We start from the raw sequence: 56130 nt of genomic DNA, 5'->3' as shown, positions 1-56130 counted from the left end.
GCGGCGTCCTCCAAGTGGATCTCCGTCGATGCCTGGATCACAGTACTCATCAGGTGTGTCCTCCATGATCAGGAGTTACACCGTTGTTGTTCTTACAGTCCCGGTCGACACCTACCTCCTCGACGACGCCGCCACCGGCGACGCCAACATGACCTGCCCCCCACCCCCGCCCCCGAACCCACCTGAGAGAGCCCGCGCCGAAGATCCCCCGGCAGGGCGAGGCCGGCTGCGGTGACACGCTGATCCACGCCATGCGCCTGACGGCCGCCGCGCTGTCCGGGATGACCACCGCCGCCCGCGCCGGCCGGTCAAGGCCGGTCAGCTCGCGCATCCGCGGGTCATGGTGCGGGTTGCGGAAGTGCCGGCGGGCGTCGATGGTCAGGTCGGCGCCCGGCGCTGGGCTGTGGCTGTAGCCGAACGAGACGATCATCGCTTCGACGTCGTCGTCCTCGGGAATGCCGTCGAGGACCTCCAGCGCCCAGGAAGAGTACGCCTTGTCGGCGTGGACGATCTCGGGCCGGGGCCGGGGCCGGCCGGGTCCGAGCCGGGGCACCCGGATGGCGGCCATGACGGCGGGGAATTGCGGCCCATCCCCGCGCTGTCCGGCTGTCACCACCAGCGCCAGCAGTCGTTGCCCCTGCTCGCACGCCAGATGCAGCCTGGCCGACAGGCCGTCCCTGGAGCGTCCCGGGGGCGAACCGCCGCGTCACCGCCAAGGTGGCCACGAGGTCTCCGGCTCGCAGACGAAGGACGCGGAGCATCACCGTACGGTGATGTCCCGCGTCCTTCGTCACGTAGAGCGTCCCGGCCCGCCCTGAACGAGGAGGTCCAGGTCATAACCCCGAAGTGATGCCCGAGACGGAGGCGTTGATGTCTCAGTTCGCGTTCGGACCGGTTCGGCTGGTGATCGGTTTTCCGTGGACGGTGACGTCACTGAGGTGCACGCCGCTTATGTTCACGGATGACGAGCGTCCATGCAGGTTGATGACCTTCTTCACGCTGATTAGTTTTTGGTCCATTTCTGTGAGGTGCCGCCGTCGCACGTGCGGAGGTTGACCGCGGTGCCGTTGGTGGTGGCGTCGTTGTTCAGGTCGAGGCAGAGTCCGCCGCTGCTAGTGACGGTGCCGTTGGCGGTGAGGTCCCATTGCTGGTTGCTGCCGCCGGAACAACTCCAGAGCTGCACCCTGGTTCCGGAGGTCGCGTCCGTGGGTTCGTCCAGGCATTTGCCGACGAGCTGCAACTGCCTGCCGGTGCTGGTGAACTGCTGGTTGACGAGGGTGTTGCAGTCGTAGATCTGCAGTTGGGTGCCGTTGGCGCTGGCGCCGTTCGGGCTGTCGATGCACCGGTTGGCGAGCTGGCTGCGCAGTCGGAAGGTCCCGGGCGTCGGTGTCGTGTCGAAAGTGATACCCGAGACGTAGGCGTTGATGTTCCAGCTCGCGTCCGGGTCGGTTCGGCTGGTGATCGGGTTTCCCTGGACGGTGAAGTTACTGAAGTGCACGCCGCTGATGTTCACCGATGAGGAACGTCCGTGCAGGTTGATGACCTTCTTCACGTCCGAGGCGACGTTCGTGAAGTAGGCGTCGCGGATCGTCGCGGTGTTCTTCACCGTTCGCCAGGACGGCGGGCGGTCTTCGTTCAGGTCGATCAGGCTGTCAGTCTGCTCCACTCTGACGTTTTCCCACCGGGTGTTCGAGATGACGGCCGTGTCGTACGCGTCGATCACCATCGCGCGTCCCGCCTTCACCACGTCGATGTCGCGGAAAGTGACGCCGTCCATCGACGTTCCTTTGTTCTTGGTCCCGATCTTCGCGCAGGCCGAGTTGCTGTAGCAGACGACATGCTCGTGGACGATGTTCCTGGTGTTGATCGTGCCTGCGTTGTCTTCCTCGTTCTTGGTCGCCATGTTGTCGTCGCCCGTGTAGAGGAAAGCATTGGACAGCAGACCGTTGGTCGACTCGTCGAAATTCACACCGTCGGTGTTGTTGAACGTCGTCGTCGTGGGCCGAACGTTGATCATCTTATAGTTCTTTATGGTGACCTTGTCGCTGCGGTAGATGAGCGTGTTCCAGAAGCTGGGGTCTCGGACGGTGAGGCCGTCGACCAGGATGTCAGAGCTCTCCTCGATTTTCAGGAGATTCAGCTTTGTGCCCTGCGCCCGCAGGGACTTCCCGTTTCCGTCGATGACACCGCGGCCCAGCAGCTTCGCGTTGCTCACCTGGTACACCCGGATCGTCGAGTGCTGGGCGCCTTCGATGTTCACGCCGCCGCCGCCGGTGTTGAAGTCTCCCGGCTTGTTCGAGCCGTAGAGGATCGCGCCGGCCGCCAAATACAGGGTCATGTTGCTCTTCATCCAGAGCTCACCGACCTGATATTTGCCGGGCGGGACGTACAGGATGTTCCGGGTCGCTCCGGACGCGGCGTTGATGGCGTTTTGGATCTTGGAGGTGACGAGCGTCGCCCCCGTGTTGTCGACCCCGTAATCGGCCAGGTTCTTGACGTTGGCGTCCCCCAGCAGGGGCGGACTCGACTCGGCCGCGTCGATGAGGATGAACAGCAGTTCCTTGGAGTCGAACTGGACGATCAAGTAGTTGGGGCCGCTTGCGAAGGTGATCGTGTTGCCGCTTCTGGTGACCGCCAGTTTCCGGCTCTTGGGGCTGACGGTGTACGAGCTGAAGCTCTGGGCGACGGTGACCGAGAATGTGGCCGTGCCCGCTCCCGCCATCGAGCAGTGCGCGTAATGGACCTGCATCTCGGGGGCGAACTTGGTCATCTTCTCGACGAACAGCGGCGCGCCGTCCGCCGTGACGGTGTAGAGGGAGCTTTTCGTGGCGCCGGGCAGGGCGGGATCCGCGAGGCAGCCGCCGGCTGCCTGACCGGCCGAGCTGTTCCCGGCCGCGCCGGTCGCCGCAGTCGCGCCGTACACCGGCACCACCAAGGCGTTTGTCCCGACGCCACCGCCAACGGCGAGGAGTGCGAGGGCTACTAACTTCGCAAGTAACCTCGCAAGAGGTGTGATTCTCATGGGGGTCCTTCCTGTCGGAATCCTGTGCGGGGGCCAGTACCGGCGGCAGCGATCGTGATCGTGGATGCGGGGTGCGATCCCGGATCGCGCCGCGGTGGTGGGCGGAACAGTGTGTAAAGGGCTGCGTCTACCTGCCGGTTACGTGGGGGGTAAAGGAGATGTGGTCGTCCGTGCTGGGAGCGGCTGTGTGGGAGAGTGCGGCCGTGGCCGGCACCGTGATCGCTGATAACGCCGGCAGGACCAGGAGACCGAGCCGGCTTCAGGTCGTGAATCGTCGTCGCCATCGTCCGCTGGTGCCTCTGATGTGGGCGGATGCGTGTTCCATAGCGGCTTTGCCTCCTGAGGGATGGCTAGGAGATGCCCGAGAGTGGAACGCAACTGAAATCGGTTCCAAACATCGGTCGAGGTCCTCACCGTGTCAAGGCCCAAAGTTTGAGGACTGTCCCCTGGGCGTTCAGCTGTTGCTTGACAGCGAAAGGAAATCGGTTCCAGAATCCGGTGTGGCGTGCTGGCGATCCCGGAGGAACCGTCGTGACGGATGAACCTGTCGTGACGGTGACGATCAAGGACGTGGCGCGGCTGGCGGGTGTGTCACCCGCCTCGGTGTCCCGCGCGCTGGCTGACCCCCGCCAGGTGCGCCCCGGCACGCGAGAGCGCGTCCATCGGGCCGCGGCGGCCTTGGGCTACCACCCCAACCAGGCCGCGCGCGCCCTGACGACGGGCCGGACCCGGACGATCGGACTCGTGGTGCCCGACATCACCAACCCGATCTTCTCCACCATCTTCCAGGCCGTGCAAGGACGTGCCCGGCAAAGCGGCTACTCCGTCCTGCTGGTCGATACCGGGGAAGACCCCGCGACCGAGGTCGACCTCGTGCGCACCCTGGCCAGGCAGGTCGACGGCTTCCTGCTGTGCTCGCCCCGCGCCGCCCAGGAGGACCTGGATCCCTTCCTGCGGGCAACCGCGGTGGTCACGATCAACCACAGGGGCAGGCGGGTTCCCTGCGTCACCTCCGACAACACCGACGGCGCCCGGCAGGCGGCCGAGCATCTCCTGGCCCTCGGCCACCGACGGCTCGCCTACGTCGCCGGTCCCGCCGCCTCCTCCGACAACCGCGAACGGCTCCGCGGCCTGCGCACCGCCGTCGCCGCCGCGGGCGCCGAGCTGACCGACTTCACCGCCGTGTCACCCACCTACGACGGCGGCACCGCCGCGGCCGATCTGGTGCTCGCCACCTCGGCGACCGCTGTGATCGCCTTCAACGACGTCATCGCGCTTGGACTGCTCAACCGCTTCACCGCCCGCGGCATCGGCGTTCCCCAGCAGATCAGCCTCGTCGGATTCGACGACATCCCCTTCGCCGCCATGACCAACCCGCCGCTGACCAGCGTCGCCGTCGCCAAGCAGCAGATCGGGCGGACCGCGGTCGACTTCCTGCTGGATCTACTCGACGGACGTCAACGCTCCGGCGGGTCCCGGCTGATGCTGCCCACCCACCTCATCGTGCGCGGCTCGACCGGCGCCGCACCAGCGACATTCGCAGACTGACCCCTGGCGGACGGCGAAGGAGGCCCGGTGCTCGGGTTCGTGTCATGGCCCGCAAGGTAGAGCGTTGGTGCGGGTCACGATGGGTGACCGCGCCCCGTGCGGCCCTCGGGTTTCGGTCGGGACGGTAGGGGATGAGCCCGGCGCTCATCGTCTCGACAACGGCGGCAGGCACGTTTCCGCAGGTCGGGGTCCCAGTAGCAATGAAGAAATTTTCAACGAAATAGCGCCTGACCTGCGATAACGTGGGAGCCGCCGACTGGCGTCTCGGGTTTGATCACGGTGTTGGATCACGGCCAAGGACAGTTCGGGCTCGGGTACCGGCCAGGGACTACGGCCGTTGCTTCGCATCGTCGGCTCCGGCGCCCACCTCGGTGATGCTGGTGTCGTGGTCGCGGAGCATGCGCATGACGGTGGCCGGGGAGGGATGCCGGCCCCTCTTGGCGCCCTGGGTGATGACCAGGCGGGAGGCGATCTCGCGCAGGCTGAGGTTCTGGCCGCGCAGGTGCAGGGCCATGGACAGCATGTTCTCGTCGGTGACGGCGGCGCCGCCGATGGCCTTGCCGCGGGCGCGGGCGGATTCGTGTCCTTCCAGGGTGCGGTCGCGGATGTACTCGCGTTCCATGCCCGACAGGGCGGCCAGCACGGTGAACACCACGCCCGAGGGGTCGTGGGAGCCCTGCAGTTCGCCGGTGAGGAACTCCAGGCCGATGCCGGCCGCCTTCAGTTGCTCGGCCAGGGCGGCCAGGTCCAGGCCGCGGCCGAGCCGCTTGTGCTCGTGCACCACGAGGGTGACCGCGACCCCGGCCGCGCGCAGTTCCCGGGCCAGGGTGACGGCCTTGTCGAGCTCGGGCCGCACTGTGGCGCGGGTGGAGATCTTCTCGGCGAAGACGCGGGTGACGCCGGCGGCCTTGAGCGCGTCGAGCTGGGTGTCGAGGGACTGGCGGAGGGTGGAGGCGCGGGCGTAGCCGATCCGCGCGTGCCCTGCCGGTTCGGCGTCGGCCGCGACCGGGCGGGGCAGTTCGATCCACAGGGTGCCCGGCTTGCGGAGGGCGGGGGTGGGGACGTTGAGCGCCTTGGCGAACGCGGGCACGAGCCGGAAGCGGGCGGTGTGGTACTGGACGGCGACCTTGCCCTTGCCGGTCCGGCAGGGGGAGCCGGCCGGGGCGGCGCAGGAGGTCATCGGGCAGGCGTGGGCCTCCACGCGGAGGAAGTCGTCGTCGTGCACCCGGAGATCGTTTCATAGGAGTGTTTCAGAGGGCTACCCGTTTGCACCGACTCATGAAACAGTGTTCACCCTGGACGCCCCCGATCGGAGGCGGTGTTTCATAGGTGTCCGCTTATGAAACACCGTTCGGGCGTGTCAACTGTACTCGGCGCGCGGGTGGTCGGTGTCTTGGAGCTGATCAGTGTGCTCGTGAGTGGCGGCCCAGGAGGCGAGCAGGCGGAGCGCGTCTTCGGACGGGGATCCGGGTTCGGCGGTGTAGATGGTCATGGACAGGTCGGGTTCGGCGCGCAGGTCCATGCTCTCGTAGGCGAGGGTGAGGTCGCCGACGATGTGGTGGCGGAAGTGTTTGACGCCGGTGCCGTGGGTGCGGACGTTGTGGGCTCCCCAGCGGCGGCGGAAATCGTCGCTGCGGGTGGACAGCTCTCCGACCAGGTCGTGCAGGCCCTTGTCGTGCGGGTCCTTACCGGCTGCGGTGCGCAGGTTGGCCACGGTCATGTCGGCGGCCAGGTCCCAGTTGGGGAAGAAGCGACTGGCGGCGCTGTCGAGGAAGGTGAAGCGGGCGAAGTTCGGTGGCCGGGTGGGATCGGCGTAGAGGTCGCTGTACATGGCCCGGCCCAGGCGGTTGGCGGCCAGCAGGTCCGAACGGTTGTTGCCGATGATGGCCGGGGCGGTAGTGATGGTGTCGAGCATCCAGTGCAGGCTGGCCCGGGCGGTCGGCTGCTTGGGACGGCGGCGGCGCAGGACGGCGTTGCTGCCGTCGGCCTCGTGCGCGAGCCGTAGCAGGTGGGCGCGTTCGGCGTCGTCCAGGTGCAGGGCGCGGGCGATCGCGTCGAGGACGCTGGCCGAGACGCCGGCCAGATGGCCGCGTTCGAGCTTGGCGTAGTACTCCACGCTCATCCCGGCCAGGGCGGCGACCTCGCTGCGCCGCAACCCGGGAACGCGCCGCTGCCCGGCGACAGGCAGACCCGCCTGCACGGGAGTGATCTTGGCGCGTCGCGAGGTGAGGAAGGCGCGCACTTCGGACCGGTTGTCCATGCCACGACGGTACGCCACGCTCCCCGGCACGTGGGATGCACTGGTAGTACACCCATCAGCAGAGACTTCCTCGCCCGGGCCGTCCCAGGTGTGCTGGATGCCATGACCGAGGTAGTGATCGCGGCCACCGCCGCTTGGGCCCGCCGCCTGGCCGCCTGCCTGCTGACCGCCGCGCTGGCCGGGTGCTCGCGATCAGCAGACCCGCAGGACACCGGGCCCGTGACGCTGCCGGTGTCATCTCCGGTGTCATCGCCGGGCACGGCGAGCGCCGCATCGGGGATGGCGGTGGTGCTGCGGTTCGGCGACCATGCCGTCGCCGCGACGCTGACCGACACGATGATGGCGCGGCAGTTCACCACGATGCTGCCGTTGACCGTGCAACTGACGGACGCGTGGGGCCAGGCGAAGGCGGGGCCGTTGCCGCGCCCGCTCACCGCCGGGGGTGGCACGCCGGTCCATGATCCCACCCCGGGCGGCATCTATGTCTGGCCCGTGAGCGGGGTGATCGCCGTCTACTACGACGACCTCGGCCAGACGGTGCCCGACCCCGGCCTGATCCGCCTCGGCGTCGTCGAGACCGGCCTGGACAACCTCTCCGAGGCAGGCAGCCGTCTCACGGTCCGGATCGAGCCGGCCACCGCGACTAATTCCTGACCTACCGCCTGAACCGCCCGAACCATCACCGCCTTCACCGCCTACAGGAAGTGCTTCGCTCATGCGTGTTGCCGTCATGACCGCCCCCGGACAGGTCCACGTCGAAGACCGTCCCGACCCGCAGATCATCGAACCGACCGACGCGATCATCCGCCTGTCGGCGACCTGCATCTGCGGGTCGGACCTGTGGCCGTACCGGGGCGTGGAGAAGCTGGAGGGACCGCAGCCGATGGGGCACGAGTACGCCGACATCGTCGAGGAGGTCGGAGCCGCGGTCACCACGGTGCGGCCGGGCCAGTTCGTGGTCGGCTCGTTCTTCGCCTCCGACAACACCTGCGAGATCTGCCGGGCGGGCTACCACAGCTCCTGCATCCATCGTGAGGGCGTGAGCGGTGCTCAGGGACAGTACATGCGCGTCCCTCTCGCGGACGGCACCCTGCTCGCCACGCCCGAGGTCCCATCTGGCGACCTGATTCCCGGTTTCCTGGCCGCCTCCGATGTGCTGGGCACCGGCTGGTTCGCCGCGGTCGCCGCGCAGGCGGGGCCGGGCAAGACCGTCGCGGTCGTCGGCGACGGCGCCGTCGGCCTGTGCGGGGTGCTGGCGGCTCGGCAGCTCGGCGCCGAACGCATCATCGCGATGAGCCGCCACGAGGCCCGCCAGAGGCTCGCACGCGAGTTCGGCGCCACCGATATCGTCACCGAGCGAGGCGAGGAAGGCGTCACCCGGATCAAAGACCTCACCGGCGGGCTCGGCGCGCACAGCGTCATCGAGGCGGTCGGCACCCAGGAGTCGATGATGCAGGCCATCGGCTCCACCCGGCCGGGCGGGCACGTCGGCTACGTCGGCGTCACCCACGATGTGCAGCTGCCCGGCATGGGTCTGTTCTTCTCCCACGTGCATCTGCACGGCGGTCCCGCCCCGGTGCGCCGTTTCCTGCCCGAGCTGATGCGGCTCATCGGGGAGCGGCACATCGACCCCGGCAAAGTGTTCGACCTGGCCCTGCCGCTCGACCAGGCCGCCGACGGCTACCGGGCGATGGACGAGCGCCGGGCCATCAAGGTGCTCCTGCACCCGTAGTCCGGCGACCTTCACTTCGCCTCGCCGATCGAGACCTGTCGCCCCGATGCAACCCCGCTGCTGGAGGAACCGCGTGACCATTCCGCCCGCGAACACCGACCCGGCGGCATCCCCGAGCGGCCACCACCGGGCAGGCCCGCGGGAACAGGCCGTCGGCCGTGCACTGGCGGTCGTCCTCACCCTGTTGACGATCTTCGGTCCGCTCTCCATGGACGTCTATCTGCCGGTGCTCCCCGCGCTCACCACCGAGCTGCGGGCGGCGACCTCGGCAGCGCAGCTGACCGTCACCGCGTGCCTGCTCGGTCTTGGCCTCGGTCAGGCCGCCGCCGGACCGCTGTCCGACCGGTTGGGCCGCCGCCGTCCCCTGCTGGCCGGCGTCCTCGCCTACATCCTCACCTCAACGGCGTGTGCCCTCAGCCCGGCCATCGAGCCCCTCATCGCCGCGCGATTCGTCCAGGGCCTGGCCGGCGGGGTGGGCATCGTGATCGCCCAAGCCGCGGGCCGCGACCTCTACTCTGGCGGCAAGCTCGTCCGCTTCTACGGCCACCTGACCGTGATCGCCGGGCTCGCCGCCGTCATCGGACCGGTGATCGGCGGGCAACTCGCCTCGGTCACCGACTGGCGGGGCATCTTCCTGGTCTTGTCCGCGATCGGCGCGCTGATCCTGCTGGCCTGTCTCGTCATCTTCCGCGAGACGCTGCCCGCGCACGATCGCGTCACCGGCGGGCTGACGCGGACCGGCCGCGACTTTCGCCGGCTGATCGGCGACCGCACCTTCCTCGGCGTCGTGCTCATCTCCGCCTTCGTCAGCGCCGCCCTGTTCGCCTACCTCGCCGGTGCCACCTACGTCCTGCAAGGCATCTACGGCCTCTCCCCGCAGGGCTACGCTGTGGCGTTCGGCCTGAACTCCCTGGGGTTCATGGTGTTCGGCTTCGCCGCCGGCCGCCTGTCCGAGCGGTGGTCGGAGAAGGGGACCTTGCTGATCGGGCTCGTGCTGTGCCTGCTCGGCGCCGGCGGCCTGCTCGCCACCGCGGTCCTTGCCCTGCCCCTGACCGCCGTGATCCTCTCGCTGTTCACGATGGTCAGCGGCGTAGCCGCCACGAGCCCGCCGACCACCTCCCTGGCCCTGGCCAACTACCCCGACATTGCCGGCACCGCCTCCTCCCTGCTCGGGCTGGCGCGCTTCGCATGCGGCGGCCTCGCCGCACCCCTGGTCGGCCTCGGCGGCGCCGACAACGCCGTCCCCCTCGGCCTCGTCACGCTCGTGTCCGCCGGCCTCGCGATGAGCACATACGCCATGACCATCAGGCTCCGGCCCCGCGACCGGCAGCCCAGCCGGGCTCACCGATGAGTGCCCGCGCCGAACGCCGCGCCCCGAGCAACGGGGCCGGGCCGACGCGAGATGTGTTCGGTGTGCTGGCCATCGAGGTCGAACTCACCGTGCCTGCGTCGCCCGCGCCGAGCCCCTAACCCGCGCGCCGCCAACCCACCGGGCCCCGCCCGCACCCAGCTTGTTTAGGGTAGGACGCGGCCCTCACCTTTCTCAGGGACCCCAGTTCACGGGGTCAACCCCAGCTCTCGCAGTTGGGCGGGCCGCAGCGGCCGCCATCCGCTGGTGTCGAGCTTGGCCAGTTCCGCCTCGACGTCCACGTTGATGACGCCGAAGAAGTTGATGTTGTCGCTGTGCCCGGGCGAGATGTGCGACAGGATCTCGTCGCTCACCTCCCGGCCCTGCGAACGCAGCTCCAGCACCGCCCGAGAATAATATTCGGTCGTCCACAGCGTGACGCAGTTGAGCACCAGCCCGAGCGCGCCGAGCTGGTCCTCCATGCCCTTGTAGTAGCGCTGGTAGACCTCGCCCTTACGGCCGTGGAAGATCTTCCCGGCCAGGGCGTGGCGGGACTCCTGCAGGTTGCGGATGCCCTTGATGTCACGCCGATACGGCTCCTCCACCGCGTAGGTGAGGATGTGCAGCGTCTTGAAAATGCGGCCATAGGCGGCGATCGCGTCAGATGCACCAGTCCGAAGACCACGTCGCTGTAAGATCCGGTGTCGGTCACGATGATGTCCGGGCGTTGCCCGCCGTCGCGCCGAAACAGTACATCGATCATGTGCAGCGAGTCCCGGACGGTGCCGGTGACCACCTTCGCGCCCAGTCCCGCACCCTGGTCATTGATCATATTGAGCCAGGTCAGGCCCCTCTTGCCGCCGAAAAACTTCCGGTTCGGCCGGGTGTAGATGGACGGCACCGGGACCACGAACCGCATGCCGTCGATCGCGGCCACCAGGCCGCCGCCGAGCTGCCGGGCAAAACCGATCTTCGCCTGCTCCTCGATCAGCGGCGCGTTGGCCAGCGAGAACGTCTCGGCCGACAGGTAGTTCTGCGCCACGTGGCTGAGCCGGTCACGCTCCAGCGCCGCGGTGCCGGCCTTGACCACCGGCGCATAGCCGATGTTCAGCGCCTGCGCGGTCAGGCAGGCCGCCACCGAGACACCGAAATCGGCCAGCTTGCTCACCCCGCCCGCCACCGAGGTGAAAGCCGCCTCGAATCCGGGGACACGGCCCATCACCTTCAGCAGCAACTCCGGCAGATCCACCCGGGGCAGCATGCCGGCCACCCGCTTGCGCAGATCCACCAGCGACGGCGGCTCAGGCAGCGCCTGCAGCCTGGCGACGTGTAGCCGTCCCTCCTCATCGACGGTGACGTCGACGCCGTCGGTGCCGAGCCGGGCGGCCACGTCCCGCAGCGCCAGATGCAGCACCAGCGCGTGCTCGGCCAGTAGCGTCTCCGGATGCTCCGGCAGCTGCAGGTCCGTCAGCGCCGGCCCCTTGGCCGCCACCCAGTCCGCGCCGTCCAGCAGCTGGCCGCGCGGATCCCGCCACCGGGCCGAGGCCTCGGCGTACACGTCACGCCGCGTGAGATGACGGTGGAACTCGGTCAGCACGCACATGGTGTAGGCGTTCTTGTCCACCGTGCTGCCGTGCGAGCCGGCCCGAAACACCAGCCGCTTCCACGATCCGCTCACCAGCGCGACGTCGATGTCGTCCTCGGTCACCTTCTTCTTACGGCCGTCCAGCAGCCGCGGCAGCGTCCTCATCGCCGCCAGCACCCGCTGCGCCTCGGCGTTCGCGCCGAACTCGATCACCGTGGTCAGCGTCTTGAGAAATCCCGACACCGTCGCGATCCGCTCAGCCAGCAACGCCCGCATCTGCCCATCGGCATCGGCGCCGGGCGGCGGCACCATCCCGGTCACCGCGGCCACCGCCTCCTTCAGCTCCCGGCGCGGCACCATCGCATCGATCGCCTCCCACACCTGCTCCAGCCGCAGCTCCTCGCCGTACTCGGTGACTTCCAGCAGCGTCTCCACCGCCACCGCGAGGGTGGCCGAATGGCGGGCGAGCTTGGGGTGCTGGCGGGCCCGTTCCTTGTCAGTGGCGGTCTCGGCTTTGCCGATCAGCTCGGTCGTCATCAGCAGATCCAGCAGGTCCAGGCAGTCGTCGACCGACTTGCCCTCCAGGTAGATGACCGTGGCCAGCAACGTGGCCGGCTGCCGCGAGGGGCCGTGCCGGCGCAGCGTGGTCGCCGTGGCCGTCATCCCATACCGAGCCAGATCCACCATCCGCCGGTGCGGCACCCCCGGCGGCAGCTCCATCGACCCCAGGCCGACGCTGAGAATCTCCCCGGCGCGCTCCAGCGCCTTCTCCATGTTCCGGCCCGAGGGCACCGACGGGCCCTTGCGCCAGCGCTCCAGATCCGACGAGCGCGCCCCCTCCGGCACCTCCAGCAGCCGGGCCAGAATCGCCTGCTGCCGCGGTGACAAAATGCCGTACAGCGTGTCATGCAGCCGCTCGGTCGCCTCATCACGCACCCGGGCGATCAGCCGCGTCAGCGTGGTCACCCCCGGCAGCAGCACCTTGTTGGAGCGCAGCCAGCTCACCCCGTCGACGAAGATGCCCTTCTTGCCGTCCCCGGTGTTCCACGCCCGCGCATCCACCCACGCGGTGAACTCCGCCTCGACCGCGGAGAACTCCCGCAGCCCGTACGCCTTCTTGATCTCGTCCTGGTGGTCGAACTGCGTCTGGCGCCGCTCGGTGTACTGCTTGACCTGCGACACGTCCGCCACGCCGAGCTGATCGGCCAGGTAGTCGATCACCTCGGCCGGGACCTCCAGCGGGTCCGGCAGGAACCGGCCCACGAACCGGGCCGTGGTCAGTTGCAGGGCGAACCCGAGCCGGTGCTGATCACCACGGCGGCGCCCGATCAGCTTTCGGTCCGCGTCGTCGAGGAAGAACATCTTCTCCAGCTCGGCCCGCGTCGGCGCCCCTACATAGCGGCCGTAGGCGGCCGCCTCTTCATCGCTTAAGAACTCAACTGGCATGGGCCCAGAAGGTAGGACTCATCCATCAACGCGAGCCAGGCTCAAGATCGAACTGTTACGGGGAAACAGCTTCCACGACCTTCTGAGCAGCACGATTCCGCAGGTCATCCGCATTGGAATAGCCATCAACGGCAAGCGGGGCTCTGGGGGCGGCTAAACGCGACTTTTCGTTCGCATGCTGCTCAACCCCCGAGGCCGAGGTCCCGCTGCAGCTCATCATGGGCAAGACCCGGCACAAGAACCCCCGCACCGCCATGCGCTACGTCAAACCCGGACCTGAGGCCATCGCCAAAGTCACCGAGGTCCTCACGCCCCGTCGCCGTACCCGCTGATCAGCGCTCTCTCAGGTAGGGCAGGACACTGCCCCTTTCTCTCGTACTTGGTCTGGCCCCCCCTGAGCACCAGCGGGCGCTCGTCGAGATCGACCTCCACATGCCCGACCGTCAGCGGCGGCTTGCCGCCGATCTGGTCGACGGCGTCGGTCCCGCTCGCGGTGTACCAGGCGGTGAACACCACGCCGGCCGCCGCGACGAGCACAGCGCTGGCCACCCCGGCCACCCACGTGCGCGCGGCCTTCCAGGCTCCCGGGCCCGGCTCCGGCGGATCACCGCCTCTGGCCTGGCTGCTGCTGCCCTTCTTGCGCTGGCGAACCCTGGCCATGACCGCCTTCCGATGACCGTCGAACGGGCGAATCCTGACCGTGCACCCACCAATATGCCCGCCTGCCACGGGCCGCGCACCAGAAGGACTTTGTTCAGGGCAACCACATCGCTGGAGCTCGTGAGGCCGGCGATCGGCAGTGATCGACTACAAGATCCGGTCCAGGGTTCGAAGACCGGCATTCAGCCAGATCACTCAGCTGCCCCCGCATGCCCCGGCTGTACCCGTGGCGGCCCAGCTCGCGTTGCGGGCGCTGCGAAGGTCCATACCTACGTGGTGGAGGCGACCGCCGCCCGGCCGTGGCGCGCCACGACCGGGCCGGGGTTGCTTTCGCTTGGGCGCTTGACCTCGACCACGGTTGAGATTGCACGATGGCCGCCGGGGCATCGCCTCGCACCCGACCTCGACCTCAAGGAGTGTGCCCGTGAGCACGGATCTCGGTTTCTCTTCGATCATCGACTACACCGTTGACGGCTTTGACACGCAGCTTGAGCTGGTGGAGGCGTTCGCGGAGATTCAGGAGCGGTGGGTGCGTTTCTTTCCCGGCTACCGCTCGGCCCGTTTCCACGTGAGCACCGACGGCAGTCGCGTGTACACCATCGTGCACTGGGCGAGCGAGGCGGACTACCGTCACTTCGTGGAGAACTCCGATACCGACGGCCGGATGGCGGCGATCACCAAGGCCCTGGAGGGCCTGTCCGGCAAGGCCGAACCGCGTATGACGGGAGCGCCCACCTACACTGTCGTCCGCGAGGTCGGTCCCGGGCCGCAGCGCCTCGATGTCTGATCGTCCGACGCCGGCTCGCGGAGTCTGACGCTTCGGACGCTGTGGCCGGAAGGGGCACGTTCAGGCCGGCTCGGTCCGGAGGCGGTGAGGTGCGCCACCGGCTTGAGCGCCGGCTCGGCGGCCCGTCGCGGCGAGGGCGCGCAGGCCGTCGTGGGACGGGGTGCCAGGCTCGGCCGTGAGGGCGATGAGCTGCTGGTCGGGGTCCGTGGCGCAGGTGAGGGTGGACCAGTCGAGGGTCAGCTCCCCGGCGACGGGATGGCGGATCACCTTGGTGCCCATGTCGCGCACGGTGACGTGGTGGCCGCCCCACCACCGGCGGAAGTCCCGGTCCCGCGCCGACAGCTCGCCCACCAGCTCGCCCAGCCGCGGGTCGTCCGGGTCCCTGGCGGCCTCCATGCGCAGCTGCGCCACGCACGCCTGGGCCACGTCCTCCCAGTGCGGGTACAGCGCCCGCACGTCGGGGTCACTGAAAACCAGCCTTACGAAATTGCGCTTCTCTTCCGGATATTTCCCGAAGTCGGTGAACAGGGCGGCGGCCATGGCGTTCCAGGCCAGGACGTCCGTCCGCCGGCCGAGGATCACGGCCGGGGTGGTGGCGAAGTCGTCGAGGAGCCGCTGCAATTGCGGCTGGACCTTCCGCGCGGCCGGGCGGGGCGGCCGGGCCGCGTTCCTGTCCTTGCCGGACAGCTCGAACAGATAGGCCCGCTCGTCGTCGCCGAGCCGCAGGACGCGCGCGATGGCCTCCAGCACCGGCTCGGAGGCCTGGCGGCGCCCCTGCTCCAGGCGGGTGTAGTAGTCGGCGCTGATCGACGCGAGCAGGGCCACCTCCTCCCGGCGCAGCCCCTTGACGCGGCGCCGCCCGCCGGCGACGGGCAGCCCCACCGCGGCGGGGCTCAGCTCCATCCGCCGGGCCTTGAGGAAGTCACCCAGCTCGCCGGGGCGCGCGTTGCTGCTCATACGCCCAAGTCTGGCAACGTTCCGGCCTTCCCCGTTCTCCGGGACCGGCATGACCAAGCGGAGCCGACGCGGGGCAGGGGAGCGGTCAGCCGGTCAGGTGCTCGCCGAAGAAGGCGGCGAGCCTGGCGACGGCCGGGGTGACGTACTCGTCGCGGTCGTACAGATCCACGTGGGTGGCGCCGTCGATGACGAACAGTTCCTTGGGCTCGGCCGCCTTCTCGATGGCCTCGCGGCTGAAGTAGGCGCTCTCCGCCTCGGAACCGATGATCATCAGCAGCGGCCTGGGCGCGATGAGGTGGATCATCGCGTACGAGTCGTACTGGGCGATCTCGTCGATGCTGCGCAGCACCCAGCCCTGGGCCGCCCGCGGGTGGTGGCCGCGCGGCGTACGGTAGTACTCCCAGGTCTCGCGGAACTGCCTGGTCTCGCCCTCCAGCAGCTCCTCGGCGTCGGCGGGGATCCACGGCACCATGGGCGGGGCCTCGCCCCGCGCCTCCGCCGTGCGCGCGGCGCCGGCCCGGTCGAGCATGGCCTGGAGCACCTGCGGAGGTTGGGTGCGGCCGAGCCCTTCGCGAAACACCTGGCCGAGGTCCACGGCGCTGACGGTGGCCACGGCCTTGACGCGGTGGTCGGTCTGCGCGGCGTACGGGACGAAGCCGCCGGACGCGCAGATGCCCAGGGCGCCGATGCGTTCCGGGTCGATGTCGTCGCGGGTGGACAGGTGGCTCACCGCGGACTTGACGTCCTCGGCCCGCTGGAAAGGACTTTCCAGCCCGCGCGGCTCGCCCTCGCTCTCCCCCTGGTACGCGGCGTCGAAGACGAGCGCGGCGAACCCGGCGCGGGCCAGCCGTTCGGCGTAGACGCCGGCCGTCTGTTCCTTCACGCCGCCGCCCGGGTGGGAGACGACGACGGCCGGCAGCCGGCCGCCGGTGTGGTCGTCCGGGGTGAACAGGATCCCGGCGAGGGTGAGGTGGGCGCTGGGGAAGCTGACGTTCGTCTTCATGTCCTCGGTCTTCGTGTCCTCGGTCTTCGTGGCCGGTCGCGGAGCCGCGGTGCTCTCACCGCCTCGACCGGCGCCCGGTCATGCCGGGCACGGCGCCGAGACTCGCACGCGCCACCGCGCCGCAAAAGGGGCGGCCGTTGTCCTGGGACAGCGCTGTACCAGGACAACGGCCTTGAGCATGCGAGCGCTCAGACCTGTGCGAAGGGAATGCCTTGATGAGGCAGTCGCGGGGCTGGGTGGCCGCGAACAGGCAGAGCCCATCGTCACCACATCTGGCTTGTCCGAGTTGAGGAGGAGAGGGAGGAAGTTCTTCACGGTCAGGGCTTCGGCGGCAAGCTGGGAGAGCGCGGCGCTGCGGGCCCGGCCGGGCCGAATTTCGGGCTGGTTCGGCCGCTGTGTCAGCTGGGCGGTGCCGATCGGCCGTCCCGGCCGGCCGCCGCGTCGTCTTGCCGGTGGGCGGTGGCGGGCGGCTGTCCGGAGTCCTGGTCTTCGACGTCCTGGTGGGGGCCGGTGTCCTTCCGAGGGCCGGGGTCGTGCCCGGTGTCCTGCGCGGTGTCCTGCTGGTGGGCAGCGGCCTGCCGCTGTTCGGTGTCCGGCTGGGGTTCGGTGTCCGGCTGGGGTTCGGTGTCCGGCTGGGGTTCGGTGTCCGGCTGCCGGACGGCGGCCTGCTGCTGGTCGAGCAGGGCCCGGGCCACGGCGGCGGTCCTGAGAGCCTCCTCGCGCTGCTGTTGAGCGGTCTGCAGCGCGCTCTCCGCGGCGGCGAGCGCGCCGCGCAGCCGGTTCACCTCGTCGACGGCGGCGGCCCGGGCCTGGTCGGCCAGGGTGCGGCCGTGCTCGGCGACGGCGGCCGCGGTGGCGGCCTGCTCGCGTCGCTGCTGCTCAGCGGCCAGGTCGCGACGGAGGCGTCCGGCCTCCTGGGCGTGCGCCTCGGCGGTGCCGCGGGCCTGGTCGCGCGCCTGCTCGGCCTCGCGGGTGTGCTGCTCCTGCTCCCGCAGCCGCTGCCGGAGATCGGCGAGATCGCGCCGCTGCTCGTCGGCCTGCTGTTCCAGCTCGGCGATGCGGGTCGTGGCGGCTGCCTGCAGTTCGGTGAGCCGGGCGGCCCGCTCCCGGGCGGCGTCGCGGTCCGTCTCGGCCTGGCGCCGCAGGGCGGTGGCGTCGGCGGCGGCCTGCTCGGCCTGGGCGCGGGCGGCCTGGTGTTCGCCGACGTGGCGCCAGGCGTCCTGCTCGCGTTGTTCGGCGCGGTCGCGGGCGGCCTCGGCCTGCTGCCGGGCCTGCTCGGCGGCGGCGATCCGGGCGGCAGCGGCGTTGGCCGCGGCGGTGGCGCGCTGGTCGGCGGCCGCGGCGGCGGCGCGGGCCTCCTCTGCGGCCTGTTCGGCCGCCTCGACCTGGGCGAGCGCGCCGTTGCTCAGCTCGGCGAGCTGGGTGCGCAACGCGTCCTGGGCGGCCTGCCACTGCTCTCCGGCGGCCAGCAGCGGGGAGAGCAGGTCGTGGGCGCGCAGCAGCGCGTTGGCCACCGGGGCGGAGTGCGCGGTGGTGCGGGCCCGGTACGCGGCGGCGCGGCAGGCGTCGCTGCAGTATTTCGCCCGGCTGCTGCGCCCGGGGAGGGCCTTGGCGCAGCCGGGGCCGGCGCATCGCGGCTCGGGCTCCCGCCGGTCCGCCGCCTCGTCGCCGGCCGTCTGATCACTGCTCGCGCCGGTGTCGCTGGCCGTCGCGGTTTCCTGTTCGTCTGCCACGGACAGCAGCGTAACGTTCGAAGCGAACGAACGCATCTGTTCCGTGCGTTCGCGAACGGTCATCTTCTCAAAGCTGACCCGTGATAACCTTCCTTATCGCGGGTCAGGATTTGCCGGTCCCCCACGGGGTTCCGGAGACGGGCGGGAGAACGGATGTGGACGACGAGGTGACGGGCGTCGACGAGGGACGGGCGCTGCCGGAGCGGACGGCGGGGGAGCGGCCGTTGGGGGAGCAGGCCCCGATCCTCCCGCTCACGGAGAACGAGGAGAACGCTGGGAACGCGGAGACGCACACCTCCGCCGACTACACGCTGAGCGCGCGCACCCGGGCCCGCATCGCCGACGGCGTCCCCGCCAACACCCGCCGCGCCTACGCCCGCCAGTGGGCTGCCTTCACCGCCTGGTGCGCCGAGCACGGCCGCGTCTCCCTGCCCGCGACCGCCCACACCCTGGCCGAGTACACCGCCGGACTGTGCGACGCCGGGCAGGCCCCGGCCAGCGTCGAGCAGGCCATCGCCGCGGTGCGCACCATGCACCGCCTCGCCGGCCACCCCGCAAGCCCCGCCACCGAGTCCGCCCGCCTCGTGCTGCGCGCCCACAAGCGGCAGCGCGCCGAGGACGGCGGCCGCGGCCAGCGCGAAGCCCCGCCCATCACCATCGACGCGCTGCGCGCCATGGTGAGCGCCTGCGACCTCGACACGCCGATCGGCCGGCGCGACCGGCTGCTGCTCGTCCTCGGCCTGGCGCTGATGGGCCGGCGCAGCGAGCTGGTCGCCCTCATGAGGGAGGACGTACGCGAGGTCGCCGACGGCCTGGAGGTGACGATCCGTACGTCCAAGACCGACAAGGACTCCGCCGGCGAGACCATCGCCATCCCGCGCGGCAGCCACCCGCTCACCGACCCGGTCGCCGCCTGGCGCGACTGGCTGCAGCTCCTCGACCGGGCCGGGCACACCGAGGGCCGGCTGCTGCGCCGCGTCAACCGGCACGGCACGATCGGCCCCTCACTCGGCGCCGGCGCCGTCAACGTCATCGTCCGCGACCTCGCCGTCCGCGCCGGCGTGCCCGCCGCGGAGCGCGTCACCGCGCACAGCCTGCGCGCCGGCGGCGCCACCGTCGCCTACGCCGCCGGCGTCCCGGTGGCCGTCATCGCCAAGCACGGCCGCTGGGCTCCCGCCTCGCCCGTCGTGCTGCGCTACATCCGCGCCGTCGACCGCTGGCGCGACAACGCCATGCGCAACGTCGGGCTGTAGCCGGTACGCGTTCGTCGGTGCACGGCGTCTCGCACGGCGTCTCGCACGGCGTCTCGCACGGCGTCTCGCACGGCGTCTCGCACGGCGTCTCGGACGGGCGGACGCTAGGGTGCGGACGCGACGACCGGGGACAGGAAGTCGTGGACGAGCCAGTCGTAGCGGCCGCGGTCCACGTTCCACGCCTCGGTGTGCTCGCCCTGCGCGAACGGCTCGAACCGGATCTTCCACCCCAGGCGCGCGCCCGTGGCGACGAGGCCGTGCGCCTCCTGGATCGGGTGGTCGGTGTCGGGGACGGTGTGGATCAGCAGGAGGGGCGGCCGGACCCGCGGCGGATGGTGGATCAGGCTGAGCCGATCGATGTCGATGCCGGTGCGCCACTCGATGATCTGGCCGACCAGCCCCGCGGTGAAGGCGGGCAGATGGTGGTTCCTGGCGCCCTGCTCCGCCGTCATCCGTACGTCGATCATGGGGGCGTCCATGATGACCCGGTCGACCAGGTGCGCGAGCGGCGACCGGCCGAGGAACTGACCGACGATCTGGCCGCCCATCGAGGTACCGTACAGGATGAACCGGCGCGCTCCCATCGTCTGCGCCTGGCGCAGGGCCGCCTCCAGGTCGCGCCACTCCGCGTCGCCCAGGTGCAGCAGGCCGTCGGGTGAGGGCGGGGCGCCTTCGTCGTTGCGGAAGCTGATGTCCAGGAAGGGCAGCCCCAGCCGGTGCACCACGGGCAGGATCTTCAGCTTGGCCTTGCGCCGTCCGTTCTGCCCGTGCACGGCCACGACCCACGTGGTGCCGTCGCCCGGCACGTACCAGGCCGGGGCGGGGCCGAGCTCGGTGGGCACCATGATCTCGGTGAAGTCGATTCCCCAGGCCACCTTCGGATCGCCGGGAGGCACGTTGCCGAAGAAGCCGGGGGTGCCCACCGAGGGAACCGGGCCGCGCAGCACCTTGCGCGTGACCCCGCCCGGCGTGTCGGACACGACGTCGCCGAGCATCGAGTGCGCGCCGCTCCACTCCAGCCAGTACGTGCCCGGCTTGGCCGACTGCGGCGTGCGCGTCAGCGTCACCGTGTCGCCGTGGACGGCGAGCACCCGGGTGTTGCTCGTGCCGTGGCGCACGACCTTGATCGCCTGGTCGCTGCCGTACCACGCTCCGGCTCCCATCGCGGCGGCCACGAGGGCCAGGACGGCCGCGCCCGCGATCCAGCCCCGCCGCCTCCGGCGGGGCGCTCGCTCACTTCCGGACGCCATCGAGGACCCTCCGTGCCGTACGCCTGCACAGCTCGCGAAAGCCGTCCTCCTCCAGGCTGATGCGGCCGCCGAGATAGAGCTGCACGAGCCCTTGGACGGACGCCGTCAGCGCCAGGGTCACCTCCAGCGGATCGTCCTGGCGCAGCACCTTCTCGCGCATGCCTTCCTCCGCCAGCGTGACGAGCAGCCCGAACGGGGGCGCGCCACCCGCGAAGTCCTCGGGAAAACGCCGGGCCCGCTCGCGGCGGTCGGTCATGAGGAACGTGTACAGGTGGGGTTGTCCCAGGGCGAAATCGAGAAAGTCCTCCAGCAGTCCGAACGCCCGCTCCTCCCAGGAGCCGCCGCTCGGGACCCGGACCCCCCACCCTCCGGCCAGCTCGCCGAAGGCCCGCTCGGCCACCGCGTCGAGCAGCGCCTGCCGGCTGGGGAAATGCTTGTAGGCCGCCATCGGCGACACTCCGGCCAGCACGGCCACCCGCCGCATGGTGACGGCCCCGGCGCCCTCATTGACGAGAATGCTCCGCGCGGCCTCGGCGATCTTCTCCGCCGTAGGGGAAACGCTCATGGTGTACACAGTAAACCATGACGGTTTACTGTGTACACCGAATGCGGCTGATCATCTCTCTGGTGATCGTGAAGTGCGGTCACCGCGAGGCGGATACGCGGTGACCGGCCCGGCTGAAAGGGCTTCGGGGTCAGGCGGGGGAGACGGCGCCGGTCCAGACGGCGTTGGCGGCGGAGTAGACCGCCAGCAGCTCGTCGTCGAAGTAGGGGGACACGGCCGTGTCGTAGCGCAGGTTGCCGTCGGCGTCGGTGAGGCTGAGGGTCAGGCCCTTCAGGTAGCCTCTGGCGCCGGCCGCGTCGTAGTTCAGCAGCCAGGAGGAGCCCTGCGCGCCGTGCGCGGTGAACCAGGAGCGCACGGGCAGCAGCCGCTCGCCCTTCAGGCTGGGGACGTGGGCGGTGGTCGTGACGCTGCCCACGGACATCTTGATGTTCTGCCCGGTGTACGGCCGCACGCCGTCGGGGTGCGGCCCCGCCGGGTAGCCGAAGACGTTCACCGAGGAGCCGAGCGGCTGGTTCCAGGCCAGGCCCTGCCCGCCGACGTTGTCGCCCAGCCTGCCGTGGCCGGTCGGCTCGCCCGTGGCGGAGGGGACGACGCCCTCGTAGACGTTGACGAAGGCGTAGCCGCGGTCGAAGTCGCGGTCGGTGTCGAAGTCCTGGTGGCCGGCGAGCTGCTTGCCGACGTACAGGCCCAGCGGGGCGGTGCCGGCGGTGTAGCGGGGCACGAACACCCACTTGCCGAGTGCGGCGCCGGGGGTCTGGGTGTCGAACGCGCACTGCGCCGCGGTCGCCACGACGTTGCGGTACTGCGAGTGCACGGCGCTGCCCGTGCACCAGTGCGGCAGCCCGTCGGCGCCGATGAAGAAGACCTTGCCCGAGGTGATCGGGCCGTCGGGGAACGCCGGACCGCTGACGGACGGGAGCGACGGCGCGATGCGGCCGGGCTTGCCGCCGGGCGTGATCCCGGGTGGACCGCACCGGTTTGTCGGCGACGGACCGTCATGTCCACCTCTCTCTCGCGGACGCGATCACCCGTCCGGGCCTACCTTTCACCCCCTTTCCTGCCGCTTGACGGGCGCCCTGGGTCTGGCCCGCGGCGTCAACGTGATGCAGACCTTGTAACGCGGCAAGACACGCGGCGGGTGGACCCTGCACCCCTTCCTATGCCTGCTCCTTGTACACCGCCTCGATGTTGTTGCCGTCCGGGTCGTCGACGAACGCGCAATATGCGCCGTACTCCGGCCAGCGGCGGGGTTCGTGCCGGGACCGGCCGCCCGCCGCCAGTGCGGCCTCGTAGAAGGCGTCGACCGCGGCCCGGTCGCGGGCGGTGAACGCGATGTGCGCGCCCCGTGTCACCGTGGCGTCGCCCGCCGGATACAGACCGAAGGACGGGGTGTCCAGGTCCTCCTCCCAGAACTCCGCCCCGCCGTCGGCCGCCTGCCCGACAACTCCGAGAGGCTTCAGCGCGGCGGTGAAGAAGCGCGTACTCGCCTCGAGGTCGGAGGCGATGAAGGTGACGTGGTGAATGAAGGGCCATCGTTCTGTCATGACCGCGGAGTCTACGAGAGCCCGGCGCCGACGCTCGTCCCGGGCCTCATGCAGGTCACCGCCCCCCGGCCGCCGGCCGGCCCCGAGGCGCGGGAACCGGCCGTCGGCGGGCGGGCAAGTAGGGGTGTTCCATCCGTGAGCCGAGAGGCCAGAGCATGTCAGAAACGAGCCCCGCCGATTCGGCCGTCATCGCGCGGTCCCGGCAGGAGCCCGAGGTGTTCGGCGAGATCTTCCGCAGGCACGCCGCCGAGATCAAGAGATTCGTCATCCGCCGCCTCGGGCTCGACGTCGCCGAGGACGTGGTGGCGGAGACCTTTCTCGCCGCCTTCCACCAGCGCGGCCGTTACGACCTGAGCAGGCACACCGCCCTGCCCTGGCTGTACGGCATCGCCACCAACCTCATCGGCCGCCACAAGCGCACCGAGGCCAGGCAGCTGAACCTTTTGGCCCGCACCGGCGTGGACCCGGTCACCGAGCCCTTCACCCCGCGCAGCGACGAGCGGCTGAGCGCCCAGGCCGTACAGCGGCGCCTGGCCGCGGCGCTCGTCGCGCTGCCCGCCGGGCACCGGGACGTGCTGCTCCTGGTGACTTGGGGCGGCCTCAGCTACGCCGAGGCCGCCGAGGCGCTCGGCATCCGCATCGGCACGGTCCGCTCACGCGTCAACCGCGCCCGCGCCAGGATCCGCGAGGAACTGGGCGGGACCGACCCCACCGCACCCGTCATCGAGGAGGTCCGCCATGGATGACCTGGCCCGGCTCAACGACTTCCGCTCCGAGGTCCCCGCGCGGCTGGACCTGCGGGCCGAGGAGGAACGCCTTCTCGCCGGCATGTCCGCGCCGGCCCGCCCCGACTTCCGCCGCCTCGGGCTGCGCGCCGCGCTGGCAGGCGGTCTGGCGGCCGCGGTGGGAATGGCGGTGTTCGCCGTCCGGGGCGGGCCCGCCCCGGCGCCGCCTCCGCCGGTGATCCGCACGGTCGCGGCCGTGGAGCTGCTGACGCGGGCGGCCGAGCGCGCCGGCAGCCGCCCGGAGCTGCGGCCCAGGCCGGGCCAGTTCCTCGTCTTCCGGTCGCAGAGCATGGATTCGGCCGAGTCGGACGGGCAGATCTGGCTCTCGCGCTCCAAGCGCACGATCTGGCTGCCGGTCGAGGGCAGCTCGGTCGGGGGAGTCGTACGGGAGGAGATCCTGGCGCCGCTGCCGTATCCGGGCCGCCCGCTCCCGCCGGCCGCACGCGAGGAGCAGGCGCGGGCGGGCAGGCCCGGCCGCCCGGAGCGGGCGGCCGACTTCGACCACCGCGCCGAGTTCCTGCGCAGCGACTACGCCTACGTCAGCGAGCTGCCGGCCGACGCCGACGGCATGCGCAGGCACCTCTACACGCGGCTGCCCTTCGACGGGCTGCAGGACTACGAGGCGTGGAACCGGGTCGGCGGGCTGTTGCAGGAGTCCTACCTGCCCGCCGCCCAGCGTGCCGCGCTCTTCCGCGCCGCCGCCACCATCCCGGGGGTGGTGACGGTGAAGGAGGCGCGGGACGCCGCCGGGCGCGAGGGCATCGCCGCGGCGATGGTGTCGCCCCTCGGAGTCAGGGAGGAGTACGTCTTCGACCCGGAGACCTACGACTACCTCGGCCGCCGGGGGGTGGTCGTGGACGCCGGTCGGGCCGGTGCGCCGGTGGGGAGCGTGGTGTCGTCGAGCGCGCAGCTGGAGGTGAGCGTCGCCGACAGCGCGCCGGACGTCGAGTAGCCCGGCGCGACGGGCCCCGGGCGGCCGGGTGCGACAGGACACCCGGCCGCCACCCGGTCGGCCGCGTCACTCGGTTCGCCGGCCCTGGGGAGGGCCCGCTAGCGCCCGATCTTGTCCAGCTCGGCGAGATCCTCGCCGGAGAGCGAGAGTCCCGCGCCGGCGACGTTCTCGCGCAGGTGGGCCACGGACGACGTGCCGGGGATGAGCAGGATGTTCGGCGACCGCCGCAGCAGCCAGGCCAGGGCGACCGACATCGGCGTCGCGCCCAGCCGGGCGGCCACGGCGGACAGCGCCTCCGACTGCAGCGGGGTGAAGCCGCCGAGCGGGAAGAACGGCACGTAGGCGATGTTCCGGGCGGCGAGCTCGTCGATCAGCTCGTCGTCCTGGCGGTGGGCGAGGTTGTACATGTTCTGCACGCACACGATCGGCGCGATCGCCTGCGCCTCCCTGACCTGCTCCGGGGTCGCGTTGCTCACCCCGAGGTGCCGGATCAGGCCCTCCCGCCGCAGCTCGACGAGGGTCTCGAAGGGCTCGGCGAGCGAGCCGGGCAGCGGCCCCCGGGCGTCGCCGAGCCGGAGGTTGACCACGTCGAGCGCGTCGAGGCCGAGGTCCTCGAGGTTCTCGTGGACGGCGCGGCGCAGCTCCTCGGGCCGCCGGGCGGGGGGCCAGCCGCCCTGCGGGTCGCGGACCGCGCCGACCTTGGTCACGATGTGCAGCGCCGGGGGATAGGGGTGCAGCGCCTCGCGGATCAGCCAGTTGGTGACCCGCGGCCCGTACGCGCCGGCGGTGTCGATGTGGGTGATCCCGAGGGCGGCGGCCTCGCGCAGGACGGCGAGCGCGCCGTCGTGGTCGGCGGGCGGCCCCATGACCCCGGGGCCGGCGAGCTGCATGGCGCCGTAGCCGAAGCGGGTGACGGTCAGATCGCCCAGGGTCCAGGTGCCGCCGGGCAAGGGCGCGGAGGATGCGTTCATGGTCGTGTCCTGATCTTTCCTGCTGGATGGATGGCGCGGAGGGCCAAGAGCCCTCTTCGCGCGGGCCTGTCGATGGTCGCCCGTGGGCGGGCGTGGCCTCCAACACCGATGCGGTGCGCTGTCATACCCGGCGGGTATCACGGGGTAGGCTGCGGCCGTGGACACCCTGGAGACCCGCGAGCTGAGATACTTCGTCGCCGTTGCCGAGGAGCTGCACTTCGGCCGCGCCGCCGAGCGCCTCGGCATGGCCCAGCCGCCGCTGTCCCGGGCGATCCAGCAGCTCGAACGGCGTCTCGGCGTCCGCCTGCTCGACCGCGACCGGCGCGGCGTCGCCCTGACCGGAGCCGGGGAGATGCTGCTGCACGAGGGCCGGGCGGCCCTCGACGCGGCCGCCGCCGCGGTGCGCCGCACCCGCCGGGCCGGCGGCGCCGACGGCTCCGGCGGTCCCCGCAACCGCCTGGTGCTGGCGGTGAAGGCCGGTTCGTCCCACGAGCTGCTGCACAAGCTCCTCGACGCGTACGCCGCCGAGCCCGGCGCCGCCGAGGTCGAGGTGCTGCCGAGCGGCACCTGCGAGCAGGGGGAGATGCTGCGCGACGGCCGCGCCGACGTGGCGCTGATGCACACGCCGTACAACTCCCTGGCCGGGTTCGACAGCGAGGAGCTGATGACCGAGGGGCAGATCGTCATCCTGCCCGCCGGGCACCCGCTCGCGGCGCGTCACACGCTGTCCCTGGCCGACATCGCCGGCCTGCCGCTCGCCCGCTGGCCCCGCGACGGCGTCTATCCTCCTGGTCCGGGCCCCGAGATCCACGACCAGACGCAGCTGGCGCAGCTGATCGCCCTCGGACGCACCGCGGCCGTCTACCCCGACTCCGCCCGCGCCTGGTTGTGGGCCGAGCACGCCGCCGTCCCCCTGATCGACGCGCCCCCCGTCGTCACCCACATCGCCTGGCCCGCGCACAGCCGCTCCCTCGCCCTGGCGGAGCTGATCCGCACGGCCACCCGGCTGTGAGCCTGCCGCAGGGGTGAAGCGATCAGGAATCGAGAAGCGGGCCGCTTATCCCGAGCCTAGGGTGACATGCATGAACGTCAGTATTCACGCGAGTTTCCTGCCGCATGACGACCCTGACGCGTCCCTGGCCTTCTACCGCGACGTCCTGGGTTTCGAGGTGCGTGACGACGTCGGCTACGCCGGGATGCGCTGGATCACGGTGGGCCCCGCCGGCCGGCCCGAGACGTCCATCGTCCTGCAGCCGCCGGCCGCCGACCCCGGGGTCACCGACGACGAGCGCGCCACGATCGCCGAGATGATGGCCAAGGGCACCTACGCCGGCGTCCTGCTGGCCACCGACGACCTCGACGGTCTTTTCGAACGCGTGGAGGCCAGCGGCGCGGAGGTCGTCCAGGAGCCGATGGATCAGCCGTTCGGGGTGCGTGACTGCGCCTTCCGCGACCCGGCGGGCAACATGGTCCGGATCCAGGAGCGGCGCTGAGCACCCACCCCTCGGACGCCGCACAGCGACACGAGACACATGGAGTCAGGCACATGCCTCTGAAGCTCGACGTGGTCGCCCTCGGGGCGCCCGAAGTGAGCGCCGCGCGCCGGTTCTACACCACCGCGTTCGCCTCCGCCGCCACCGACGCCGGCCACTCGGTGCACCTCGACCTGCACGGTACGGGACAGCTCGCCCTCTCCGCGACCGAGGACCTCGCCGAGGCGGCGGGCGCCGATGCGGCGACCTCGGGATTCCGCGGCTACGTGCTGACCTGCACCGTCGGCCGGCCCACCGAGGTCAGGACCCTGATGGAGACCGCCGACCGCAACGGCGCGGAGGTGCTCAAGCCCGCGAAGAAGGCCCTGTTCGGGTCGTTCTCGGGGGCGTTCCGGGCGCCGGACGGCGCCGTGTGGAAGGTGGCCTCGGCCACCGCCAAGGACACCGGCCCGCCGGCGGCGACGCCCCGGCCGAGCGAGACCACGGTCATCCTCGGCGTGGCCGCGCCGAAGGCGTCCAGGACCTTCTACGAGTCCCTCGGCATGACCGTCGATCGCGACTACGGCAACAAGTACATCGACTTCCGCCCGGCCCCGGGCGCGGTCAGGCTCTGCATGATGGAGCGGGGGGTGCTGGCGAGGGATGCGGGCACCGCCAAGGACGGTGACGGCTTCTCCGCGATGGTCTTCACCCACCTCGCCGGGTCCCGGGACGAGGTCGACGCGATCCTCGCCGCCGCGGCCGCCGGCGGTGGCCGGATCACCACTCCTGCCGCGCGGACGCCCCGGGACGGGTACTGCGGCCACTTCACGGACCCGGACGGGTTCTGGTGGAAAGTGATGCACTGAGCCGGCCATGACCGTTCATCCGAACCAGCGAAGGAGACCCATGAGCGCCGCACCGAAGGCCAACGAGAACGAGCAGCGAAGCACGTCCTCCCGGGACGGCCTGTCCGCGGAGGAGCGGGCCGCCGTCAAGGAGCGGGCGGCGGAGCTGAGGAACGACGCCCGCCGCGCCCGCGGCGCCGGCAAGGCCGCCGCCGACGAGCGGGACGTGCTCGCGAAGATCGCCGAGATGGCGCCGGCGGACCGCGCGCTGGCCGAGCGGGTCCACGCCGTCATCACGTCCGCCGCGCCGGAGCTGGCGCCGAAGCTGTGGTACGGCCAGCCCGCCTACGCCAAGGCGGGGAAGATCGTGTGCTTCTTCCGCAGCGGCCAGGTGGACAAGGAGCGCTACTCCTCGCTGGGGTTCACCGTGGAGGCCAACCTCGACGACGCCGACGGCATGTGGCCCACGGCCTACGCCCTGACCAGGCTGAGCGAGGCCGGCGAGGCCGCCCTCAGGGAGCTCGTCATCAGGGCCGTCTCCTGACGGAGCCCGGCTGACGTGAGAGAAAAGGCGCGTGCGAGCTGTTTCACGCTACGTCCGGAAAAGAACGTGACGCAAAGAGGAAATACCAGCGGGGGCCATAGGTTTTTCCTATGGCCGCCGCTCATTCGCCCGCCGCCGGTCGCGCGGCTGCCGTCATAGGCCGGTTACAGGGGATTTATAGCGGCGTGGGCCATGCTGCGCCTGACCTGCCGCAACCCTTCCCGCCCATGGAGTGAGCAATGGCGCAGCACGTACTGTTGTCCGACCCGCGCATCGCGGCGATTCCGGTGCGGGAGTGCGGTGAACCCCTCGTCGATCTGCGCGACGAGAAGACCATCCGGCTGGACGCGCGGCTGGCCGACCCCGCCGGCGCCTACGCGCACGTCCGGCTCGGCGTCGGGGACCGGCTGGCGGCCGCGCAGGCGCAGCTTCCCCGGGGACTGCGGCTGCTCCTCGTCGAAGGCCACCGCCCCGCCTTTCTCCAGGAGCGCTACTTCACCGGCTGCCTGTCGAGGATGCGCGACGCCCACCCCGGCTGGCCGGCCGACCTGCTGCGGGCCGAGGCCGGCAAGTACGTCTCGCCGCCGGAGACCGCGCCGCACGTGGCCGGGGGAGCGGTGGACGTCACCCTGTGCGCCCCGGACGGGACCGAGCTGCCGATGGGCACGGAGGTCAACGCCACCCCGCCGGAGCACGGCGAGGAGTGCTACACGGACTCGCCCGCCATCTCGGCCGAGGCGCGCGGCAACCGGAAGGCCCTCATCACCGCCATGACGGCGACGGGGTTCGTGAACTATCCGACGGAGTGGTGGCACTGGTCCTACGGCGACCGCTACTGGGCGTACCTCACCGGGGCCTCGCACGCCCGCTACGGCCCCATCGATCTGGTGCGCTGAGCCGCTCTGCTGCCGTTCGAGATGAGGCCGGCCTGGCGGGGGAGGACCGGGGCCGGCGCGCCCGCTCGCGGCGTTCCGTGATAGGCAGGCTCACACCATGGAATTCTTCTGTTACCACCGTGACCGGCCCGGCTCCGGGGCCCTGCGCGAGAAGCTCGCCGAGGAGCACTGGTCCTACATGGACCGCTATGACGCGCGGCTGATCGCCCGCGGCCCCACCCTCGACGGCGACACGGCCACGGGCAGCGTGCACATCGTCGACCTGCCGGACCCCGCCGCCGCGCGGGCGTTCGCCTTCGACGAGCCCAACTACCAGGCCGGCGTCTACCGCGACGTGCTGCTGCGCCGCTGGCGCAACGTGCTGGGCCGCACCATGTGGGACTTCCCCGGCGGCCGCGAGGGCGGCAACCGCTATCTGGTGCTCGGCCTCGGCACGGGCCAGGCCGCCGACCTCGTCCCACCGCCCGGCCGGCGGGACGACGTGATCGCCTACGGGCCGCTGCTGTCCGACGACGGCGCCACCTGGCTGGGCACGGCGGCCCTGGTGCGCGCGACGGACCCGGGCACGGCCCGCACCGTCCTGACCCCGGAGCGGTATGCCGGCGTCGAGGTCCACGACTGGGAGTTCGGCGGGCGACGCTGATCAGGGCGCGCGGCCCCGTACCCATGGTCGCGAATCCGCGCTCGCCGTGAGGAGGCGCGCCTCAGGCGCGCAGGGCGTCGATCAGGGCATCGACGGCGGCGAGCGCGGCGGCCGTGTCGAGCCCCGCGCGGGAGACCAGGGAGAGGCCCTGGACGGTGAAGAGCAGGAGCTGCGCCTGGGCCTCCGGGGTGGCGGAGCGGGTGACCTCGCCTTCGGCCTGCCCGCGCCGCAGGGCGTCGGCGACGATCCGGGTGAAGCGGGCGTGCGAGCGGGCCACCAGCTCGCGGGCCTCGGCGTCCTGGGGGACGAGTTCGGCGGTGGTGTTGCCGATCATGCAGCCTTGCGGGCCACCGGCCTCGGCGGCGTACTCCTCTGTCCGGGCCGGGGTGGCGAGCACCTCGCGCAGCGCCGGCAGCACTGGGCCTGACGCCAGCGCCTCGACCAGCCGGTGCTCGTAGGTGTCCCAATACAGCTGGACCGCCGCCAGGTAGAAGTTGCGCTTGTCGCCAAAAGCGCCGTACAGGCTGCCCCGCTCCAGGGCCAGCGCGTCGACGAGGTCCTGTACGGAGGTCGCTCCGTAGCCCCGGGACCAGAACAGCAGGAGCGCGCGCTCCAGAGCCTGGTCCTTGTCGAAGGCGCGGGGGCGCCCGGTCCGTGCCATGTGCCCAGGCTACGACTTTTTGACCGCTTGCACAAAAGGCCGTACGGTGAGGGCCGGCCGACTTCTTGAACGATCACACAGAAGTCGGCGGCGCGAGCGCGCCAGAATTCACGAGAGGCAGAACCCCATGAACTTCGCGGGAAAGACCGCACTGATCACCGGATCCGGCGCCATCGGCGGGCTCGGGCACGCGACGGCGACGATCCTCGCCGCCGCCGGGGCTGACGTGATCATCACCGGCGCCGACCCCGGCCGCGGCGCCCGGGTCGTGGACGACGTGCGGGGGCGCGGAGCCGGCGCCGTGCGCTTCATCCCCGCCGACCTGGCCGACCCGCGGGCCGTGGAGCGGCTGGCCGAGGAGGCCGGGGCGGTGGACGTCCTCGTCAACAACGCGGGCGTCGTCCCGTTCAGCGCGACCGCCGACCAGGACCTCGCCGCCTACGACGCCGCCTTCGCGGTCAACGTGCGCGCGCCGTTCATCCTGGTCGCCCGGCTCGCCCCGAAGATGGCCGCCCGCGGGGGCGGCAGCATCGTCAACGTCAGCTCCACCGCGGCCGGTCTCGGCCTGCCGGCGATGGCGACCTATGGCGCCACCAAGGCGGCGATCGAGTCGCTGACCCGCACCTGGGCGGCGGAGTTCGCCGCGTCGAACGTGCGCGTCAACGCCGTCTCGCCCGGCCCGATGGCCACCGCCAAGGTGGTGGCGGCCATGGGGCCCGACGTCGGCGGCATGGGGCTGACCACCGCGCTGAAGCGCGCCGCCGACCCGGCCGAGGTCGCCCAGGTCATCGCCTTCGTCGCCGGCGACGGGGCCAGCTACATGACCGGTGCGGTCGTCGCCGCCGACGGCGGCCGTACCGCCATCTGACCGCGGGCGCGCCGGCGGGGCCGGGCCACCGTCCGATCCCAGGAGCGCCCGCGGAGGCCGGACGCCATCCGGCCGCAGGCGCGCCGGGCGCTCCGCGGCCATCCGCCGCCATCCGCGGCCATCCCGCGCCACCACTGTCATCAGGACCACGCGCCTTGGCGCGAGTGAGGAGAACCAGGTCAATGGGTCGTCTTGAGGGGAAGTACGCACTGATCACGGGCGGGACGAGCGGCATCGGGCTGGAGACCGCCCGGCAGTTCCTCGCCGAGGGAGCGGCGGTCGCGATCACCGGCCGCTCGCGGGAACGTCTGGAGGAGGCCGCCCGGCGGCTGGACGGCCCGCTGCTGACCATCGTCAGCGACGCCGGGGACGTACCCGGCCAGGCGGCGCTCGCGGCCCGCCTGCAGGAGGAGTGGCCGCGACTCGACATCGTGATGAGCAACGCCGCCGACGTCACCCATCTCCCGATCGAGGAATGGACCGATGAAGCCTTCGACAAACTCGTCGCCACCAATCTCAATGGGCCATTCTTCCTGGTCAAAGCCCTGATCCCGCTCTTGTCCCGGCAGGCCTCGATCATCCTCGTCGGCTCCGTCTCCGCGTTCATCGGGCACGAGAACGCGGCGGTCTACGGCGCCGCCAAGGCGGGCCTGCTGTCCCTTTCCCGCGGGCTGACCTACGAGCTGAAGGAGCGAGGCGTCCGGGTGAACGGGCTCAGCCCGGGGCCGACCCTTACGGACACGTTCAAGTCGCTCGGCCCCGAGCGGCAGGCCGCCCTCTACGAGGAACTCCGGCGGACCGTGCCCCTGCATCGCATCGGCACCGCCACCGAGGTGGCGAAGGCGGCTGTCTACCTGGCCTCCGACGAGTCCGCCTACACCGCGGGCACCGTCCTGCGCGTCGACGGCGGCATCGGAGAACTCGCCTACTGACCTCGGCCCTCCGCCGCATGCTCGCCTGTGACCTCGACTCCCCCCGCATGGCCGTCGCGTCGCCCGTCTCGGCCGGGGATGCGCCGGCCCGTCCCCGGCCGAGACGGATCAGCGGGATTCGGTGACGCCGAGCGGGGGCGGGGCGGCGGGCGGAGCCGGGCGGCGGCGGGTGGCAGGGGGTGGGGTCGGGGAGGGCCGGGTGGCGGCGAAGATGCCGGCGGCGGAGGTGATGTGGGCGGGGTGGTCGCTCGCAGGGGCGGGCCGAGCGGAGGTCTCTCCTGCCCCATTCCACGGCCCCCGCCACTGATCACGTCACATCTGTCGAGCCGAAATCTGGTGGTGTACTCTCATTTGCTATCAGACCCCTCTTTGGGGCACGGCTGTCGTGATTCCACTCCGAGGGTGAGATCGGCTTTGACTGCCTGCGTCCGCGAGGACGTACCCCGCCGGTCGTTCTCGCGGACCGTGTACACGACATCCGGATCGCTCCACCGGTGACCATGGAGGTGGCCCGTCATGGGTGACGAGATCAACGGCCTGCACCACGTGGGCCACATCGTGCGGGACATGGACCAGGCGATGGAGCGGTATCGCCGGCTGGGCTTCACGGTGCCCGCCCCCGCCTACCCGGTTCTTCCCCGCGTGCCGGGCGGGCCCGCCGAGGCGTTCGGGGTGGTCAACACCCACGTGTACTTTCCCGGCAACTTCGTCGAACTGGTGGCCGTCATCCCGGAGGGCGGCCCCGTGCCCGGCCACGCCCGCCCGATCCCGCTGCAGGTGCCCGACGACCGGTTGCCCGGGCTGGTCGCCGCCATTCGCGCGACCGCCGCGAACATCACCTCCTTCCTCCAGCGTTTCCAGGGCCTTCACATCGTGATCGCCGACACGCCGGACCTCGACGGCGTCGCCCGGCGGCTCACGGCAGTCGGTGTCGGTCATGGCGGCGTACACGCGATCCAGCGACCCGTGGAGACCGCCACGGGAACCAGGATGGAACCCGCCCGCTACCTGGAGATCTCCCACCCCGGCCTGCCTGCGGGCCGCGTGCCGGAGGGCAGGATCGGCTTCGCCGAGAACCCGCCGATCGAGGCGCCTGAGGGCCACGCGCACACGGACCACCCCAACGGGGCGACCGGCCTGATCGAATGCATCCTGTGCGTCCCCGACGCCGCACTCTCAGACCTGCACCAGCGCTACGGCGCCTACTTCAACCATCCCGACACCGGCCGAACCCGAAACGACCAGGCGGGAACCGGTCGGGCTCGGGACAGCTGGGCGCGGGAGGACCGGACGCGAGGTGGCCGGGCCCGGGGCGACCAGACGGGAAACGGACAGGCCCAGGGCGACCAGACGGGAAACGGACAGACTCAGGACGGCTGGGCGCGGGACAGGGGAGGGACCGCCGGTTCCGGCGTAGCCCGTTTCGGCCGGGCGAATGTCACCATCGTCTCCGCGTCGGCCCTCGACCGCCTGCTGCCCGGTGAGCGTCCGCCGGCTCTGCCCGCGTTCGTCGCCTACGCGGTGTCGGTACGCGACCTCGCCACCACCGAACGACACCTACGCGCCAACGACCTCCCGGTCACCCGAACCGTCCCCGAAGAGCTGTTCGTACCCGCCGACGCCGCCCTCGGCGCCGCCATCATCTTCCGCCAGGACACCTGAGAAGCCTCTCGCTCGGCGAGAACGGCTCGCCCGGGGGCGGCGGCCTGCGCAGGAGGAGAAGAGCATCCGAGGTAACGCGCGCGCGACCAGCGGACTCGGGCACGGCGAGGACAGGTGCCCATGGGGAGAAGGCCATGCGCGAGGCGGCCTACGTGCGGCCGTGCGGCATGTGCGCGTCGCTGACGTGGCGACACAACCGTCACTGACGCGGCGACACAACACATCAGGTTTTTTGAATTTTATTTTCCAGAAAATGGAAAATTGCTAGGCTGACGCCGTGACAGCGGACTCAAGTTTGGTGACGCCGTGTAAGCACTGTGGTGCGCCGATCGAGCAGCGGCGGGGGAGAGGGCGGCCGAAGGCGTACTGTCCGGAGAAGGGCTGTCAGGCCGCCGCCAAGCGGGAGCGCGAGCTGCGGCGGGCCACGCCCGGGCTGGAGGGCGCCCTGGCCAGGGCGGAGCAGCTGTACGACCGGATGGAGAGCGGGCTCGCCGCCGCCATCGAACCGCTGGCGCGGGCGCTGGCCCAGGAGCTGAGCCCTGCCGGCGTCGAGGCCAAGATCAGCGCCGTGCAGGCCGAGGCGCACACGCGGGTCGCGATCGCGCGTACCGAGCGTGAGCAGGCGTTCGAGCAGGTACGGCTGGCACGCGAGGCCGCCGAGCACGCGCGCAGGCAGACGGCCGAGATGCGCCGCCGGCTGGAAGAGGCCGAGCACGAGCGCGAGACCGCGCTGGGCGACGCCGAGCGGGCCCGTGAGCAGGCGCTGGCCGCGCTGCGCGAGGCGGCGAGCACCGAGCGGCAGGCGTTGCAGGCGGCAGAGAAGGCCGAGCGGCGCGCCGAGCTGGCCGAGCGGCGGGCCGAGGAGGCCGCCCGCCGGGTCGAGCTGACCGAACAGGCCGGGGATGAGGCCGTGCAGGAGCTCATCGACCGGGTCGAGCTGGCCGGCAAGCAGGTGGAGGAGGCGCGGGCCGAGGCCGTACAGGCTCAGGAGGACGCCGCCCTCGCCAGGCGGGAGCGGGACCGCGCCCGGGAGGAGACGGCGGCGGCCGAGGCGGCGCGCGAGCGGGCCGAGCGTGAGCTGGTCGCCGCCAGGGCACGCGAGGAGGCGGCGGCGCAGGAGCGGGAGCGCGCCGTGGAGCGGGCCGTCACGGCGGAACGGGCCGCCGCCGCGGCCGAGCGGGACCGCGCGGTGGCGCTGAAGGACGCCGCACAGGCCGCGGCCGAGGCAGAACGGCTGGCCGGCGAGGTGGCGGCGCTGGAGGAGAGGAACGCCGCGGCGCTGTCCAGAGAGCGCAAGGCGCTCTCACGCGCCGACGCGGCTCTCAAGGAACGCGATCGGCTCCACGGGGAGCTGCGACTGGAGCGGGTGCGGCTGGAGGATCTCCGGGCCGAACTGGAGTCGGTACGCGCGGAGGCGGCACAACTACGGGAACGGGCGGTGGCGGCGGAACTGCGTTCGGCGTAGCGAGCCCGGCAGGCGGAATCACCCCGGCCATGCGCGAGGCGATGACAAGGTCCGCCCTCATGTGCTGCGGCCGGACCGGAACAGCACGCACGCGCCCTGCTCCCGCACGGCCGCGTCCGCCCTCATTCGCGCGGCCGGACCGGCGATCCGGCCCGACGCGCTCACCGCGCTCAGCCTCCCCACCGACCCGGATGCGCTGTTGACCGAGCACTCCCGCTCGCTGGACGCCGCGCTGCGGGAGGTCGGCGGACGTCTGGCGGCCAATCCCGACGTGCGGGTGGACGAGGCGGGGAAGATCCACCTGACCGGGGTGAAGGCGATTGAGGAGCCGCCGTCGCTGGTGGACCTGCGGGCCCGCACCACGGCGATGCTGCCGCGCGTGGAGTTGCCCGAGGTCATCCTGGAGGTCATGTCGTGGGTGCCCGAGCTCGCCGAGGCGTTCACCGCGGTGTCCGGCGGCCGGTCCCGGCTGAAGGACCTGCCGACCTCGATCGCGGCGTGCCTGGCCGCGCACTCCATGAACGTCGGGTACCGGCCGATCGCCAAGAAGGGCGTGGAGGCGCTGGAGCGATCGCGGCTGTCGCACGTGTTCCAGAACCACTTCCGGCCCGAGACGTTGTTCCCGCAGGTGGAGATTGGTGTGAGCGACTACACGGGGAACTGGTCGATGACGCCGTCGTAGGTGTTCTGGGCGTCGGTCAGCGCGAGGCGGCCGTAGATTTGACAGACCATAGGAGCATCGGGGCCGGTCAAGACGTACTGGAGCGTCTCATCAGGAAGCTCGGATTTCGTGGCTCACGGCCTCGAGGTAGTCGCTGATGGCTCGGTGGTTTTTCGTGAGGCATTCGATCTTCTCTGCCATGCGGTCGCGTTCGCGTTCGAGTGTCTCAATCATGTCTGGGGTGACGTACGGCAGGTATATCGCCTTTGAGCTGTCCAGGCAGGGAAGGATCTGCTTGATGATCCGGGTGGGCAGGCCGACTTCGAGGAGGCCCCGCACTTGCCGCACCCGGTCGACAACGTAGTCCTCGTAGCTCCGGTACCCGTTGGGGAGCCGTTCGGAGTGGATCAGCCCCTGTTCCTCGTAGTAGCGGAGCATCCGCACCGGCGTGTCCGTGCGCTTGGAGAGCTCACCGATCTTCATCCCCACACCCTTCGTGTCTGGGCTCCGATACAGCCGGACTTGACCCTCACACCAATGTCACACATTGATGATCAGGGTATGACACGAACGGATACATCACGAACGGATACATCACCATCCCCTTCCGCCGCTGACGCACGGTTCCCGCTCGCGGGTCTGCTGGCTCTGGCTGCCACGGGGTTCATCACGCTCCTGACGGAGACGATGCCCGCTGGGATGTTGTCGCAGATGAGCCGCGACCTGGGAGTGAGCGAGGCGGCTACGGGGCAGGGCGTCACGGTCTTCGCGATCGGCGCGATTCTCGCGGCGGTCCCTCTCACGAGAGCCACGATCGGCTGGCGACGCAAGCACCTGCTGCTGTTCGCGATCTCCGGGTTCGCGGTCGCCAACACGGCCACGGCCTTTTCCGACAGTTTCGCGCTCACCCTGGCCGCGCGGTTCCTCGGCGGGATCGTCGGCGGCATGCTCTGGGCGCTCCTTGCCGGTTACGCCCGGAGGATGGTTCCCGCGCACCAGCGCGGCAAGGCCATGGCCATCGCGATGGCGGGCGGGACCGTGGCACTGTCCGTCGGGGTCCCCGCAGCCGCGTTCCTCGCCAAGGCCGTCGAATGGCGATTCGCGTTCGGGATCATCACGCTGGTCACTCTCGCACTGATCGTATGGGTGATCGCCACCGTTCCGAACTTCCCCGGCCAATCCAAGGGCGCACGACTGCCGCTGGCCCACACGTTCCGTCTGCCCGGAGTCGCCCCGATCCTCGTCGTGACGTTGACGTTCGTGTTCGCACACAACATCCTCTTCACCTACATCGCACCGTTCCTGGCCCCGCTCGGCATGGCGGGTCAGGTCGATTCGGTGCTGCTCACCTTCGGCCTGGTCTCGCTCGTGAGCATCTGGCTCACCGGCGTACTCATCGACCGGCACCTGCGCATGCTTATGATCCTGGCCTGCGCGCTCCTGGCCACAGCCGCTGTCATCCTGAGCGTCTTCTCTGGCAACCCCGCCCTCGTGTACGCCAGTGCAGCCCTGTGGGGACTCGCGTTCGGCGGTGCTTCAACCCTGCTGCAAACCGCGATCGCTGACGCCGCAGGCGCAGCGGGCGACGTCGCACAAGCACTCCTCACCACATGCTGGAACATCGCGATCGCCGTAGGCGGGATCATCGGCGGTATCACCCTCAACGTGCTGGGACCCCCCTCCTTGAGCTGGGTCACACTCGCGCTCCTGCTCCCGGCGCTCGCTATCGTCATCGGCGCACGTCGACACGGATTCACCAGCCGCACATTCGAACGCGAGACCGCCTCCGAACCGGACGCACGACACCAGACAGCCGAAAACGACGCGCTGGCGTGATCGGCGGCGCCGCCTCTTGCATCCGCCGCCTTGTGGCGAGGAACAAGGCGCAAGACCTTCGACTTTCCCGGTAGAAGCCACGTAGCGGCACCGCGCTCCTCACACAGAATCGTGGAGCTGCGACGATTCGTGACAACTCCCTGCGCTTTGGAGCTGGACGGTTCCGGACCTGTGCGCGGGCGGGGCCGGGCCTCGTAGCCTTGGTCGGCGGACGGGCAGCACCTGCCTGCCCGCAATGGCCCGTCGCGAGGCCCCGCGCGTGGTCCCCGTACAAGTCGGGAACCGTCCAGCGGCATCGATCCCGGCCGTCGAGCGGCTCGACGGAACTGACCTTGGCGCCGGAAGCGGGGAGGGCTGCTCGGCCGGTGAGGAGCCTGGGCTTCAGGGTCCCGCTCGCGCTGGGGCGGCCGCGCACGGCACCCAATCGATCGCCAGCACCCGCCCGACCGGCCGGTCCAGGCCGAGGGCATGCGACACGCGCTGCCCGACGATGCCATCGACCGAAAATTCTACGGAAGCGGCCCCTTCCGCCTCTCCCATCATCCGCTCGGAACGGCCAGTGACGCCAACCCGAGCCCCAACGGCTCGCTAATGCCACTGACCGTTGGGTTGCTGCTCAAGCGCCGTATCCAGTTCCAGAAGAACGGTCCTTTTCGCTCGTGCGGGCGCATGAGGCAGTCACGCTAGGTCTGCCTGGCACTCAGTGCCGAACTGACATATAGTGTCGATCACGTGAAGAACCCACCCCTCAACGGCGCAGGAGAGGTTGAGCCGGCGGGGTGGAGGGCGCGCCGAGGCGTGCGATGGCCGCTCCACCTGGTGCGCTCCACCTGGTGGACGTGGCACAGGGTGCTGTAGCGATCCAAGGCTGGACAGGAGATGCATGTCCTCTTTCTTCAGGCGCAAAAGATGGTCCACCACTTTCCACGCGGCGCTCACGCTCATGCTCACGGCGGTCGGTGCCGGCGCCTATGAGGCGGAAGCGTCGGCGGCCGAGAGCTGTTCCGGCCTGAACGGAATGACGATCGCGGCCGGGGCCGTCGCTCTCCCGACCGGCGGCGCCACCGTTTCTTCGGCGGTCGCCGCGAATGCCGGTGGCACGGGGAACCAGGCTTATGGCGCCCATTGCCTGGTCTCGGGAGACATCAAACCGGTCGACCCGGCCGCGCCGACCATCAAATTCCAGGTGGCGTTGCCGGAAGAGTGGAACGGCAAGGCCGTGATGCTCGGTGGCGCGGGCCTGAATGGATTCGTCCCGCCGCTCACGAACGCGTCGAATCTCTGGGGCGCCCAGAAGATGCCGCTGCCGCTGAGCCGAGGGTATGCGGTCTTCTCCAGCGACTCCGGGCACCAGCCCGAAGAGGGGAAACCGCCCGCCGCTTTCGGCGCCAATCATGAGGCTCTCAAGAACTATGCCGGCGACGCGCTGAAGAAGACGCGGGACGTCGCGGTGTCGCTCATCACCTCCCGCTACGGCCGCGGGCCCGGCAAATCCTATTTCCTCGGCTATTCCAAGGGCGGCGGCGAAGCGCTGGCCGTCGCGCAGCGCTGGCCGGCTGACTGGGACGGCGTGGTCGCCGGCGCGGCAGGCTGGAATGTCACCGGGGTGGCGCTCAACATGCTCCATGCCGCCCAGGCGGTGGCGGTGCCCGGGGCATGGCTGAACGAGGCCGAGCGGCACACTCTCTACACCGGGGTGATGAAGGCGTGCGACCCGCTCGACGGCGTGAGGGACGGCGTCATCAGCAACGTCCGCTCCTGCGAGGTCCGGTTCGACCCCGCTGTCCTGCGCTGCCCCAAGGGCCGGGACAAGGGCGACACCTGCCTGTCCGACGTTCAGCTGACGGCGCTGAAACGGATGAACGAGCCCAAGCCCTTGTCGTACGTCATCGGCACGGGTGAAACCAGTGTCCTCGGATATCCGGTCTACATCGCCGACCATGGCGGCGGCGTCCCCGACTTCCCGCAGAAGGCGCTGCTGACGCAGGTCGGCGTCTACGGCTCGGCCGCGCCGGCTTTCCCGCCGGCCCCGCACATGCCCGTGTCGCTCGCCGACGGCGTCATCCGTCACATGATCGTGGGAGACCCGAACTTCAACACGTTGACGATGGACATGACGAGCGGAAGCGGGATGGCCTCGCGGATCGCGGCCCATTCGGCGCTCTTCTCCAATGTCACCGATCTGTCGGGCTTCCTGAACAGAAAGGGCAAGCTGCTGCTGTGGACGGGCAGCGCCGAACCGGCGGCCAGAACGACGGAACACTATTACGCGCGGATCCAGGCCACCATGGGGCCGTCGCGGGTGGACTCGTTCGTTCGCTATTACGAGATCCCGGGCGCGCAGCACGGGCCCTCGTCGTCCTTCCAGCCGGAGTGGGATCAGCTGGCGGCCATCGAGAACTGGGTCGAGAAAGGCATCGATCCCGCGAACGACCTCGTCGCGACCGACGCTTCCGGGGTGCCGGGCCGGACCAGGCCGCTGTGCATGTTTCCTGGCTGGCCCAGGTACGAAGGTTCGGGCGACGTCAACAGCGCGGCTTCTTTCACTTGTGCCACGCGGTGATGACCGCCGGCCCTGAAGGCCCCGGGAGCGGGTGGGGGCCGGCGGGCGGCAGGTGGAGGTGAAGAGCAGCGCCGGGAGTCCTCCGGCCGCGCGCTCGGAGGATTCTCGGACGTCTGGTCACGCCCCGGTCATGACGGGAGCGACGGCGGTGAAGGCCGCGATCAGCAACTCGCCGAGCGGGGTCTCGCCGTTGGCGTGGGTCCACGCCTCCCCGGCGGTGTCCATGCAGGCGATGGCGGCGGCGACGACGGCTCGCGCCTGAACGCCGGCGTGCGGGCCCTCGCCGGCCGACACGAGGCGGCGGCGGACCTCGGGAAGCAGCTCGTCCTGCCACTGGCGGTGCTTCTCGGCGCTACGGGCCCGCAGGGACGGCGTGCCGTACATCATCGCGGAGATCTTGAGCAGTTGTTCCTGGGGCGCCGACGTCCGCTCCAGGCCGAGGAACGCCCGCAGCAGCGCGGTCCAGGCGTCCTCCTCGGCCGGACGCTGCTCCAGGGCGGCACGCAGGACGGCGCCGTCGGCGGCGAGGTGCCGCAGGACGACGTCTTCCTTGGTGCCGAAGTAGCGGAAGAAGGAACGGCGTGAGATGCCTGCGGCGGCGGCGATCTCGTCGATCGTCGTGGCTTCGAAACCTCGCTCCAGGAACAGGCCCATGGCGACGGTGCTGATCTCGTCGTGCACGGCGCGCCGGGTACGGCTCCAGAGACCTTCGGTGGGCATCGCTCCAGCGTACCAAGTGCCGTGGTGGCACCATGCGCCGCAAGGGCGTGGGGTGTCAGAGTGGCACCGGCTCGGTGTCGCGGCTCGCTGCGTGGCGGCGGTCGCGCACGCCCTGGCCGCGTCACTCCTCGCGAGGGCGCAGGTCGGGGAAGACGGCCGCCAGGGTCGGGCTGTCGGGCCGGTACAGGTCCAGCGGGTCGGCGCGCATCGCGGCGTCGAGCGCGCGGGCGTCATCACCGACCAGGATGCGCCACGTGCCGGCGCGTACGCCATCGAGGATGAGGGTCGCGGCGTCGGCGGCCGACAGCGGCGCGCTGTCGCGGAACCACTCGCCCATGCTCTTGACCGCGGCCCGGACCTCCTCATCGCTCAACCGGTCGGCGGGAACGCCCGCGAGGGCGGCGGCGGGCACGCGGGCGTCCGCGAGCTCCTCGGCGGTCATGTCGTCAGGCTCGGAGCGGCCGTGGATCCGGCGGGAGTTGATCACGATCTCCGTGCCGACGTGCCCCGGCATCACCAGCGCGACCCGTACGTGCGGCGCGTTGATCCGCAGGTCCGTCAGCATCGCCTCCGAGAAGCCCTTCACGGCGAACTTGGCGGCACTGTACGCGCTCATCGGCACACCGGGGCCGGCCGCCCAGAACCCGTTGACACTGCTGGTGTTGACCAGGCACCCCTCGTCACTGGCGATCAGGAGCGGCATGAACGCACGCGTGCAGTTGTACACCCCGCCCCAGCAGACGCCGAACGTACGCTCCCACTCGGCTCGCGGGCTGGTGACGAAACTGTTGCCGCCGCCGATGCCGGCGTTGTTGAACAGCAGGTTGACGTGGCCGGTCCGGTGCCGCTCGACCACCTCGTCGCGGAACCTCGTCACCTGAGCCTCGTCGGACACGTCGCAGTGGTGGGCGGTGACCCGCGCCTCGCCGCCGCCGGGTGCGGCTCGGGCGGCTCGCTCGGCGGTGACGGCCAGCCCGGCCTCGTCGACGTCGCACGCGGCGACCGAACAGCCTTCGGCGGCCAACTGAACGACCAGCTCGCGCCCCATCCCGGCGCCGCCTCCGGTGACGACGGCAATCTTTCCCGTGAACGATCTCATCGCTCACCCCCTCCGTCGCTGACCACCCTCGCACGTACCGGGGCGGCCATCAACGCCTGGTCAGCCTCACAACCCCGCCTCGTCGTCACCCGGCACCGGCCACACGCCGGCAGGGGCCCTTACTACCAGTCCTCAGCTGTAACGGCTCTCAAGGATCGAGAGCGATACGTTATGAGTGGTTGTGCCGGGTAAGCGGCGGGGGTTGGCTGGCTCCACGGTGTCGACCGCGAGGGGACCGGTAAGGCGAGGATCGGCGAGGGATCGCACGCCAGGTGGGGAGGGCGTGCACGGCCATCCACCCCACAGCTGTCCGGCCTCATCGTTCTCATCGGGGCCGGACGCGAGAGGATCCCCATGTCCACTCTCCGCCGCCTGCTCACCCGGACCGCAGCGCTGCTCTGCGTCGCCGTCCTCTGCCTGGGCGGCGCCGCCGTCCCCGCCAGTTCGAGTTCCCTGCTGGTGGAGTGCCCGACCGGCTACCAGACCAACACCTACAATCCCGGCCTGCTCCTGCTGACCTCCCGGAACGTCACGATCCACTCCAGCAGCACCATCGGCAACTGCGTCGACGTCATCGGCAACCGCGCCACCGGCGAGATCGACCTCACCGGCACCGGCAGCCTGACCTGCGTCGGCGGCAACGCCAGCGGCACCGCCACGGTGGACTGGAACCACAGCGGCATCCCCGACACCCACTTCTCCTGGAGCGGCGCCGCAGGCCTGCGCCCGGGCGGCAACGCCGTCCTCGTCATCACCGGCACCGTCACCAGCAACGACATGCCTGGAGCCGGCGTGCTGTACGAGACGGTCCTGACCACCTCGCTGCAGCAGACCCTCGGCTGCCTGGGCAGCGGGCAGACCACCAACTCCGGCGCGGTCCTGACCTTCTCCATCCTCGACCTCTGACCAACTCCGCAGAGGCGGCCCAGGAGCCGGGCCGCTCAACTCGGCGAGCCGGCCCGCCGCCTCACCGCGCTGGCCGGCTCGATCAGCGCCCGCGGCCGCGACCACCAGGCCGTCGTCGCCGGCTGGCACCACGCCGCGGGCGATCGGCGGCGGTACGTCGAGGCCGCACTCGACGGTCTCCGCCCCCGCGATGACCTCGGCCGGGAGACGGCATGTCCGCCGGGTGAACGGCCCCGCCATGTCCGCTCCGGCCGGGGAGCGGGGTGGCGCCTCGGATCATGCGTCCCTCCTGGCGAAGGTGGTGCGGCCCGGTCGCGGCCTCCACGATCCGGCCGGGAGCGGGCGGTGTCTCAGATCATGCATCCGTCCTGGTGGACGCGGTACGGCCCGGTCGCGGTCTCGGCGATCCGCCGGTAGTCGGGGCACTGGGTGAAGTCGTCGGCCGTGCACTGCATGAGGTGCTCGATGAGCGCCTTGGAGGCCGAGATCTCGTGCAGCCGGCGTTCCAGCTCCTCGTGGTGCCGCCGGAGGAGGGCCTGCCGCCCGGCCTGGCCGGAGACGGTGAGGACCTCGCGGATCTGCTCCAGGCTCATGCCCGCCGCCTTGGCGCGGATGATCGTCATGACGCGGATGACGTGGTCGCGGGTGTAGCGGCGGCGGCCGTTGACCCGCTCGGCGGGGGCCAGCAGGCCCATGGCCTCCCAGTGGCGCAGGACGTGCGGAGCCAGGCCGAACCGCTCCGCGAGTTCCCCGATCCGCATGGAATCGCTTGACTTCATGTTGACATTAACTTGCAGACTTGCCTTCACGTCAAGCGATGACCCCTCATGTGGAGGCAAGACATGTTCGACGCCGTCATCGTCGGCGCAGGCCCGGCCGGCATGGCCGCCGCGCTGACCCTCGGGCGGGTCCACCGGTCGGTGTTGCTGATCGACGCCGGGGAGGGCCGCAACGCCGCCGCCGACAACGTGCACAACTTCCTCACCCGCGACGGCACGCCTCCCGCCGAGCTGCGCAGGCTCGGGCGCGAGGAGCTGGGCGCGTACCGGACGGTGCGGATCGCGACGGGGACGGTCACCGAGGTCCGCGTGCCGGCCGGCGGCGGTTTCCACCTGGACCTGTCCGGCGGGGAGAGCGCGGCCGCGCGGCGACTGCTGCTGGCGACCGGGCTGGCCGACGAACTGCCCGGCCCGCGCGGGGTGGAGGCGCTGTGGGGCCGTTCCGCCTACCACTGTCCGTACTGCCACGGCTACGAATGCACTGGCAAGCAGGTCGCCGTGCTCGGCGCGGATCCGGCCCGGGTACGGCTGGCGCTGCAGCTGAGCCGCTTCGCCGCCGATGTCGTGCTCTGCACCGACGGCCGGCCGCTCGACCCGGCGGCGCGGGCCACGCTGGAGACGCATGGCGTCGCCGTACGCTGCGAGGCCGTCACCCGGCTGGAGGGCACGGATGGCCGGCTGGAGCAGATCGTGTTCGAGACCGGCCCGTCGCTGGCCAGGGAGGCGGTGTTCGTCGTCAACGTGCCGCGCCAGCGCTCCGATCTGGCCGCCCGGCTCGGCTGCGCGACCTTCGCCGACGGGTGCGTGGAGGTGAACGAATTCGGCCGGACCAGCGTGCCCGGCGTGTACGCGGCCGGCGACATGGCGCGCCGGGCCACCATGCCGATGCCCATGTCCGCGGTCATCGGCGCGGCGGCCGGCGGCACCCTCGCGGGCGCGGTCATCGACCAGGACCTGGCGTGCGCCGACTTCGGCCTGCCCAACCCGCTCGCGCAGGAAAGGGGCTGAGCGTGGAGTCCGTGGACCTCGCGCGGGCCGCCGCCGCCCCGCCGCAGGGCGGCGGCAGGGTGGCGCTCGCCACGGCCGGCCTGCTGATCGGCATGCTGCTGTCGGTCCTGGACCAGACGGTGGTGGCCATCGCCCTGCCCGGCATCGCCGCCGACCTGGGCGGCATGGACGCGATCGGCTGGATCGTCACCTCGTACATGCTGGCCTCGACCGCGACCGGCGCGCTCTACGGCCGGATCAGCGACCGGTTCGGCCGGCGCGCGGTGTTCCTCACGGCGGTCGCCGTCTTCGTCGCAGGCTCCGCGCTGTGCGGGCTGGCCCAGACGACGCCCCAGCTCATCGCCGCCAGGACCTTGCAGGGCATCGGGGCCGGCGCGCTGTTCGTGCTGCCCACCATCGCGCTGTCGGAGCTGTACCCGCAGCGCCTGCGCAGCCGCGTCCAGGGCTTCACCGGCGGCGTCTTCGCGCTGGCCAGCGTGGGCGGCCCGCTCGTGGGCGGCGCGATCACCGACGCCTGGGGCTGGCGCTGGATCTTCTCCATCAACCTGCCCCTCGGCCTGCTCGCCATGGCCCTCGTCGCGTACGCGCTGCGGCTGCCCAGGCCGGGCGGGGACGGCAAGGTCGACCTGGCCGGGGCCGCGCTGATCGCGGGCGCGGTGGTGAGCCTGCTGCTGGTGGCCGAATGGGGCGGCCGCGCGTACGCCTGGACGTCCGGCGTGATCCTGGGGCTGATCGGCGCGGTGGTGGTGCTGGGGGCGCTGTTCGGGTGGCGGGAACGCCGCGCGGCCAGCCCGCTGCTGCCGCTGCGGCTGTTCGCCGACCCCACCCTGCGGGTCGCGCTCCCCGCCACCGCGCTGCTCGGCGCGCTGCTCGGCGGCTCGATCGTCTACCTGCCCACCTATCTGCAGGCCGCGTACGGCATGGGCGCCACCCAGGCGGGCCTGGCGCTCAACCCGTACGTGCTGACCTTCATGGCGGTCTCCTCGCTCGCCGGCGCCCGCATCGGCGCGAGCGGCCGGTTCAAGCCCTACCTGCTCGCCGGGGCGGTGATCGTGGTGCTGGGGTTCGCGCTGCTGAGCCGGCTCACCCCCGGCACCCCCTACGCCGTGCTGGCCGTGGAGCTCGCGGCGCTGGGGGTCGGGTTCGGGCTGCTGATGCAGAACCTGGTGGTCGTCGCGCAGAACGCGGCCTCACCCGCGGACCTGGCCGCCACCACCTCCGCCGCGGTGTCCGTCCGGGGGCTGGGCCTGTCGCTCGGCGTGGCGGTCTTCGGCACCCTCCTGACCCGGGAACTCCAGGGCCGGGCCCCGGGCGCGCAGGCGACGGCCGCGGCGATCCCGGACGTCCTGTTCTGGGGCGCCCCGGCCGCCGCCGTGCTGGTGGCGCTGATGGCGCTGCTGCCCCGCAGGGCCCAGCACCCCACCCCCGGAGAGGCGGCGGCATGAACACCATCGCGATCGAGTCGTACGACACCGCACGCGCCCCGCCGGCCGGCGCGCCGGCCGGTGACGCCGGCCCGGCGACGCGAAGCGATGGCAGACCGGGACGTCACGTGCGGTGTGCCGTCCAGGGGACGGACCGGACCAGGTAGACGAAGACACCCACCCAGGCCAGGGACACGCCCAGGGCGGGCAGGGCGGACGTCCAGAGTTCCGCGCGCTCCAGCGGGGCCACCCCCGTGATCCGGCCGCCGAAGAAGTCGGCTCCGAAGTAGGCGGCGCGGAACAGGTCCACGAGAGGCGCGAGAGGGCTGAACCAGACCAGCTGGGACCACCGGTCCGACATGTACTCCAGCGGTATCGAGGCTCCGCTCCCGAGGATCAGGAGGATCAGGGGGATGAGGCTGATCACCTGAACCGTCTCGGCCGTCCGCGCGAAGCGGCTGATCCAGATCCCGAACAGGGACATGGACACCGACGACAGGACGACCGCGCACAGGAGCAGCGCCGGTGCGGCCGGGAACTGGCCGGCCGCCACGATCCCGAAGGTGCACAGGCCGGCCGTCACCACGAGGACGAACGCCAGCGTGGGGGCGCAGACGGCCGTGATCATGGTGGAGACGCGGGCCCCGGCGACGCGCAGGCGCTTGAGGATGTGCTGTTCACGGCGGACCGTGAACACGGCGGAGATGTGCATGAGTCCGATGGCCGCCGCGAGGACGGGCATCATGGTGAACAGGCTCGCCGCCCCGGGGTCCACGTGCGTACCCGAATTCGTGTAAACAGCCTGGGAGCTGATGGACATGAAGAACAGGATGACGGGCAGGCCGGTCAAGTAGAACAGGGCGATCCGGGCCCGCCTGAGCTGGGTGAACTCGGCCCTGGACAGATGCAGGGCCTGCTTCCACCACTTCTGCTCACGGTCGTCCCGCTCCTTGCCGGCGGACAGGCGTTCAACGGCCACCGCTCTGCCCCTCGTTCGCGATCTCCAGGAACACGTCCTCCAGGGACGCGCTGCGCACACGGAGGTTCAGCAGCCGCGCGTCCCTCTCCTCCGCCCAGTTCATCAGGTGCCCGCACACCACGTGGGCCCATTCCCGGCGCGGTGCGGCGATCTCTCCCTCGTCCCCGCCGCCACGGACCGTGTAGACCACCCTGGTGTCCCCCCGGTACCGGGTGACCTCCCGTGAGGTGCCCTTCACCTGCGGGAGCGCGGCCGGCTCGACGCCTTCGGGCAGGATGAACTCGATGTGGTCGCCCCATCGGGACAGGACCTCTTCCACGGTCCCCTCGACCCGAGTCCGGCCGGCGTGCATGATCGCCAGGCGGTCGGAGAGCCGCTCGGCCTCCTCCAGGTAGTGGGTGGTGAGCAGGATGGTGGTGCCCTCCTTCCTGACGTCGGAGAGCACCTGCCACACGTGCTGCCTGCCCTCGGCGTCCATGCCCGTGGTCGGCTCGTCCAGGAACAGCACCCGGGGCCGGGTGACCAGGGCCAGCGCCAGGTCCAGCCGCCGTTTCTCGCCGCCGGACAGGGCACGTACCCGCACGTCCGTGCGGTGGGACAGGCCGACCTTCTTCAGCACCTCGTCCCGGCCCCGCGGGCGGGCGCACAGACCGCGGGCCAGGTTCAAGGTCTCGCCGACCTTGAGCTCGGGGAAGGTGCCGCTGTGCTGGAGTACGGCGTTGGTCTGCGCGCGCAGGCGCGAGGGGCGGCCGTAGGGATCGACGCCGAGCACCGAGACGGTTCCGCGGCTGGGCCGGATGAACCCTTCGAGGGTCTCGATGGTCGTGGTCTTGCCCGCCCCGTTGGTGCCGAGCAGGGAGAACAGCTCGCCGGCCCGCACCCGGAAAGAAAGACCGGAAACTGCCTGAAAATCTCCGTACAGACAGACGAGGTTCGCCACCTCAATGGCGTTGGATTCTAATTCGTCCACCTAGCCATACCTCCAGGATAAATCGTGACCCGAGGAATCAAGCCGTGACCGTAAAGCAACATCATGATCATACCCAAGCCGCTGCCGGCGTGCCGCATCTCGACCTTGCGGCCCTCCGGTTCCCGCGCCGGGAGTTCGCGAGGAATGGAATGCGCGGCCCCACCGCCGTCTTCACGACCGATTCCGTCGACATTCCATGCGGGGCGATGACGGGGATTCCAACGCGCCGGCCTACGGTTCCGGCAAGTGTTCATCACCCGCCGGTGAACCGGACGATGTGCGACGAAGCAAGGTCGGGCCGAACATGAGCGCGGGCCGGTATTCCTCGTCCAGCAGATGCGCGAGCCCGAAGACCGGATCGCGGTAAGATCCGGTATCGGTGGTAATCGCATCAGTCCGGCGGCCCTCACCCGATCCGAAGATAACAGCCAGCGCGTGCAGGCAATCCCGGTCGGCGCTGGACACGATTTCGGCGCGATCCCAAATGTCTGCTCATCGATCGTATTCAGCCAGGTAATTCCGCGCTTCGGCCCGAAATGCTTTTGCTCGGCCGGGCGCCCTGCCCGGCCTCGGTGGCCCGCCCGCGTTCTCACCCCTGGCCGGGGCGCGTGATGCGTTCGAGCCACCGCCGCAGCAGGGCGGTCTCGGCCGGTTCGAGCGCCTCGGTGCCGGCGAGCTCGAGCTGCGCGTGCAGGCGCAGCGCGGCGGCGCGCAGCGGGTCGGCGTCGTCGCGGGCGGCCGGCTCGGCGAGCACGTACGCGAACACGGCGTCGCGCATGTGGTGGGACAGCGCGGGATCGTCGAACAGCTCCGGCCTGGCGATGTGGTCGAGCGCGCTCCCGACATTCGCCGCCAGGACGAGCCGGGCGGCGGTCCGCGGCTCGACCTTCAGCGCGCCCGCCGCCGCGCACCGCGTGAGCGCCGCGACCAGGAGGTCCATCACGCGATCGCGCGCCGTCGAGCGCGACCACGGCCGTGGCGTGAACATGAGCTGGTAGAGGGCGGGGTTCTCCTTCGCGAACGCCATATGGCCGTCCCAGCCGGCGCGCAGGTCGGCCACCGGGTCGTGCGTCCGCTCCTGGGCGGCCTTGAGCGCGGCGTACCGCTCGTAGCCGTGGTCGGCGACCGCGTCGAGGAGCCCGCGCTTGTCGCCGAACAGCCGGTAGAGCACGGGCTGGCTGACGCCGACCGCCTCGCAGACCGCGCGCGTGGCGATCTCGTGGTCGGAGGACGTCGCCAGCTGCCGCTCCGCGGCCTCGATCATCGCCGCGCGGAGGGGATCGGTCGTTGCCATGAGATCGATGGTACCGCCAGACGATAGCGGCGATACGGAGCTGTGCTATGGTGATCTGTAGCGCCGATACGGAAAGCGCGTATCGGCGATAGACCAAGGAGCTTTCCCATGAGTGATCAGCGTGTCGCCGTCGTCAGCGGCGGCTCCCGGGGGATAGGCAAGGCGATCGCGGTCGCGCTGGCGGAGCGCGGCCATCCGGTCGCGGTGGGGTTCCAGGGGTCTGCCTCCGCCGCCGCGCAGGTGGTCGAGCAGATCACGGCCTCCGGCGGCAGGGCGATCCCCGTCCAGGCCGACGTGGCCGACGAGAACGCCATCGCGGCCATGTTCGACACCGTGGAGAAGACCTTCGGCGGGGTCGACGTGGCCGTCAACTCGGCGGGGCGGATGTCGCAGTCCCCGATCGCCGACCTCGACCTCGACGATCTCGACGCCCTGCACCGCACCAACATCCGCGGCGCCTTCGTCATGGCGCGCGAGGCCGCCCGCCGCGTGCGCGCCGGCGGCGCGATCATCGGCCTGTCCACCTCGGTGGTCGGCCTGCAGTTCCCGGGCTACGGGGCGTACGCCGCCAGCAAGGGCGCCGTCGAGGCGATGACGCTCGTGCTCGCCCGCGAGCTGCGCGGCCGGGACATCACGGTCAACGCGGTCGCGCCCGGCCCGACCGCCACCGACCTGTTCCTCGAAGGCAAGGACGAGGCCACCATCGAACGGCTCGCCAAGCAGCCGCCGCTGGAGCGCCTCGGCACCCCGGAGGACATCGCCGAGGTCGTCGCCTTCCTGGCGAGCCCGGCGGGCCACTGGGTCAACGGACAGGTCGTACGCGTCAACGGCGGCATCATCTGACGGCCGCCGCCCGAATCATCACCCTCTCAACCTGAACCACGGAAGGAAACCGACATGCCGTTCGCCAACCTCAAGGTGCCCGCCGACACCCTGACCCCCGAGTCCAAGAAGAAGCTCATCGACGCCGTCACCGACGCCTACGCCGCCGTCTACGGGGAGCGGGCCAGGGCCACCACCCTGGTCCTCCTGGAGGAGGTTCCGGACGGCGGCTGGGGTCTGGGCGGCACCATCCTCACGGCCGATCTGCTCGGCCGGAGCTGACCTGCCCCGAGGCCGACCGGTCCGACCGGTCCGGCCCGGACCGACCGGCCCGGGCCGGGGCCGGGGCCGGGGCCGGGGGCCGGCGGATCGGCTTGGGCCGGTCGTTCAATCGGCGGCGTCGCCGTGGCCGGGAGTCGTACCCGATGAGGTGACCGCCGCTCCGCCGGTGGCGGTGGCCCGGCCGGCCGACCGGCTGGGGGTGGACCCGGCGGTGCCGGCCGACCACGGGCAGCGGGAGCAGACCCGCACGGATCACCTACGGCTGGTTGGCGGACTATCTGGGGTGGAAGACCGCCCCGGTCAGCAGCCAGCGGTTCCCGGTGGCACGAGGATCTGGTGGCCGGTTGCTGGGGCGATCTGCTGCGGATGGCCGGGTCGCAGAAACACCTCTCCGACCCCGCCCACCACAGAAGATCGCCCGGCAGCGAATGCCCTGGTCCTTAGAACCCCGCCTCGACACGATGCGCGAAAAACCCAGGTGCCATCTGTCACCTACCTGGGGACGCTGAACGGCCTTCCGGCGGCCAGGTCCCATACCCGCACCGTCCCGTCGTCGCCACCGGTGACCGCGATGGCCTTCCCGTTCAACCGGCCGACCGCCACGTCCGACACCGGGCCAGTGTGGCCGGTGAGGGGTGCGCCAAGCTGCTTGCCGGCGGCCAAGTCCCACACCAGCAGCTTTCCTCCGTTGTCTCCGGTGACGGCAATGGTCTTGGTGTTCAGGGTTCCCAGGGCCAGCGCGCTGTCGGCGTCGGTTCCGTCCCAAAGGAAGATGCCGAGCTGCTTTCTGGAGGCTAGATCCCACACCAGCGTTCCGCGTTCGCTGCCGGAGACGGCGATGGTCTTCCCGTTCAGCCGGTCGACCGCTACCGCCTTGATGGGGCCGGTGTGGCCGGTCAGTGGTTCGCCGAGCTGCTTGCCGGCGGCCAGGTCCCATACCCGCACCGTTCCGTCGCCGCCCCCGGAAACCGCGATGGTCCTCCCGTTCAGGGTTCCCAAGGCCACCGCAAACACGGAGCCGAGGCGGCCCACGGTGAGGGCTTCGCCGAGCTGCTTGCCGGCGGCCAGGTCCCATACCCGCACCGTTCCGTCGCCGCCCCCGGAAACCGCGATGGCCTTCCCGTTCAGGGTTCCCCAGGCCACCGCCCAGACGGTCGCGGTATGCCCGGTGAGAGGTTCGCCGAGCTGCTTGCCAGTGGGCAAGTCCCACACCCGTACCGTCTTGTCGAAACTGCCGGAGATGGCCACGGTCTTTCCGTTGAGAGTGCCCACCGCCACCGCCCAGATGGATTCGTGGCCCGTGAGGGGTTCGCCGAGCTGCTTGCCGGCGGCCAGGTCCCATACCCGCACCGTTCCGTCGCCGCCCCCGGAAACCGCGATGGTCTTCCCGTTGAGAGTGCCCAGCGCCACACCAGCGACGCCGCCGGGGAGGGTGTGGCCGGTGAGGACCAAGGGGGAGTCCGAGTCGGACAGCAAGAAGGGGGTGATCGTAGTAGCCCCCGCCGTGACGATCGCGGCGGCGGACAGAGAGATCAGTGTACGGCGCCGGGTCAGACGAGGTGGTGACGTAGTACCGCTGAAGGGGGTGGCGGGGTCGGTGTCAGCGAGGTCAGGCCCAGCGTGTGCTGGCCCGGGCGTTCGCTCGTCCTTTGCTGCTGACAGGGTGCCGACGGAAACATTCGTTCCGCGAACGGGCGGCTCGGTGGCATCGAGGGCCGGAACGGCTGGTTGCGATGTGCCGTCGGCACTTCCGGAGCCGGGTCTGGTGGCAGGGACCGGTCCAGTGTCACGGGAGGTCGTGGCTGCGTTGCGGGTGAAGGGGAACTGGTCGGCCACGTCGATGATGCGCCGGTTCGGGGCCGGCAGTCCTTGTCGCCGTAGCCGGGACTGCAGGTGGGGGTACAGCATGCCGAGCGTGAGGTATTCGGGAGCACCGGGAATTCCTGTACGGATCAGACCGGTCAGCTCCCGCGTGAAGGAGGTCGCGCTGTTCGCCTGCCGTTCCAGCGGGACGACGTGGGCTGTTCGGTCGCTGGCGGTGAGGGTGTACACGCCGGCAATGGCGGTTTCGTCCCCAACGGCAGTGGTGGCCGGGCCGGAGAGGGCTTCGATGGCCCGGCCGGAGTAGCAGCAGTCCAAAATCACGATCTTCGTCGGGGCGGGACTGTTCAGCAGCGCCTCACGGACGTGCATGTAGTTGAGGCCGGTGATGTCGGGGTGCTCGGCGTCGGTATCGGTCAGGACGAGACACAGATGCCCTCTGACGTGCATCACTCCGTGACCGACGAAGAACAGCAGCAGAACCTGCTCGGTGTCGGCGGTCAGTCGACGCAGCGTCTTCACCAACCGGGGAGCGTCGACTGGGTCTTGGAGGACGGTGACAGAGTGCTCCGGCCAGCCGCAGAGCCCGGGGTCGGTCAGGATCCGCGTCATCTCGTTGAGACTGTTGGCTGCCGCAGGGACCGGCAGGAATGCCTGGTCGCGGTAGCTCGCAGTTCCGATCAATATCGCCCTGGAAGCAGCACGCCGGTCATTCCTCATCGAGGCCTCGTTCGAGGAACGCTTTGATCAGGGGTTCGAGCTCTGCGATGCTCCGGTTGGAGTTGATCTCGAGCTCCTCACCGTCACGCTTCCTCACGACCACGGACACCTGATCCGCCCGAGCTGACCGACGGCGGGCCGCCAGATAGGCGGGCACGGTCTGCGCCACGGCGACCGCGACCCCCAGCGAACTCACCGCCAGCGCGATCAGATCCAAGCCGTCGCCCAGCTCGTCCTCGGCGGGAGGCCTGCGCACTGCGCGTATCCGCCCGGCAAGCTCACGCTCGGATTTCAACCACTCCCACAAAGCGGTGTACTCGGAAACCTGATCCTCACCCGAGACCTGGATCTGCACCTCCACAGTCACACCACTCCAGCCCTAGCCAAGGGACGTCATTCGCTCGAGCACACGTCAAATCCTTTCAGGAGAGGTCCCCTCCGTGAAGTGACTCGGCCAGATGGGCGCCCAGCGACCGGGTCCGGAGGGCCAGGATCGCAGCGACCACCTGGCGCACCTGCCGGCGTGGTTCACCTGGATCACCGCCCACGCCCCCGCCGGGCCGCACATCACCGCAGGTCAGCGATATCCGTTGAAATTCCCTCGAACTGCCAGGAGGCCGGTCAGGACCGTACGCCAGTCAGGGCCACAGGACAGTCAGGGCCGCACGAGCGGGCCGGGGGCTGTTCCGTGCCCCGGCCGGGGCGGGTGGCCGGGCCGGGGGCTGTCCCGCGCCCGTCACCCGGGCAGCTCCGGGGCCCGACCTCCTGGTCGCCGCCCGTGACGGCGACCCGGGAGGAGCTTTCCGGCGCGGTCGCGACGGCCGTGCACACGATCTGCTGCACCGCCAGGTCGGACAGCTCGCCGGCCGGGACGGACACGGTCACCAGCAGGTGACCGGCCCAGTTGGTGGTCACCGAGAACGGCCCGGCGTCCGGCGGCACGTCGGTGGTGAGCCCGTGCGCCTCCTCCCGCGGCGTGGGCCCGGCCGCCAGCAGCGCCAGCGCGTCCGCCTGGGAAAGCTGGCGGCCGAGCCGCGTCACCGCGCTGACCCGGCCGTCCTTCACCAGGTAGAGGGTGGTGTTCCAGGTCGGGGCGAGGGCTCCGCGCGGCGGGTCGGCGCCCCTGATGACGTCGCTCGGCCGCACGCCGCAGCCGGCCACGGCGACGAGCGACACGAGGCCGGCCGCGAGCGCGCGGCGGACGGGCCCGTTCCTCACCCGGATCCTCCCTCCGGTTCGGCCGTCCGGCGGGCCGGGCGGGAGGTGAACGCGGTGTCACCATCCGGTTCGGCCGCCCGGCGGGGCGGGCGCGGTGTGGACACGGCGTCATCCTCCGGTTCGGCCGTCCGGCGGGGCAGGCGCAGCGTGAACACCGCGCCGCCGCCGTCCGTGGCGTTGGCGACGGTGATGTCTCCTCCGTGCAGGCGGGCGTTCTCCCGGGCGATCGCGAGGCCCAGGCCGCTGCCCTCGGACCTGGCCCGGGCCGCGCTGGCCTTGTAGAACCGGTCGAACACGTGCGGCAGCACCGCCTCGTCCAGCCCCGGTCCGTGGTCGCGGACCTCCAGGGCGATCCAGTGCGGGTCGGCGCGGAGCCGTACGGACACCGGTGGCTCGCCGTGCCGCAGGGCGTTGCCGACCAGGTTCGCCAGGACGACGTCCACCCGGCGCGGGTCCAGCCGCGCCGTCACCTCGGCGGGCAGCTCGGTCTCGACCGCCTCCGTCCAGCCCCGGGTGCGCAGGGTGGCGCGTACCAGCTCGGCCACGTCGACCTCGTTCGGCGCGAGGGCCGCGACGCCGGAGTCGAACCTGCTGATCTCGATGAGGTCGTTCACCAGCCCGGTGAGGTTGAGCGTCTCCTGGCTGACCAGCCTGGCGGCCCGGCCGGCGGGCTCGGGCAGCCCGGCCGCCTCCTCGTCGAGGACGTCGGCGACCGCGGCCAGCGCGGCCAGCGGGGTGCGCAGCTCGTGGGACACGTCGGCGACGAAGCGGCGGGCGTCGGCCTCCATCTCGCGCAGCTGCCTGACCCGCCGTTCCAGCTCGGCCGCGGTGTGGTTGAACGTGCGCGCCACGTCGGCCAGCTCGTCGGAGCCGCGTACCGCGACCCTGGTCCGCATCTCGCCCTCGCCCAGCAGGCGCGCCGCCCGGCCCAGCTCGCGCACCGGCCGCAGCACGCCGCGGGTGGCCAGCAACGCGAGGAGGACCGCGAACGCCAGCGCCGCCCCGCCGGTTCCCCAGGCGCCCGCGGCGAGCTGGTCGATGCTCTGCTGCTCGGGAAGCAGGCTGCGCGCGGCGTAGACCTCGATGCCGGACACGCGCGTCGTCCGGTCCGCCTCGGCGATCAGCAGCGGCGCGCCGATGATCAGCACGGGCGCGTCCCGCCACATCACGCGCTGCCACGCGATGTCGCCGTCGGCCACCGCCCGCCGCAGCCCCGGCGGGATCAGCCCGGGGTCCAGGCCGCCCGGCGAGCGCGAGTCGCGGTAGACGGCGACGGTGGCCATGTTCTGCTCGGTCACGGCGCGGGCGATCTCGCCGAGCTCGTCCGGGCCGGGCTCCGGGTTCCGCAGCGGGTAGAGCGCCTCCAGGCGGCTGGTCATCGTCTCGGCCGCGCCGTCCTGGGCGCGCTTGAGGATGTCGTTGCGGGCCTGGACGTACATCCCGCCGGACACCGCCGCGACGGTGACCACGCACAGCAGCGCGAACGCGAACAGCAGCCGGGCACGCAGCCCGGGGCTCGACCACGATGCCACCGGCGGGTCACACCGGCCCGAACCGGTAGCCGAACCCGCGCACCGTCTGCACGTAGACGGGCGCCGCCGAGTCGTCCTCGATCTTCGCGCGCAGCCGCTGCACG

56 protein-coding genes and 2 pseudogenes (2 of these 58 running past the window's edge) are annotated in these 56130 nt (G+C 71.0%); 27 read left to right on the top strand and 31 right to left on the bottom strand.

Annotated features, from left to right (window positions below):
- The 4 genes from IO39_RS23130 to IO39_RS23120 form a co-directional block, all read right to left on the bottom strand.
- On the bottom strand, positions 1–50 hold the start of the coding sequence (locus tag IO39_RS23130) for a hypothetical protein (RefSeq protein ID WP_043626828.1). It extends 139 nt beyond the left edge of the window; only the first 50 of its 189 coding nucleotides appear in the window; the start codon lies at positions 48–50; its stop codon lies beyond the left edge, outside the window.
- Complete coding sequence (locus tag IO39_RS59890; RefSeq protein ID WP_052423251.1) at positions 50–568, bottom strand: RapZ C-terminal domain-containing protein; 519 nt, start codon at positions 566–568, stop codon at positions 50–52. Before IO39_RS59890 ends, IO39_RS23130 begins: the two co-directional genes overlap by 1 nt.
- Positions 569–875: 307 nt before the next feature.
- Positions 876–998 (bottom strand): hypothetical protein, encoded by a 123-nt coding sequence (locus tag IO39_RS58995; RefSeq protein WP_281200122.1) that lies wholly within the window; start codon positions 996–998, stop codon positions 876–878.
- 5 nt (positions 999–1003) lie between these two features.
- Positions 1004–2932, bottom strand: a complete 1929-nt coding sequence (locus tag IO39_RS23120; protein ID WP_157548784.1) for a ricin-type beta-trefoil lectin domain protein — start codon at positions 2930–2932, stop codon at positions 1004–1006.
- Between the two features lie 621 nt (positions 2933–3553).
- Between IO39_RS23120 and IO39_RS23115 the strand changes: the two genes are divergently transcribed.
- Positions 3554–4570 carry a LacI family DNA-binding transcriptional regulator gene (locus tag IO39_RS23115; protein ID WP_211267120.1) on the top strand — a complete coding sequence of 339 codons (1017 nt, stop codon included), beginning with the start codon at positions 3554–3556 and terminating at the stop codon, positions 4568–4570.
- A gap of 328 nt (positions 4571–4898) precedes the next feature.
- On the opposite strand, the gene IO39_RS23110 is transcribed toward IO39_RS23115, so the two are convergent.
- Positions 4899–5795: a recombinase family protein gene (locus tag IO39_RS23110; RefSeq protein WP_043626819.1), complete on the bottom strand. Its 897-nt coding sequence runs from the start codon at positions 5793–5795 to the stop codon at positions 4899–4901.
- 135 nt (positions 5796–5930) lie between these two features.
- Entirely contained in the window at positions 5931–6830 is a 900-nt protein-coding gene (locus IO39_RS23105; RefSeq protein ID WP_043626815.1) for a helix-turn-helix domain-containing protein, read from the bottom strand.
- A 102-nt stretch (positions 6831–6932) separates the two neighbouring features.
- Between IO39_RS23105 and IO39_RS50880 the strand changes: the two genes are divergently transcribed.
- The 3 genes from IO39_RS50880 to IO39_RS23090 all read left to right on the top strand — a co-directional run bounded on the left by IO39_RS50880 (position 6933) and on the right by IO39_RS23090 (position 9913).
- Positions 6933–7484 (top strand): cyclophilin-like fold protein, encoded by a 552-nt coding sequence (locus tag IO39_RS50880; RefSeq protein WP_157548782.1) that lies wholly within the window; start codon positions 6933–6935, stop codon positions 7482–7484.
- 61 nt (positions 7485–7545) lie between these two features.
- A complete protein-coding gene (locus IO39_RS23095) occupies positions 7546–8562 on the top strand; it encodes a zinc-dependent alcohol dehydrogenase family protein (protein ID WP_043626813.1) in 1017 nt (338 codons plus the stop codon).
- Between the two features lie 163 nt (positions 8563–8725).
- Complete coding sequence (locus IO39_RS23090; RefSeq protein WP_052423260.1) at positions 8726–9913, top strand: multidrug effflux MFS transporter; 1188 nt, start codon at positions 8726–8728, stop codon at positions 9911–9913.
- 206 nt (positions 9914–10119) lie between these two features.
- Here IO39_RS23090 and IO39_RS57925 read toward each other — a convergent pair whose 3' ends face one another.
- From IO39_RS57925 to IO39_RS23080, 3 genes and pseudogenes are all read right to left on the bottom strand, one after another.
- A complete protein-coding gene (locus tag IO39_RS57925; RefSeq protein ID WP_245642155.1) occupies positions 10120–10548 on the bottom strand; it encodes a Tn3 family transposase in 429 nt (142 codons plus the stop codon).
- Between the two features lie 35 nt (positions 10549–10583).
- Positions 10584–12941, bottom strand: a pseudogene (locus IO39_RS23085) (Tn3 family transposase); the annotation flags it as partial.
- Between the two features lie 306 nt (positions 12942–13247).
- Entirely contained in the window at positions 13248–13601 is a 354-nt protein-coding gene (locus tag IO39_RS23080) for a hypothetical protein (RefSeq protein ID WP_043626807.1), read from the bottom strand.
- Positions 13602–14025: 424 nt separating this feature from the next.
- Between IO39_RS23080 and IO39_RS23075 the strand changes: the two genes are divergently transcribed.
- Positions 14026–14388: an antibiotic biosynthesis monooxygenase family protein gene (locus IO39_RS23075; RefSeq protein WP_043626804.1), complete on the top strand. Its 363-nt coding sequence runs from the start codon at positions 14026–14028 to the stop codon at positions 14386–14388.
- Positions 14389–14448: 60 nt separating this feature from the next.
- Here the strand turns inward: IO39_RS23075 and IO39_RS23070 are convergent, their stop codons facing one another.
- From IO39_RS23070 to IO39_RS23060, 3 genes are all read right to left on the bottom strand, one after another.
- A complete protein-coding gene (locus IO39_RS23070; protein WP_052423247.1) occupies positions 14449–15345 on the bottom strand; it encodes a helix-turn-helix domain-containing protein in 897 nt (298 codons plus the stop codon).
- A gap of 85 nt (positions 15346–15430) precedes the next feature.
- Positions 15431–16348, bottom strand: coding sequence for an alpha/beta hydrolase (locus tag IO39_RS23065; protein ID WP_043626802.1), 918 nt, complete (start codon positions 16346–16348; stop codon positions 15431–15433).
- A gap of 398 nt (positions 16349–16746) precedes the next feature.
- A complete protein-coding gene (locus IO39_RS23060) occupies positions 16747–18081 on the bottom strand; it encodes a coiled-coil domain-containing protein (RefSeq protein ID WP_157548780.1) in 1335 nt (444 codons plus the stop codon).
- 155 nt (positions 18082–18236) lie between these two features.
- Here IO39_RS23060 and IO39_RS54680 point away from each other — a divergent pair, with 155 nt between their 5' ends.
- Positions 18237–19334 (top strand): site-specific integrase, encoded by a 1098-nt coding sequence (locus tag IO39_RS54680; RefSeq protein WP_157548778.1) that lies wholly within the window; start codon positions 18237–18239, stop codon positions 19332–19334.
- Between the two features lie 104 nt (positions 19335–19438).
- Here IO39_RS54680 and IO39_RS23050 read toward each other — a convergent pair whose 3' ends face one another.
- From IO39_RS23050 to IO39_RS23035, 4 genes are all read right to left on the bottom strand, one after another.
- Entirely contained in the window at positions 19439–20584 is a 1146-nt protein-coding gene (locus IO39_RS23050; protein WP_043626795.1) for an alpha/beta hydrolase family protein, read from the bottom strand.
- A complete protein-coding gene (locus IO39_RS23045; protein WP_043626982.1) occupies positions 20568–21149 on the bottom strand; it encodes a TetR/AcrR family transcriptional regulator in 582 nt (193 codons plus the stop codon). Before IO39_RS23045 ends, IO39_RS23050 begins: the two co-directional genes overlap by 17 nt.
- 130 nt (positions 21150–21279) lie before the next feature.
- Positions 21280–21963 (bottom strand): hypothetical protein, encoded by a 684-nt coding sequence (locus tag IO39_RS23040; RefSeq protein WP_052423246.1) that lies wholly within the window; start codon positions 21961–21963, stop codon positions 21280–21282.
- 343 nt (positions 21964–22306) lie between these two features.
- Positions 22307–22693, bottom strand: coding sequence for a VOC family protein (locus IO39_RS23035; protein WP_043626794.1), 387 nt, complete (start codon positions 22691–22693; stop codon positions 22307–22309).
- Between the two features lie 155 nt (positions 22694–22848).
- On the opposite strand from IO39_RS23035, the gene IO39_RS23030 reads away from it, so the two are divergent.
- Both IO39_RS23030 and IO39_RS23025 read left to right on the top strand, forming a co-directional pair.
- Positions 22849–23439 carry an RNA polymerase sigma factor gene (locus tag IO39_RS23030; protein ID WP_043626791.1) on the top strand — a complete coding sequence of 197 codons (591 nt, stop codon included), beginning with the start codon at positions 22849–22851 and terminating at the stop codon, positions 23437–23439.
- Positions 23432–24430: a CU044_5270 family protein gene (locus IO39_RS23025; protein ID WP_245642152.1), complete on the top strand. Its 999-nt coding sequence runs from the start codon at positions 23432–23434 to the stop codon at positions 24428–24430. Before IO39_RS23030 ends, IO39_RS23025 begins: the two co-directional genes overlap by 8 nt.
- Before the next feature lie 98 nt (positions 24431–24528).
- On the opposite strand, the gene IO39_RS23020 is transcribed toward IO39_RS23025, so the two are convergent.
- On the bottom strand, positions 24529–25401 hold the full coding sequence (locus IO39_RS23020; protein ID WP_043626788.1) for an aldo/keto reductase family oxidoreductase: 873 nt from the start codon (positions 25399–25401) through the stop codon (positions 24529–24531).
- A 157-nt stretch (positions 25402–25558) separates the two neighbouring features.
- Here IO39_RS23020 and IO39_RS23015 point away from each other — a divergent pair, with 157 nt between their 5' ends.
- From IO39_RS23015 to IO39_RS22990, 6 genes are all read left to right on the top strand, one after another.
- Entirely contained in the window at positions 25559–26413 is an 855-nt protein-coding gene (locus tag IO39_RS23015) for a LysR family transcriptional regulator (RefSeq protein WP_043626785.1), read from the top strand.
- 70 nt (positions 26414–26483) lie between these two features.
- Complete coding sequence (locus tag IO39_RS23010; protein ID WP_043626782.1) at positions 26484–26894, top strand: VOC family protein; 411 nt, start codon at positions 26484–26486, stop codon at positions 26892–26894.
- Between the two features lie 53 nt (positions 26895–26947).
- Positions 26948–27742 (top strand): VOC family protein, encoded by a 795-nt coding sequence (locus IO39_RS23005; RefSeq protein WP_043626779.1) that lies wholly within the window; start codon positions 26948–26950, stop codon positions 27740–27742.
- Positions 27743–27782: 40 nt separating this feature from the next.
- Complete coding sequence (locus tag IO39_RS23000; protein WP_043626776.1) at positions 27783–28265, top strand: DUF1801 domain-containing protein; 483 nt, start codon at positions 27783–27785, stop codon at positions 28263–28265.
- Between the two features lie 239 nt (positions 28266–28504).
- Positions 28505–29161 (top strand): M15 family metallopeptidase, encoded by a 657-nt coding sequence (locus tag IO39_RS22995; RefSeq protein ID WP_043626773.1) that lies wholly within the window; start codon positions 28505–28507, stop codon positions 29159–29161.
- A gap of 97 nt (positions 29162–29258) precedes the next feature.
- Complete coding sequence (locus tag IO39_RS22990) at positions 29259–29804, top strand: YciI family protein (protein ID WP_043626771.1); 546 nt, start codon at positions 29259–29261, stop codon at positions 29802–29804.
- A gap of 61 nt (positions 29805–29865) precedes the next feature.
- On the opposite strand, the gene IO39_RS22985 is transcribed toward IO39_RS22990, so the two are convergent.
- Positions 29866–30465 (bottom strand): TetR/AcrR family transcriptional regulator, encoded by a 600-nt coding sequence (locus tag IO39_RS22985; protein ID WP_043626768.1) that lies wholly within the window; start codon positions 30463–30465, stop codon positions 29866–29868.
- Between the two features lie 127 nt (positions 30466–30592).
- Between IO39_RS22985 and IO39_RS22980 the strand changes: the two genes are divergently transcribed.
- The 5 genes from IO39_RS22980 (at position 30593) to IO39_RS22960 (ending at position 36074) form a co-directional block, all read left to right on the top strand.
- A complete protein-coding gene (locus IO39_RS22980; RefSeq protein WP_043626765.1) occupies positions 30593–31333 on the top strand; it encodes an SDR family NAD(P)-dependent oxidoreductase in 741 nt (246 codons plus the stop codon).
- 182 nt (positions 31334–31515) lie between these two features.
- Positions 31516–32265 carry an SDR family oxidoreductase gene (locus IO39_RS22975; protein ID WP_043626762.1) on the top strand — a complete coding sequence of 250 codons (750 nt, stop codon included), beginning with the start codon at positions 31516–31518 and terminating at the stop codon, positions 32263–32265.
- Positions 32266–32781: 516 nt separating this feature from the next.
- Positions 32782–33927 carry a VOC family protein gene (locus IO39_RS57920; RefSeq protein WP_043626758.1) on the top strand — a complete coding sequence of 382 codons (1146 nt, stop codon included), beginning with the start codon at positions 32782–32784 and terminating at the stop codon, positions 33925–33927.
- Positions 33928–34225: 298 nt separating this feature from the next.
- Positions 34226–35392 (top strand): coiled-coil domain-containing protein, encoded by a 1167-nt coding sequence (locus tag IO39_RS22965; RefSeq protein ID WP_245642151.1) that lies wholly within the window; start codon positions 34226–34228, stop codon positions 35390–35392.
- A gap of 61 nt (positions 35393–35453) precedes the next feature.
- Entirely contained in the window at positions 35454–36074 is a 621-nt protein-coding gene (locus tag IO39_RS22960; protein WP_043626753.1) for a Tn3 family transposase, read from the top strand.
- 90 nt (positions 36075–36164) lie between these two features.
- Here the strand turns inward: IO39_RS22960 and IO39_RS22955 are convergent, their stop codons facing one another.
- A complete protein-coding gene (locus IO39_RS22955; protein ID WP_043626976.1) occupies positions 36165–36536 on the bottom strand; it encodes a MerR family transcriptional regulator in 372 nt (123 codons plus the stop codon).
- Positions 36537–36590: 54 nt separating this feature from the next.
- On the opposite strand from IO39_RS22955, the gene IO39_RS22950 reads away from it, so the two are divergent.
- Entirely contained in the window at positions 36591–37889 is a 1299-nt protein-coding gene (locus IO39_RS22950) for an MFS transporter (protein WP_281200121.1), read from the top strand.
- An 883-nt stretch (positions 37890–38772) separates the two neighbouring features.
- Positions 38773–40452 (top strand): tannase/feruloyl esterase family alpha/beta hydrolase, encoded by a 1680-nt coding sequence (locus tag IO39_RS22945; RefSeq protein WP_043626750.1) that lies wholly within the window; start codon positions 38773–38775, stop codon positions 40450–40452.
- Positions 40453–40569: 117 nt separating this feature from the next.
- Here IO39_RS22945 and IO39_RS22940 read toward each other — a convergent pair whose 3' ends face one another.
- Positions 40570–41172 (bottom strand): TetR family transcriptional regulator, encoded by a 603-nt coding sequence (locus IO39_RS22940; RefSeq protein WP_043626747.1) that lies wholly within the window; start codon positions 41170–41172, stop codon positions 40570–40572.
- Positions 41173–41293: 121 nt separating this feature from the next.
- Entirely contained in the window at positions 41294–42271 is a 978-nt protein-coding gene (locus IO39_RS22935; RefSeq protein WP_084773308.1) for an SDR family NAD(P)-dependent oxidoreductase, read from the bottom strand.
- A 354-nt stretch (positions 42272–42625) separates the two neighbouring features.
- Between IO39_RS22935 and IO39_RS22930 the strand changes: the two genes are divergently transcribed.
- Positions 42626–43177, top strand: a complete 552-nt coding sequence (locus IO39_RS22930; protein ID WP_043626744.1) for a hypothetical protein — start codon at positions 42626–42628, stop codon at positions 43175–43177.
- A gap of 350 nt (positions 43178–43527) precedes the next feature.
- Here IO39_RS22930 and IO39_RS22925 read toward each other — a convergent pair whose 3' ends face one another.
- On the bottom strand, positions 43528–43956 hold the full coding sequence (locus IO39_RS22925; RefSeq protein WP_052423243.1) for a helix-turn-helix domain-containing protein: 429 nt from the start codon (positions 43954–43956) through the stop codon (positions 43528–43530).
- A 63-nt stretch (positions 43957–44019) separates the two neighbouring features.
- Between IO39_RS22925 and IO39_RS22920 the strand changes: the two genes are divergently transcribed.
- Positions 44020–44964, top strand: a complete 945-nt coding sequence (locus IO39_RS22920) for an NAD(P)/FAD-dependent oxidoreductase (RefSeq protein ID WP_043626741.1) — start codon at positions 44020–44022, stop codon at positions 44962–44964.
- Between the two features lie 2 nt (positions 44965–44966).
- On the top strand, positions 44967–46409 hold the full coding sequence (locus tag IO39_RS22915) for an MDR family MFS transporter (protein ID WP_052423242.1): 1443 nt from the start codon (positions 44967–44969) through the stop codon (positions 46407–46409).
- A 103-nt stretch (positions 46410–46512) separates the two neighbouring features.
- Here the strand turns inward: IO39_RS22915 and IO39_RS22910 are convergent, their stop codons facing one another.
- The 4 genes from IO39_RS22910 to IO39_RS22900 form a co-directional block, all read right to left on the bottom strand.
- Positions 46513–47367 (bottom strand): ABC transporter permease, encoded by an 855-nt coding sequence (locus IO39_RS22910; RefSeq protein ID WP_052423241.1) that lies wholly within the window; start codon positions 47365–47367, stop codon positions 46513–46515.
- On the bottom strand, positions 47357–48337 hold the full coding sequence (locus tag IO39_RS22905) for an ABC transporter ATP-binding protein (RefSeq protein ID WP_052423240.1): 981 nt from the start codon (positions 48335–48337) through the stop codon (positions 47357–47359). Before IO39_RS22905 ends, IO39_RS22910 begins: the two co-directional genes overlap by 11 nt.
- A gap of 231 nt (positions 48338–48568) precedes the next feature.
- Positions 48569–48802, bottom strand: a complete 234-nt coding sequence (locus IO39_RS54675) for a Tn3 family transposase (protein WP_169789097.1) — start codon at positions 48800–48802, stop codon at positions 48569–48571.
- Between the two features lie 124 nt (positions 48803–48926).
- The gene (locus IO39_RS22900; RefSeq protein ID WP_043626738.1) at positions 48927–49631 is read right to left on the bottom strand and encodes a TetR/AcrR family transcriptional regulator; all 705 of its coding nucleotides are present in this window, start codon (positions 49629–49631) and stop codon (positions 48927–48929) included.
- A gap of 108 nt (positions 49632–49739) precedes the next feature.
- Between IO39_RS22900 and IO39_RS22895 the strand changes: the two genes are divergently transcribed.
- From IO39_RS22895 to IO39_RS59665, 3 genes and pseudogenes are all read left to right on the top strand, one after another.
- Entirely contained in the window at positions 49740–50474 is a 735-nt protein-coding gene (locus IO39_RS22895) for an SDR family oxidoreductase (protein ID WP_043626735.1), read from the top strand.
- Positions 50475–50528: 54 nt separating this feature from the next.
- Positions 50529–50735 carry a 4-oxalocrotonate tautomerase family protein gene (locus IO39_RS22890; protein ID WP_043626729.1) on the top strand — a complete coding sequence of 69 codons (207 nt, stop codon included), beginning with the start codon at positions 50529–50531 and terminating at the stop codon, positions 50733–50735.
- Positions 50716–51012: pseudogene (locus IO39_RS59665) on the top strand (DUF4158 domain-containing protein); the annotation flags it as partial. The gene IO39_RS22890 and the pseudogene IO39_RS59665, both read left to right, overlap by 20 nt.
- A 215-nt stretch (positions 51013–51227) precedes the next feature.
- Here IO39_RS59665 and IO39_RS50870 read toward each other — a convergent pair.
- From IO39_RS50870 to IO39_RS22865, 5 genes are all read right to left on the bottom strand, one after another.
- Positions 51228–53276, bottom strand: coding sequence for a caspase, EACC1-associated type (locus tag IO39_RS50870; protein ID WP_084773302.1), 2049 nt, complete (start codon positions 53274–53276; stop codon positions 51228–51230).
- Entirely contained in the window at positions 53266–53637 is a 372-nt protein-coding gene (locus IO39_RS50865) for an effector-associated constant component EACC1 (protein ID WP_157548774.1), read from the bottom strand. The genes IO39_RS50870 and IO39_RS50865 overlap by 11 nt, the downstream gene beginning before the upstream one ends.
- 260 nt (positions 53638–53897) lie before the next feature.
- Positions 53898–54494, bottom strand: coding sequence for a hypothetical protein (locus IO39_RS22875; RefSeq protein ID WP_052423237.1), 597 nt, complete (start codon positions 54492–54494; stop codon positions 53898–53900).
- Positions 54491–56026, bottom strand: a complete 1536-nt coding sequence (locus tag IO39_RS22870) for an ATP-binding protein (protein WP_211267118.1) — start codon at positions 56024–56026, stop codon at positions 54491–54493. The genes IO39_RS22875 and IO39_RS22870 overlap by 4 nt, the downstream gene beginning before the upstream one ends.
- 7 nt (positions 56027–56033) lie before the next feature.
- Positions 56034–56130, bottom strand: the final stretch of a protein-coding gene (locus IO39_RS22865) for a response regulator (RefSeq protein WP_169789095.1). Its footprint extends 578 nt past the window's final position; 97 of the gene's 675 nt are visible here — the last part of the coding sequence; its start codon lies off the right edge, out of view; its stop codon occupies positions 56034–56036.

This window comes from Nonomuraea candida (genome assembly GCF_000725485.1).
GTDB classification, from domain to species: Bacteria; Actinomycetota; Actinomycetes; order Streptosporangiales; family Streptosporangiaceae; genus Nonomuraea; species Nonomuraea candida.
This window is presented reverse-complemented; position numbering and strand designations above follow the sequence as displayed.

Excerpts from the sequence above, each read along its gene's own strand:
- IO39_RS22975 (WP_043626762.1), top strand. The coding sequence starts at position 31,516 with ATGGGTCGTCTTGAGGGGAAGTACGCACTGATCACGGGCGGGACGAGC.
- IO39_RS22990 (WP_043626771.1), top strand. The coding sequence starts at position 29,259 with ATGGAATTCTTCTGTTACCACCGTGACCGGCCCGGCTCCGGGGCCCTG.
- IO39_RS22940 (WP_043626747.1), bottom strand. The coding sequence starts at position 41,172 with ATGCCCACCGAAGGTCTCTGGAGCCGTACCCGGCGCGCCGTGCACGAC.
- IO39_RS22925 (WP_052423243.1), bottom strand. The coding sequence starts at position 43,956 with ATGAAGTCAAGCGATTCCATGCGGATCGGGGAACTCGCGGAGCGGTTC.
- IO39_RS23045 (WP_043626982.1), bottom strand. The coding sequence starts at position 21,149 with ATGAGCGTTTCCCCTACGGCGGAGAAGATCGCCGAGGCCGCGCGGAGC.
- IO39_RS23095 (WP_043626813.1), top strand. The coding sequence starts at position 7,546 with ATGCGTGTTGCCGTCATGACCGCCCCCGGACAGGTCCACGTCGAAGAC.
- IO39_RS23080 (WP_043626807.1), bottom strand. The coding sequence starts at position 13,601 with ATGGCCAGGGTTCGCCAGCGCAAGAAGGGCAGCAGCAGCCAGGCCAGA.
- IO39_RS22945 (WP_043626750.1), top strand. The coding sequence starts at position 38,773 with ATGTCCTCTTTCTTCAGGCGCAAAAGATGGTCCACCACTTTCCACGCG.
- IO39_RS23050 (WP_043626795.1), bottom strand. The coding sequence starts at position 20,584 with ATGGCGTCCGGAAGTGAGCGAGCGCCCCGCCGGAGGCGGCGGGGCTGG.
- IO39_RS22950 (WP_281200121.1), top strand. The coding sequence starts at position 36,591 with ATGTCACACATTGATGATCAGGGTATGACACGAACGGATACATCACGA.
- IO39_RS50870 (WP_084773302.1), bottom strand. The coding sequence starts at position 53,276 with ATGAGGAATGACCGGCGTGCTGCTTCCAGGGCGATATTGATCGGAACT.
- IO39_RS22995 (WP_043626773.1), top strand. The coding sequence starts at position 28,505 with ATGGCGCAGCACGTACTGTTGTCCGACCCGCGCATCGCGGCGATTCCG.
- IO39_RS23020 (WP_043626788.1), bottom strand. The coding sequence starts at position 25,401 with ATGAACGCATCCTCCGCGCCCTTGCCCGGCGGCACCTGGACCCTGGGC.
- IO39_RS22935 (WP_084773308.1), bottom strand. The coding sequence starts at position 42,271 with ATGAGATCGTTCACGGGAAAGATTGCCGTCGTCACCGGAGGCGGCGCC.
- IO39_RS22890 (WP_043626729.1), top strand. The coding sequence starts at position 50,529 with ATGCCGTTCGCCAACCTCAAGGTGCCCGCCGACACCCTGACCCCCGAG.
- IO39_RS23070 (WP_052423247.1), bottom strand. The coding sequence starts at position 15,345 with ATGAGCAGCAACGCGCGCCCCGGCGAGCTGGGTGACTTCCTCAAGGCC.
- IO39_RS22980 (WP_043626765.1), top strand. The coding sequence starts at position 30,593 with ATGAACTTCGCGGGAAAGACCGCACTGATCACCGGATCCGGCGCCATC.
- IO39_RS23065 (WP_043626802.1), bottom strand. The coding sequence starts at position 16,348 with ATGAAGACGAACGTCAGCTTCCCCAGCGCCCACCTCACCCTCGCCGGG.
- IO39_RS57920 (WP_043626758.1), top strand. The coding sequence starts at position 32,782 with ATGGGTGACGAGATCAACGGCCTGCACCACGTGGGCCACATCGTGCGG.
- IO39_RS23035 (WP_043626794.1), bottom strand. The coding sequence starts at position 22,693 with ATGACAGAACGATGGCCCTTCATTCACCACGTCACCTTCATCGCCTCC.
- IO39_RS23010 (WP_043626782.1), top strand. The coding sequence starts at position 26,484 with ATGAACGTCAGTATTCACGCGAGTTTCCTGCCGCATGACGACCCTGAC.
- IO39_RS23000 (WP_043626776.1), top strand. The coding sequence starts at position 27,783 with ATGAGCGCCGCACCGAAGGCCAACGAGAACGAGCAGCGAAGCACGTCC.
- IO39_RS59890 (WP_052423251.1), bottom strand. The coding sequence starts at position 568 with ATGGCCGCCATCCGGGTGCCCCGGCTCGGACCCGGCCGGCCCCGGCCC.
- IO39_RS22900 (WP_043626738.1), bottom strand. The coding sequence starts at position 49,631 with ATGGCAACGACCGATCCCCTCCGCGCGGCGATGATCGAGGCCGCGGAG.
- IO39_RS22895 (WP_043626735.1), top strand. The coding sequence starts at position 49,740 with ATGAGTGATCAGCGTGTCGCCGTCGTCAGCGGCGGCTCCCGGGGGATA.
- IO39_RS22930 (WP_043626744.1), top strand. The coding sequence starts at position 42,626 with ATGTCCACTCTCCGCCGCCTGCTCACCCGGACCGCAGCGCTGCTCTGC.
- IO39_RS23025 (WP_245642152.1), top strand. The coding sequence starts at position 23,432 with ATGGATGACCTGGCCCGGCTCAACGACTTCCGCTCCGAGGTCCCCGCG.
- IO39_RS22985 (WP_043626768.1), bottom strand. The coding sequence starts at position 30,465 with ATGGCACGGACCGGGCGCCCCCGCGCCTTCGACAAGGACCAGGCTCTG.
- IO39_RS23005 (WP_043626779.1), top strand. The coding sequence starts at position 26,948 with ATGCCTCTGAAGCTCGACGTGGTCGCCCTCGGGGCGCCCGAAGTGAGC.
- IO39_RS22955 (WP_043626976.1), bottom strand. The coding sequence starts at position 36,536 with ATGAAGATCGGTGAGCTCTCCAAGCGCACGGACACGCCGGTGCGGATG.
- IO39_RS23030 (WP_043626791.1), top strand. The coding sequence starts at position 22,849 with ATGTCAGAAACGAGCCCCGCCGATTCGGCCGTCATCGCGCGGTCCCGG.
- IO39_RS22920 (WP_043626741.1), top strand. The coding sequence starts at position 44,020 with ATGTTCGACGCCGTCATCGTCGGCGCAGGCCCGGCCGGCATGGCCGCC.
- IO39_RS50880 (WP_157548782.1), top strand. The coding sequence starts at position 6,933 with ATGACCGAGGTAGTGATCGCGGCCACCGCCGCTTGGGCCCGCCGCCTG.
- IO39_RS23105 (WP_043626815.1), bottom strand. The coding sequence starts at position 6,830 with ATGGACAACCGGTCCGAAGTGCGCGCCTTCCTCACCTCGCGACGCGCC.